Here is a 56400-nt window from a genome sequence, read left to right on the forward strand (position 1 = left end):
AGTATCTGGGGGATGCCACGATGGCCAGCACGATTTTGGACAGGTTGATGCACCGCTGCGTGATGTTGGAGTTTGAGGGCAAGAGCTACAGGCTCAAGGAGGCGGCTGCTCGCTTGGCCGTCCAGCCTGAAACGTCATAATCTGGCAGCGCTGCCTGGGGGAATTTGGGGTGGCCACGGGTGGGGGAATTTGGACTGGCCATCAGGGGGATGTCTGCAGCGTTGGAAAATCGACCATAAGCTTTTAGTGGTTTAACTTGGAGCAAACCGGACTGCGACAGATAAACGAAGCCGGTCAAAAATGAAATGATGCCCGACGCAGCCACGCTGAAGGACGTCCGGTTAACAAGGGGCTAGGCCTCAACTCGCCACGGAGGATTTAGGCGATTGCTGCCCGCCCAATACAGGCAGATGACGTTGCCCGCTGGGTCTTTGACTCTTGCCTCACGCCACAACCACGGTTCATCACGGGGCTCCTGAAAGAATTCGATTCCATGCGCCTGGAGGTGCTTGACCGTTTGATCGAGTGATTCGTCCTCGAAGTAGACCACCACATCCGACGATTCGGATACGCCCCCGACCTGATGCACCGAAAACGAGGCGCTGCCATTTGGACACTTGAAGCGGGCGTAGTGCGGTGCGTCAACAATGAGTTCAAACCCCATGCGCTTGTAGAAGTCAACCGACTCCGCAACATTGACAGCCGGCGGGGTAACTTGGTTCAGGTTCATGGGGCCTGACGCTCGCGGTAGGCTGCTTCGCAAGACACAAAGCGAGTGGGTGGAACCAAAAAGTGCATGGCCCTTTTTGGCGTTAACTTGACCAGCCAGCCAGGCCACACACCGTGTTCCGAACACTTGAATACTGCAGTTGATTTCATGCTTGCCGCTCCTGATGCGCTTCACTTTGTGTGGTGACAACACGACCAGCCAATGGATGTTGGATTCCATTGTCGCCATACGTGCCGGTGACTTGAGCGATGACCACTTGAAAGCCATTGAGCCAACGCGATTGCTGTTGCTTTGCCTTCATGTGCTCAGGGTGCTTCATCAATGATTGCAATGCAGCCATCGACTCCCAGTAGTACACATTTGAGATGAGTCCGGTTTGTTGGTTTTCCCAAGACTCTTCACCCAAGTAACCTGGGATGGACTTCGCTATCTGTGCAATGACATCGTCAAGGGCATAGAACTCTGTGTCGTATTGCCTTTTTGCAAACGTAAAGGTGGATGTGTACATGTGTCCAGTCCGCATAACCGAAGGGATGGGCGTCATTGCGCGGCCTCCCTTGCTTGTCTGAACTTCATTCGGAGCCCGCTGATCGCCGTTGACTCAAGTGATAGTTCATGTTCTGACGACACGCCAAGCAAACCATTCGCCGATAGAAAATCTCTGGCGGATTCCAACGATCTGACTCCGAAAGTCAGTGATTGAATAACCTGGCGGCTGCCCTGAGTCAATCTTAGGACCATGTCCTCGGTCAGCTCGATCCCTGTTCCCGATGACTCTGTCAGAAGCCTCCATTTTTCTCTGCCTCAGACAGATTCGGAGTTGACATCTCGATTTCCGACAACCCGACAAGCCCAATCGTTCCGCCTCCACGCTTTGTCATCTCAAGTTGATCCCTGGATCTCCGTTCGGCTGTAGTCAACCGCTCCTTCCATGGATAGATTGTTCCTTCAGGATTCCATGCGCAAAAAAAGATGCAACAGGAATCGGAAGAGAGATCCAGCAATACCGAGTTTGTGAAGTTTGTAGTGAGAGAACCGTCTGCGGTCTTGGTCTGGTAAGGCCGGGGGGATTTGCATTGAAGTCCCGCTTGGGTAAGGTGCTCTACGCTGGCCTCCAAGTCAACAGGTTCCATAGCAAACCCATGAATGAGCGGCGGCTGACTTTCTTTGGGAAGATCTGAATTGCTTGCGGCGGCCCACAACTCAAGTTCAGTGTTTCCCACATGCACCCATGCGAACGTCGCAAAGCTGCTGCTTTGCTTTGGCCATGAAACGGGAAGGCCGAACACATCGGTAAAGAGCGAGAGCAAGGGATCGATGTCCAACAAGCGGATCATCACATGGTCAACGGTGGAATAGACAGCGGTGTGGCTCATGACGCGCTTGTAGTTCGAGTTAAGTTGGCGGCCTCGGCAAGACCCTGGGTGTGTTTGTGGGGCCTAACGGCTCAATTCACCGGCGCTGCGCGGCGTCATCACGCCGCCTCCGGAGGAATAATGGGCTGGGCCGCACTTCGAGCCTCTGCAAGTGCCCTCAGGTTTCGGAGCGTGACGGGCAGACCTGAATTGATTTGTTTCGCAAGCATCGGGCCCAGCACAATGGATAGCAGCCCAGAAAAAGTAACCCGGTGAACTACCTCCGTGGCACCCGGCACCGGGACAAGCTCATGCTCGAAAACCATACGAAACAGAGGAATCCTCGACTCAACGGTGAAGCACCTGGCGGGCACGACTTGCGTGAGGACCATAGGAACCGTGTTGCCCTTCGTAGGAGTGAGACGGCCACGGCTTCCAACTTGGAACGGACCATCAATATTGGCTCGCTTTGTGTCTGGATCCCAAGTCGGCCAGTTCTCGACATCTGCATAGATTTCAAAAATCACCTCCGGCGAGGCGGCTACTGCGATTCGGTGTTCAATTTGCATTGGATGTAAGGAGCTGTGAGAACGTGGTTTGCGCGGTCAGCGCTGACGTTGAACGACAGCTTTCATGGGCCGGCGCGAAGCGGACCATTCGCGGGCTGCGGTTCGTCGGCCCATGAAAGCCGTCCGCTCTAACTTTGAATTGGGCACTGTTTCTTTCCTAATCATGCTTTGCAAAGACCCGAGAGGCGAAACCATCCAATTCGCTTAACGGCCTGCCGTAGAGGTGAAGATGAAACGTCGGTCCTTCTCCGACGACCTCTGTTGAGTGAATGGCGTCTGCCGCAAGAACCATTGACTCACCGGGGCCGACGACTACGCGGTCGATCGGCGCGACACGTCTGCCCGGAACCCTCCGATACAGATCATTGGCCTCATTCCCACGGACCCCGGCGATAACCGTCCATGTTCCGTGTTCGTGGGGCGGACTTGTGAGGCCCTGCCCATCCGACACCAGATACAGCGACGGGGCGCCCGCGAGAACGGCCAACTCGTAGAGGAGTTCCTCGCTCGGAGCCGCCGCGCGCCAAGATGTCGCCCTCCAGTGCGGCGATCGCGCAAGGCGCTGAAGCACAGCGGCGACCTCCTCAAGCGCGCTTTCGCCGCTTCTCTGCGTTAACGCGCGGATCGTAGACATCGCCGCGATTGAATCGCGCAGCGCTTCGGAAGAAGAAGTCATCATGTCTGCCTAACGTTTTAGATGAGCCGACAGCAGCGGCTGGCTGCGTAAGGCCCAGAATGAAATGGTGGCTTGGAGTGACCAGCCGTTGCGATTCGGCTCGAACGCCCGGTTAGAGCACATGACTGCCACGCCTCTGCATTACGACGCTTATGAGTACCCGAACCTGAATGAAGAAAGCCACAATGAACGCTAGAAGTACCAGGGCCCAGTGAAAAAGTTCAAACCCATTTTGGGTGAAGCGAACAGGCAGGTTGGTTGCCTCAACCAACACGCCGACCTCCACCAACGATAGCAGCCCTGAAACCGCCAAGATCCAACGTGGTGTACGTAGTGCCGAAGGATCGCTTGCCACCCTTCGGCCGGAAATCCGAAGGAAGAAACCTAAAGCGAGGGCACCGAGGACTACAGCGAGCAGGGCTTTTCCGAAAACAGCTGCAGCGGTTGCCCCAGACAGAGAAAAAGCGATTCCGCCTAAGTCGGCAAGAAATTCGATTCGCTTTGTTGCGGCGGTGCGAAGATTCATTAACATGTTCGGTGTGCTCTAACGTGATACAGACCGCAAAACCCGGTGGATACATCCGGGTACAGTCGATACATCTTTTTGATGGAATGCCTGCAAGCCTCTTGTGCCGTGGCTCACAGGCTCGCACACCGTAATTTGATGCAGGTACAAATTTGCCATGAAACCCGGTGCCCCTTCTTTGCAGTTCACTCGCTTGCTTGATCTGGTGCGCGAGCGGGTACGGTTTCTAAACTATAGCCTCAAAAAAGAAAATTATTAATTTCAATGTATTTGTTTTTTTATCCATTGAATTGCAATGTAGTCCAGTGACATGCGTCACCCGCACGAGATGGGTGTGGCCGATTTGGAAGCGTTTTTGTCAGGGCATTCGAGCCACATGACGATTTTTATGCGGCGTTGAAACGGTGATGGGCCACGGCCATCGGACATTGCAGAGATCGTGGAGATTCATGCATTGAAGTGTGTCGCCAGATGGTCCGCAGCTGGCTCCGTTGCGGCGATCATCGACTGTGCACAACCAAAGCAGCCATGCACCGCAAAAAAGTGCCGCAATGGCACAAGGCGTACCGCCGTCATACCGCTTGAGCCACGTGAATGGTCAAGTGCATTGGCAAGAAAAAAGATATTTTCTGTAGGGAACAAACCAACGCCCAGAACCGGGCTCGTCCAACAAACAAACGGATCAGGTCGCGGCTTCGTGTGACCTATCCTTACTCGAGCGCATTGCGCAAGCCGCGCGCTGCCGTAAGAGCTTGGACTAGAGCCTCAACTTCAGTATCTGTGCTCCCTCACCCGTTTGGATTCATTGCTTCAAGTCTGAAAAGACTTCACAAGCGCACAGGAATCCCACGCTCCCGCATCCGCTCTTTCGCCTGCTGCACGGTGTATTCACCATAGTGAAAGATACTGGCCGCCAGCACCGCATCCGCGCCGCCGATGCTCACGCCGTCGGCCAGGTGGTCGAGGTTGCCCACTCCGCCTGATGCGATCACGGGCACGGTCACCGCGTCGCTCACGGCGCGGGTCAGTTGCAGGTCAAAACCGCTTTTGGTGCCGTCGCGGTCCATGCTGGTGAGCAGTATTTCGCCCGCACCGTATTCGGCCATTTGGGTGGCCCAAGCCACGGCGTCAAGGCCCACGTTTTTGCGGCCACCGTGGCTGTAAACGTCCCAGCCGGGGCCCATGGGCAGACCGTGGGTGCCAATGCGTTGCTCGTCTTCGGCGCTGCGGCGCTTGGCGTCGATGGCGACCACGATACATTGCGCGCCGTATTTGGCAGACGCTTCGCGGATGACTTGCGGGTTGGCAATGGCGGCCGAGTTGAAGCTGGTTTTGTCGGCCCCGGCGTTGAGCAATCGGCGCACGTCTTCCACCGTGCGCACACCGCCGCCCACCGTGAGCGGAATGAAGACCTGGCTGGCCACGGCTTCGATGATGTGCAGGATCACGTCGCGGCCGTCGCTGGTGGCGGTGATGTCGAGGAAGGTGAGTTCGTCAGCGCCCTGCTCGTTGTAGCGGGCCGCGATTTCGACCGGGTCTCCGGCGTCGCGCAGTTCAACAAAGTTTACGCCCTTGACCACACGACCGCCGGTCACGTCGAGGCAAGGGATGATGCGTTTGGCGAGCATGTTTCAGTGACCCTCTTGCGGTTCGATAGAGACGGTGATGGGTTTGATGTCGGCTTGTGTGGCCGAGATGTACAGATGCTCCAGAACGCCATTGCGCTCGACGACCACAGCGGTTTGGGTTTGCGCAGCCGTTCGCCGAGCTTGATTGGCCGCCCTGGCCATGGCAGCCACCGATCCTCTCAGGCTGCTGCTGCGTGCTTGTTCAATTGACATCATCTGACTCATTTTTTTGCCCAATCCAAAGTTGCTTGCATCATGCACGCAAAGCCAAGCGCTGCCAGCCCGCCCAGCGCTCGCCCGCAGGCAAGGTGATGGGCGTGTAGACCTGCGCGGCTTCGACGCACATCATGTGCCGCCAGCCGTCGTCTGGCATGTCGGCCAGGCGCTTGCACAGGTCTTGCGCGGGGTTCCAGACCACGGTGTTGGCCCAGCTGGGGCTTTGGCTGATGTGCAGGGTCTGGTTCAGCGTCATGGGCTGTGGCCCAGCTTCGTACACGCGGTCAAATTCGGCGGCAAAGCGGATCGTCTCGGCAGCAGGCGCATGGGTGTCGGTGAGTGAATCCCACTCGGGTTGACCACCCAGGCCATGCAGCGTGGCCTGCGTCACATCGGGCACGGCCAAATAGGTGTGCAGTGCACCAGAGAACGCCAGCGCTTGGGTGTCTGTGTTGTGCACGTCCAGCGTCAGTTGCACGGCACCCGGGCTCAGGTCGATGTGCAGCGCCAAGGCAAAGGCTTGGGGCCACCAGGCGCGGGTCTGAAAGTTGTCCTTCAGGCGCAGCGTGAGGCGGGCATGCTCGGCTCCCAGTTCGGGCGCATCGGCCAACCAGGCCACGTTGCGGGCAAAACCGTGTTTGGGCAGGCACTCGGCCATGGGGCCGCGTTGGTTGAACTGCGGAAAGCACACGGGCACACCGCCGCGAATGGCGGCTTGGCCGTCCATCACGCTAAGGGGGCTGAGGTACAGGCGCTCTTGCCCGCCCGACACCCAAGACAGCACATGCGCACCGTGCAGCGCCACCCGCAAGCGGTCGCCTTGCGGCAGTGTCAATTCGCAAGCGGGCAGGCCCGCGAACGCGGTGTCGCGACAAGTGGCCTGAGCGCTCATGGGCAATAGCGAGGGGATGGATCAGCCGTTGAGTTCGTCGGCGCGTTGCTGCGCCAGCGCGAAGTCGAGGTCGCCCGAATACACGGCGCGGCCACAAATCACACCTTCCACGCCTTCATCTTCGACAGCGCACAGCTGCTCGATGTCGGCCATGTTGGACAGACCACCCGAGGCGATCACGGGGATGGTCAGGGCTTGGGCCAGCTTGACGGTAGCGTCGATGTTGATGCCGCTGAGCATGCCGTCGCGGCCGATGTCGGTGTAGATGATGGACTCGACGCCCCAGTCTTCGAACTTCTTGGCCAGGTCCACCACTTCGTGGCCGGTGAGCTTGCTCCAGCCGTCGGTGGCGACTTTGCCGTCTTTGGCGTCGAGGCCGACGATGATGTGGCCGCCAAAGGCGGTGCAGGCGTCTTTCAAAAAGCCGGGGTTCTTGACGGCGGCGGTGCCGATGATGACGTAGCGCAGGCCGCTGTCGATGTATTTTTCAATCGTGTCCAGATCGCGGATACCGCCACCCAGCTGCACCGGGATGTCGTCGCCCACGGCCTTGAGGATGGACTTGATGGCGCTGAAGTTTTGCGGCTTGCCCGCGAACGCGCCGTTCAGATCCACCAGGTGCAGGCGGCGTGCGCCTTTTTCGAGCCAGGTGCGGGCCATGGCGGCGGGGTCTTCGCCAAAGGTCGTGGCTTGGTCCATATCGCCTTGCTTGAGGCGAACGCAGTGGCCGTCTTTGAGGTCAATGGCGGGGATCAGAATCATGGCGAATTAAAAAAAGACTGAGGGGCTGAAAAACGGCAGTGAAAACTTCTCAAGGCTGCCAGTGGAGGAAATTGCGGAACAAGGCCAGGCCTTGGGCCGCGCTTTTTTCGGGGTGAAACTGGGTGGCAAATATGTTGTCACGGGCAATGGCGCAAGCAAAGCGGCCGCCGTAATCGGTCTGGGCCGCGCTGTGCGCCGGGTTGGCCACCTGGGCATAGAAGCTGTGCACAAAATAATACCAGCTGCCGTCCTCAACGCCTTGCCACAGGGCGTGCGCTGGTTGGTCTTGCCAAACCTGGTTCCAGCCCATTTGCGGCACTTTGTAGCGGGTGCCGTCCGGCTGAATGCGTCCGGCCAAATCGAACTTGACGACACGGCCAGGGATCAGGCCCAAGCCAGGCGTATCGCCTTCGTCGCTGTGGTCCAGCAACATTTGCATGCCCACACACACGCCAAACAGGGGTTTGCTGGCGGCGGCTTCGAGCACGGCGTCCATCAGGCCCGACTCGCGCAGCTCGCGCATGCAGTCGGGCATGGCGCCCTGCCCCGGCAAGACCACGCGGTGTGCGTTGCGCACTACTTGCGGGTCGGATGTGACGGTGACTTCGGCATGGTCCACGCTGGAGGCGGCGTGCATCACCGCCTGCGCCACGCTGCGCAGGTTGCCCATACCGTAGTCCACAACGGCGACGCGGTTGACGCTCATGTTCAGAGACTGCCTTTGGTGGAAGGGATCACGCCCGCCGAGCGCGGATCGAGTTCGAGGGCGGCACGCACGGCGCGGGCGAAGGCCTTGAAAATCGTCTCGCACTGGTGGTGCGCGTTCACACCCTTGAGGTTGTCGATGTGCAAGGTGCACAGCGCGTGGTTCACAAAGCCTTGGAAGAACTCGTAGACCAATTGGGTGTCGAGTGTGCCCAGAGAGCCGGAGGTGAAATTCACGTCCATGTGCAAACCGGGGCGACCCGAAAAGTCCACCACCACGCGGCTCAGGGCCTCGTCGAGCGGCACATAGGCGTGGCCATAACGGCGGATGCCTTTTTTGTCACTAATCGCTTGCGCGAACGCCTGGCCCAAGGTGATGCCGATGTCTTCGACCGTGTGGTGGCCGTCGATGTGCAAGTCGCCTTCGCACGCGATGTCCAGATCGATCAAGCCGTGGCGGGCGATCTGGTCGAGCATGTGGTCCAGAAAACCGATGCCGCTGGCCAGCTTGGCTTGGCCTGTGCCGTCGAGGTTGAGGGCGACGCGGATGTTCGTCTCGGCGGTCTTGCGCGTGACATCGGCGATGCGGTCAGCACTGCGGTTCATAAGGAGGCTTTCAGAGCGGCAAGGAGTTGGTCGTTTTCTGCGGCGGTGCCCACCGTCAGGCGCAAGCAGTTGGCCAGCAATGGGTGCATTTTAGAAATGTTCTTGATCAGCACACCGTGGGCCTTCAGACCGTCAAAAGTTTTGGCCGCATCGGGCACGCGGGCCAGGATCATGTTGGCCTCGCTCGGGAACGGGGTTACACCGGGCAAGGTGGCCAGTTCTTTCAGCAAACGGGTGCGCTGCTCGCGCAGGTCTTTGGCTTGGGCTGCAAACACCTCGGTGTGCTCCAAGGCAAACAGAGCGCATTCGGTGTTGAGCACGCTGATGTTGTAGGGCGGGCGCACTTTGTCGATCTCGGCCACCAAAGCCTTGGGGCCGATCATGTAGCCCAAACGCACACCGGCCAGGCCAAACTTGCTGAGCGTGCGCATGAGCAAGACGTGCGAGTGGCGAGTGATGCGGTCTGCGTAGCTGCGGCTGGCAAAAGGCTGGTAGGCCTCGTCCATGACCACCAAGCCGCCTTGTGCGCCTTGTGCGAGGACGATCTTTTCGATCGTGTCGTCGTTCCACAGGTTGCCCGTGGGGTTGTTGGGGTAAGCCAGGTAGACGATGGAGGGCTTGTGCTCGGCAATCGCGGCCAGCATGGCGGCTTCGTCGAGTTCAAAGTCGGCGGTGAGCGGCACGCCGTGGAAGGCCAGGCCTTGCAGCTGGGCGCTCATGGCGTACATCACAAAGCCCGGCAAGGGCGAGAGGATGGAGGCGCCAGGCACATCGCAAGCCATGGCCAGCAAAGAGATCAACTCGTCCGAGCCGTTGCCCAGCATGATGTCGAAGCCTTCGGGCATGCCGGCGTGCTGGGCCAAAGCATGGCGCAGTTCGTTCACGCGGCCGTCGGGGTAGCGGTTGAGCGCCAAGGCACCCAGTCGCTCGCCCAGCGCTTTTTGCAGATCAGCCGGCAGTCTGTGCGGGTTTTCCATCGCGTCGAGCTTGACCATGCCGACCGAGTCCTGGATGGCGTAGGCGTGCATGGACTTCACGTCCTGGCGGATGCGTTGCATCAGTTGGGGGCTCACGGTCATGTCGGCTCTCGCATGGGGGGAACAGGGTTCAAGCGCAATTCGGCGGCGCGGGCGTGCGCTTGCAGGCCTTCGCCATAAGCCAGCTCGGCGGCGATGCGGCCCAGTGGCTGTGCACCCGCTTCGCTCACCTCGATCAAGCTGCTGCGTTTTTGGAAGTCGTACACGCCCAAAGGCGAGGAAAAACGCGCCGTGCCGCTGGTGGGCAACACGTGGTTAGGGCCAGCGCAGTAGTCGCCCAGCGACTCGCTGGTGAACGCCCCCAAAAAGATGGCCCCCGCGTGGCGCAGCAGCGGCTCCCAGCGGTGCGGCTCGCTGCTCGACACCTCCAGGTGCTCGGGCGCGATGCGGTTGCTGATGGCGCAAGCTTCTTCCATGCTACGGGTCAAAATCAATGCACCACGGTCGTTGAGCGACTTGGCGATGATCTCGCGGCGGGGCATTGTGGGCAGCAGGCGGTCAATGACGGCTTGCACTTCGGCGATGTAGGCCGCATCGGGGCAGAGCAAAATGCTTTGCGCCAGTTCGTCGTGCTCGGCCTGGCTGAACAAATCCATCGCCACCCATTCGGCGGGCGTGCTGCCATCGGCCAACACCAAAATTTCTGAGGGGCCCGCGATCATGTCGATGCCCACGGTGCCGAACACACGCTTTTTGGCGCTGGCCACATAGGCGTTGCCGGGGCCGGTGATCTTGTCCACCTTGGGGATGGTGGCCGTGCCGTAGGCCAAAGCCCCCACCGCTTGCGCGCCGCCCACGGTGAAGGCACGCGTGACGCCCGCCACATAGGCGGCGGCCAAGACGAGTTCATTGCGTTCGCCCCGGCTGGAAGCGGCCGCCTCTCCAGATCCGCCCGTCGCCACGCTGCCGCGCACTGGCGTGGGCACGACCATGATGATGTCTTGCACACCGGCCACATGGGCGGGGATGGCGTTCATCAACACCGAAGAGGGGTAAGCCGCTTTGCCACCGGGCACATAAATGCCCACGCGGTCGAGCGGCGTGACTTTTTGGCCGAGCAGCGTGCCGTCTTCGTCGCGGTAGCTCCAGCTCTCGCCCGAGGCCTTTTTCTGGGCTTCGTGGTACTTGCGCACGCGTGCGGCGGCGGCTTGCAGGGCTTCGCGTTGTGCGGCGGGCAGGCTGTCGAGTGCCGCTTTCAGTTCGGCTTGGGTGATCTCCAAAGCTTTCACATCGGGCGCTTGCAGGCCATCAAAACGCTGGGTGTATTCCAGCACGGCGTCATCGCCACGCTTTTGCACATCGGCCAGGATGTCGGCCACGCGCTGCTCGATGGCGGCGTCGGTGTCGGCAGACCAATGCAGGCGGGCCGCAAAGGCCGCTTCAAAACCGGCATCGGCCGTGTTCAGTTGCAATGGTTTGGCGTGCAGTGCCATCGGGTCCATGGGATTCAGTCTTTCTTCACTGCGCCCGCAAAGGCGTCGATGATGGCGCGGATCGGCGCCTGCTTGAGCTTGAGCGCGGCCTGGTTCACGACCAAGCGCGAGCTGATGTCCATGATGCGTTCGACTTCAACCAAGTGATTGGCCTTGAGCGTGTTGCCTGTGGACACCAGATCCACAATCGCATCGGCCAGGCCCGTGAGTGGAGCCAGCTCCATGCTGCCGTAGAGCTTGATCATGTCGACGTGCACACCCTTGGTGGCAAAGAAGTCACGGGCAATGGTGGTGTATTTGGTGGCCACTTTCAGGCGCGAACCCGTTCGCACGGCACTGGCGTAGTCGTAGTCGGCGCGCACCGCCACGCTCATGCGGCATTTGGCGATGTTCAGGTCCAACGGCTGGTACAGGCCCTGGCCGCCGTGTTCGATCAGGGTGTCCAGACCGGTCACGCCCAGATCGGCACCGCCGTATTCCACATAGGTGGGCACGTCGCTGGCCCGCACCAGCACCACACGCACATTGGCCTGGTTGGTGGGCAAGATCAGCTTGCGTGATTTTTCGGGGTCTTCGAGCACCTCGATACCCGCGGCTTTGAGCAGCGGCAGGGTTTCGTCAAAGATGCGTCCTTTGGACAGGGCCAGCGTGATCATTTCACTCTTTCAATGTCGGCACCCAAGCCGCGCAGTTTCAATTCCATGCGGTCATAGCCACGGTCCAGGTGGTAAATGCGGTCGACGATGGTTTCGCCTTCGGCCACCAAGCCGGCAATCACCAAGCTGGCCGAAGCGCGCAAGTCGGTGGCCATCACGGTGGCCCCTGAGAGTTTTTCCACGCCCTCGATCACCGACACTTTGCCGTCGATTTGGATGTGCGCGCCCAGGCGCACCAGTTCGTTGACGTGCATGAAGCGGTTTTCAAAAATGGTTTCGGTCACCTTGCTCGCACCTTGCGCGACGCAGTTGAGCGCCATGAACTGGGCTTGCATGTCGGTCGGAAAACCCGGGTATTCGGTGGTGCGAAAGCTCTGGGCTTTCAAGCGGCCATCGGCCTTGATGCGGATGAAGCCTTCGCCCGCTTCGATGGTGGCACCGGCATCGCGCAGCTTTTCGATGACCACTTCGAGGTGGTCGGCGCGGCCGTGGCGCAGCACCACATCACCGCCCGAGGCGGCTACGGCGCACAAGAAGGTGCCCGCCTCGATGCGGTCAGCCACCACCTGGTGATCGCAACCGTGCAGACGGTCCACACCCTGAATGCGGATGCGGCGTGTGCCGTGGCCTTCGATCTTCGCGCCCATTTTGATGAGCATCTCGGCCAAGTCGGGAATTTCGGGCTCTTGGGCTGCGTTTTCCAGCACCGTCTCGCCTTCGGCCAAAGCCGCGGCCATCATGAAGTTTTCCGTACCCGTCACGGTGACCATGTCGGTCGTGATGTGCGCGCCCTTCAGGCGCGAGCGGCCCTCGGGCAGGCTGGCCAGCATGTAGCCGTGGTCCACCGTGATGACGGCGCCCATGGCCTGCAGGCCTTTGATGTGCTGGTCTACGGGCCGCGAGCCAATGGCGCAACCGCCCGGCAAAGACACTTTGGCATGACCAAAACGGGCCAGCAAGGGCCCCAGCGCCAGCACCGAGGCCCGCATGGTTTTCACCAACTCATAGGGTGCTTCTGGGTTGTTCAAAGCCCCCGCATCCAGCGTGACGCGGCTGTCTTCGTGGTGCTCGGCCGTCACGCCCATGTTGCGGATCAGCTTGAGCATGGTCGAGACGTCTTGCAGGCGCGGCACATTGGCCAGCGTGACGGGCTCGGCGCTCAGCAAAGCGGCGCACAGCTCGGGCAGAGCGGCGTTTTTGGCACCCGACACATCGAGCGTGCCTTGCAGGCGGTGGCCACCGCGAATTTTCAGTTTGTCCATGGGTCAGGTCGGTGCGTTTCGGCCCAAAGGCCTTCGGATCATGGGGCTTGCGCAGCCCATTCGGCGGGCGTGAAGGTTTTCATGGACAGGGCGTGAACTTCGTCGGTGTGCATTTTTTGGCCCAGCGTGGCGTAAACCCGCTGGTGCCGCGCAATGGGGCGCATGCCGGCAAAGGCTTCGGACACCACCACGGCGCTCCAATGGCGGCCATCGCCCTCCACCGTGAGGTGGGTGCACGAAAGGCCTGCGGCGATGATGGCTTGGAGTTGCTCTGCGTTCATGGGGTTTTCAGCTTCGGATTTTGTAGCCGATGCGCAAAAGGTGAAGGGTCAAGGCACTGATGAGGGCCAAGGCGGTGCCCACCACCGCCAAACTGACCCAAGGCGACACATCGCTTTGGCCAAAAAAGCCGTAACGAAATCCGTCGATCATGTAGAAAAACGGGTTCAGGTGACTGAGCTTTTGCCAAAACGGCGGCAATGAATGGATGGAATAAAACACGCCCGACAAAAACGTCATGGGCATGATGATGAAATTCTGGAAGGCGGCCATTTGGTCGAACTTTTCAGCCCACAGCCCGGCAATCACACCCAGCGAGCCCATCATGGCCGCGCCCATCACGGCAAAAGTCAAAATCCACAGAGGGTTGACGAAGGTGATGTTGATCATCCAGCCTGTGATGACAAACACCCCCAAGCCCACGGCAAGTCCGCGCACCACCGAAGAGCCCACATAGGCCACAAACCAGCTGCGGTGCGACAAGGGCGTGAGCAACAAAAACACCAAACTGCCCATGATCTTGCTTTGCACCAGGCTCGACGAGCTGTTGGCAAAAGCGTTTTGCAGCACGCCCATCATCATCAGGCCCGGCAGCAAAAACGAGGTGTAGGGCACGTTGTCGTACACCTTGACATGGTCTTCGAGCACATGGCCGAAGATGAGCATGTACAGCACCGAGGTGAGCACGGGTGCGCCCACCGTCTGGAAAGCGACTTTCCAGAAACGCAGCACCTCTTTGTAGAGCAGGGTTTGCCAGCCGGTCATGCCAGGGCTCCCGAGGCGGTTTGTTTGCGGTTCATGACTTCAAGAAACACGTCTTCCAGGTCGGCTTGGCGAATCTCCACGTCTTCCACCACCAGACCCGCCGTGCGCAGGGTGGCCAAGTGGTTTTCGATCTCGACCGCGTTGTGCACGGGCAACTGCACGATGCGGCCTGTGACACGCGCAATGGCCGCCACGGCGGGTGGCAAGTCGCCGTCGAGTTTGAAGCGCAGCACTTGGCTGGTGGCCGAGCGCAGCAAGTCGGATGTGCGCTCGAGTGCCAGCAACTGGCCGCGCTTAAGCATGGCGATGCGGCCACACAGGGCTTCGGCTTCTTCGAGGTAATGGGTGGTGAGCAAGACGGTGTGACCTTGCTTGTTGAGTTTGGCGATGAAGGCCCACAAAGTCTGGCGCAGCTCGACATCGACCCCGGCCGTCGGCTCATCAAGCACGATCACGCGGGGCTTGTGCACCAAGGCTTGCGCCACCAGCACGCGGCGCTTCATGCCGCCCGAGAGTTGACGCATGTTGGAACCTGCCTTGTCGGCCAAACCCAGGCTCTCCAGCAACTCGTCGATCCAGGCCTCGTTTTTCTTGACACCGAAATAGCCCGACTGGATGCGCAGCGCCTCGCGCACCGTGAAAAACGGGTCAAACACCAACTCTTGCGGCACCACGCCCAAGAGGCGGCGGGCAGCGGCGTAATCGGTTTGCACGTCATGACCATGCACCAACACGCGCCCGGTGGTGGGGCGGCTGAGGCCCGCCAAAGTGCTGATCAGGGTGGTTTTGCCTGCGCCGTTAGGGCCCAGCAGGCCGAAGAATTCGCCCTCCTCCACATCAAAGCTGACTTGGTCGAGGGCTTTGAACGCGGCTGCGCCCGCCTGTTTGGCCGGGTAAATCTTGGAGACGGTTTGGAAAGAGAGCGCTGGCATGTGAGGGGTTTATTTTAAGTGCTGAGCGGCTGCCCCATGGCGCTACAGGGTGAACGGGGGTGAAAAACCCCTCACCAGTCGTTCAAACGGGCTCCAGCAAGTCGATCACGCCATAAAGACGGGCCAACTCCCTTAAACGAGAGGTCATGCCCGAAATTTGCAATGTTCCACCTTGGGCCAGTACCTCACGACGCAAACCCAAAAGCGCAGCCAAAGCGGACGAATCAAAAGCCGTGAGTGCAGAGGCATCGACACTGACCACAGATGACCCCATGGGCTTGCATTGTGCCACCCACAATGCCAAACAAGCTGGTGCATGCTCGTGAAGCAAGGTTTCAGGCATGGTCAAGACGCTCATGGTTTTGCGCTCAGGAGGCTTTGGCGTTGGTTTTGTTGCGCGCCACCAAACTGGCGATCAAGGCATCGATGCCGCCCGCGTTGATCTCTTTGGTGAACTGGGTTCTGTAGTTTTCAATCAACCAGACACCCAGAACGTTCAAGTCAAAAATCATCCAACCTGCACCTTGTCCAGGTGTTTTTTCAAGGCGGTAATCGAGCTGAATCGGATCACCTTTGCCTCGCACCTCGGTGTTGACCACCAAATTTTTATCCTCTTGACCTGCTCGCAGAGGTTTGACGACCACAACCTGGTCGCTGACCTGACTGAGTGCACCAGCGTAGGTGCGGACCAACAAGGTCTTGAACTCGGTCTGCAAACGGCCCTGTTGCTCTGGCGTGGCTTTTCGCCAAGCGGGGCCTGTGGCCAAAGACGTCATCCGCCGAAAATTCACATGTGGCATGAGTTTGTCATCCACCAATTGCATGATTTTGGCAATATCACCGTTGCGCAGCGCCTTGTCTGCCTTGATCGTTTCCAAGGTGTCGTTGGTGATGCGCTTGACAAAGGCTTCGGGGGCCTCTTCAGAGGCCCAGGCAGCACCAAGACCCAAGCTCAAACAGGCAGCACCCAGTACGGTTAAGCCTTGGCGACGGTTCATGGACAAAGAAGTGAAATATTTTTGCATTGAATAACTATAGGGCCAGTCAGCCAGGGCCGTGTGAGCAACTGTAACGGGGTTTATTTGGACGGTGGGTCAGATTCACCGTAATCGAAATCAGAAGGAGGATTGCCATCATGGATGTCATTGTTGCGCTTTTGCAAATAAGCATCGCGCACAAAGGTGTAGGGGTCCAAGGAGGCTGCCTTGATGACATCCACCGTCTGCAGCAAACTTGCACGCACATCCAATACACGGGCCGCAGTCAATGCGTTGCGCGTGGTCTCAGCGGTGAACGCCTGGGAAGGATTGGCTTGCATGTCCAGTGGGGTTGCCAGGCCGTCACGCAAAGTGGAAGGACCCAACAAAGGCAACATCAGGTAAGGACCCGGCTTGACACCCCAATAACCCAAGGTTTGGCCAAAGTCTTCTTTTCTTTTTTCAAGGCCCATTTCGCTGGCCACATCCAGCAAACCACCCAGACCCAAGAAGGTGTTGACATTGATGCGCATGAACGTTTCGGCGGTGGCTTGACCCTTCAACTGCATGGCGCTGTTGGCCATGGACCAGACATCGCTCAAGTTGCCCAAGACATTGTGCACCCCTGTACGAACGAACGAGGGAATCACTGTGACATACGCTTGAGCCAGTGGTTTGATGGCCACGTTGTCCACCACATCGTTGAACTTGTAAACGCTGCGGTTCATCGGCTCCCATGGATCTCGGGCATCCGCGTTTTGGACCGTTGCACAGCCTTGAAGTCCGAACAGCACCAACACAAGCAAGGGCATGGCCCATCGTTTCATTGACATCATCATGGCTTTTGACTTTCGGCCTTGGGTTTTTCAGCCTGGTTGAACAAAAACTGACTGATCAAGTTTTCCAGAATCACGGCTGACTGGGTTGATCCGATCTTGTCGCCTGCAACCAGGTTCTTTTCGTCAGCGCCCGGCGTCACGTCCAAATATTGTTCGCCGAGCAAGCCACTGGTCAGAATTTTCAAGGAACTGTCTTGAGGAAAAGCCAGCCCCGTCTGCAGGGCCAAGGTCACCTTGGCCTGAAAAGATTCACCGTCGAATTCAATTTTCTTGACACGGCCAACCACCACCCCAGCGCTTTTGACTGCCGCACCCGGTTTGAGTCCACCAATGTTGTCAAACTTGGCACTGACTTCGTAATCCTTGCTGAAACTCCAGGTCAGCAAATTGGCCGCTTTGAGGGCCAAAAAAAGCACAGCCACTGCGCCGAGCATCACAAACAACCCGACCCACACATCATTTTTTGAACGTTGCATGCCGTCCTCCTCAAATGCTGAACATCATCGCGGTGAGGATGAAATCCAACCCCAACACCGACAAAGAAGAAACCACCACACTGCGCGTGGTGGCACTGGCCACACCCTCTGGGGTCGGCTTGGCCACATAGCCTTGCAGCAAAGCGATGAAGGTCACCGCCACACCAAACACCACGCTTTTGATGATGCCATTGCCCACGTCCTTGAACACATCGACGCCGCCTTGCATCTGGCTCCAGAACGACCCTGCATCGACACCGATGAGCAGCACGCCCACCACGTAGCCCCCCAAAATGCCCACGGCGCTGAACACTGCGGCAAGCAAGGGCAACGCAATGACACCGCCCCAAAAGCGGGGGGCCAAGATGCGCTGGACCGGGTCCACCGCCATCATCTCCAAAGCGGTGAGTTGCTCACCCGCACGCATCAAGCCAATCTCGGCCGTGAGTGAGGCCCCAGCCCGTCCCGCATAAAGCAAAGCCGCCACCACCGGACCCAACTCGCGCACCAAGCTCAAGGCCACCAACAAACCCAAGGCCTCGGCTGAACCATAGCGTTGCAAGGTGTAGTAACCCTGCAAACCCAACACAAAGCCCACAAACAAGCCGGACACTGTGATGATGGCCAGCGAATAGTTGCCCAAAAAATGAACCTGGTCGCGCACCAAACCAAAACGCTTGAGGACAACTCCGGAGAGGCTCAGCAATTTGAAAAACAAACGAGCGGCAAAACCCCAATCGGCCAACATCTGGCGGGTGCTCGCGCCCAAGGCGGCCAACAAAGACGTGATCATGAAGACCTCCGGTCATAGTCGCGAGCAGCCGATGGTGCAGGGTAATGAAAGGGCACGGGGCCATCACTCAAAGCGTGCACAAACTGGTAAATCAGGGGGTCGTTGCTGGCACGCAACTCAGCGGGTGTCCCTTGTGCAGCCACCCCACCGTTGGCCAAAATGACCACATGGTCGGCGATTTCAAAGGTCTCGGTCACATCGTGCGACACGACCACGCTGGTGATGCCCAGGCTGTCGTTGAGACGGCGAATCAGCCGCGCAGCCGTGCCCAGTGAAATGGGATCGAGGCCCGCAAAGGGCTCGTCGTACATGATCAAGTCCGGGTCCAGCGCGATGGCGCGGGCCAAGGCCACTCGGCGGCTCATGCCGCCTGAAATTTCGGAGGGTTTCAAGTCTCGTGCACCGCGCAAACCGACCGCATCGAGTTTCATCAGCACAATGTCACGGATCAGGTCTTCAGACAAATGCGTGTGTTCGCGCAAAGGAAATGCCACGTTGTCAAACACGCTCATGTCGGTGAACAGCGCACCGAACTGAAACAACATGCCCATTCGACGCCGTGCTGCATACAACTCGGCTTGACGCATGGGGGTGATGTCCTTGCCGTCAAACAGCAGTTGACCTGCAGTGGCACGGATCTGGCCACCGATCAATCGCAACACCGTGGTCTTTCCACCTCCCGAAACCCCCATCAAGGCCGTGACTTGTCCTCGTGGCACATTGAAGCTCAGGTTCTTCAAAATGACACGGTCGCCATACCCGAACGTCAGGTCGCGCAGTTCAACAAGGGGCTGTGATGTGGTGGTGTTCATGAAAAACAAAAGCCGGTCAGGGTCCGGCTCTTGTGATGTTAGCGGCCCAAGGTCAACGGGATGTCAACCTTGGTTCTCTAGGGATTTTACCTAGAACCCGGTAGCCTTAGCGAGGCAAATCGCTTTTCCCCATCAGGAATTCGTCGACCGCGCGTGCGGCCTGACGGCCTTCGCGGATGGCCCACACCACCAGCGACTGACCCCGGCGCATGTCGCCTGCTGCAAACACCTTGTTCACGTTGGTGGCGTAGCCGCCTGTGAAGTCGGTGCTGGCCTTGGCGTTGCCACGGGCGTCCTTGTCGATGCCAAAGGCGTCGAGCACAGTGGCGACCGGGTTGGTGAAGCCCATGGCCAGCAAGACCATGTCGGCTTTGTATTCCTTCTCGGTGCCGGGCACTTCAACCATCTTGCCGTCTTTGAATTCGACATGCACCGTGGTCAATCCGGTGACTTTGCCTTTTTCGCCAGTGAACGCTTTGGTGGAGATGGCGAATTCACGCTTGAGCAAGCCTTTTTCGGCGCTCTCGTCATGGCTGGAGCTGGTGCGCAGCTTCATGGGCCAGTAGGGCCAGACCATCGCTTTGTTTTCTTTTTCGGGTGGCTCGGGCATCACCTCGAACTGGGTGACGCTCACGGCACCGTGGCGTGTGCTGGTGCCCACACAGTCGCTGCCGGTGTCGCCGCCGCCGATCACGATGACGTTTTTGCCGTCAGCACGCAGTTGGCCTTTGAGCTTGTCGCCTGCGTTGACCTTGTTTTGCTGGGGCAGGAATTCCATCGCAAAGTGGATGCCGTCCAGTTCGCGGCCGGGCACGGGCAGGTCACGCGACTGCTCGGAGCCGCCTGTGAGCAGCACTGCGTCAAAGTCCTTCTTGAGCTGTTCAGCCGAGATGGTTTCTTTGGCCCAGTTGGTGACCTTGGAGTCCTTTGGCCATTCCCCCACCAGCACGCTGGTGCGGATCTTCACGCCTTCGGCTTCAAGCTGCTGGACGCGGCGGTCGATGTGCGTCTTTTCCATCTTGAAGTCAGGGATGCCGTAGCGCAGCAAACCACCCACGCGGTCGTTCTTCTCGAACAAGGTCACGTCGTGGCCAGCGCGTGCCAGCTGCTGGGCAGCGGCCAAGCCAGCGGGGCCTGCGCCAATGATGGCCACGGTTTTGCCGGTCTTGACCTTGGCAGGGCGGGGCGTGACCCAGCCTTCGGCCCAGGCGCGGTCGATGATGGCGTGCTCGATGGACTTGATGCCCACGGCGTCGTCGTTGAAGTTGACCACGCAAGCTGCTTCGCAAGGTGCGGGGCAGATGCGGCCAGTGAACTCGGGGAAGTTGTTGGTGCTGTGCAGCACCTCGATCGCGTTCTTCCAATCGCCCTGGTACACCAAGTCGTTGAAGTCCGGAATGATGTTGTTGACCGGGCAGCCGTTGTTGCAAAACGGCGTGCCGCAATCCATGCAGCGTGCGGCCTGGGTTTTGGACTGCTCGGGTGTCAAGCCGATCACGAACTCGCCGTAGTTCTTCAAGCGCTCGGTGACGGGCTTGTAACCCTCTTCGATGCGCTCAAATTCCATGAAACCTGTGATTTTTCCCATGATGTTTCCTTAACTTTTTGACGTGGGGCTCAGGCGACAACAGGCTTGGCGGCTTTGGCCGCGTTTGCCGCTTTGCGTGCGTTGATCTCGCCCAAGGCGCGCTTGTATTCGTTCGGGAACACTTTCACGAACTTGGCGCGAGCGGTGGCCCAGTTGTCCAGCAACTCGCGGGCACGCTGGCTGCCGGTCCACTTGTGGTGCTCTTCCAGCAGTTTCTTGAGTTGCGCTTCGTCGGCCTGGTCGCGGTGCCAGACCTTGCGGTCCACTTGTGCTTCCTGCTCGGCCACCGTCAGCACTTTTTCCATGCTGACCATGGCCGTGTTGCAGCGCGAGGCGAACTCGCCGTCTTCGTCGTAGACATAAGCGATACCGCCGCTCATGCCTGCGCCGAAGTTGCGGCCGGTCTTGCCCAGCACAGCCACGGTGCCGCCAGTCATGTATTCGCAACCATGGTCGCCTGTGCCTTCGACCACGGCGGTGGCGCCGGACAGACGCACTGCAAAGCGCTCGCCAGCCACGCCAGCAAAGAAGGCCTCACCCGTGGTCGCGCCGTACATGACGGTGTTGCCCACGATGATGTTTTGCGAGGCCACGCCACGGAACTCCAGGCTCGGGCGCACCACGATGCGGCCACCCGACAAACCTTTGCCGGTGTAGTCGTTGGCTTCGCCGATCAGGTACAGCGTGATGCCTTTGGCCAAGAAAGCGCCAAAGGACTGACCGCCTGTGCCTTCGAGCTGAATGCGCAAAGTATCGTCAGGCAAACCTTCGGGGTGCACTTTGGTCACCGCACCGGACAACATGGCACCGACCGAGCGGTTCACGTTGCGGGCGACTTCCATGAACTGCACTTTTTCGCCCTTGTCGATGGCGGCGCGGCTCTTGGCGATCAGCACGTTGTCCAGGGCTTTTTCGAGGCCGTGGTCTTGTGTGTCCACATGGCGCACGGCCACGGTAGAGGCGACCTGAGGCACAGCCAGCAGGCGACCAAAGTCCAAACCTTTGGCTTTCCAGTGTTCCACACCGCTCTTCATGTCGAGCAGGTCGGCGCGGCCCACCAGATCGTCGAATTTGGCGATGCCCAGCTGGGCCATGATCTGGCGCACTTCTTCGGCGATGAAGAAGAAATAGTTCACGACATGCTCGGGCTTGCCGGTGAACTTCTTGCGCAGTGTGGGGTCTTGTGTGGCCACGCCCACCGGGCAAGTATTCAGGTGGCACTTGCGCATCATGATGCAGCCCTCGACCACCAGCGGTGCGGTGGCAAAGCCGAACTCGTCTGCGCCGAGCAATGCGCCAATCGCGACGTCGCGGCCGGTCTTCATCTGGCCATCGGCCTGCACACGGATGCGACCACGCAGGCCGTTGAGCACCAGGGTCTGCTGGGTTTCGGCCAGACCGATTTCCCAAGGTGAGCCAGCATGCTTGACCGACGACCAAGGCGATGCGCCCGTGCCGCCGTCGTGACCGGCGATCACCACATGGTCGGCCTTGCACTTGGCCACACCGGCGGCGATGGTGCCGACGCCGATTTCGGACACGAGCTTGACGCTGATGTCGCTGTGTGGGGCCACGTTCTTCAGGTCGTGGATCAGCTGAGCTAAATCCTCGATGGAGTAGATGTCGTGGTGTGGAGGTGGCGAAATCAAACCGACACCGGGCACCGAGTGGCGCAGCTTGCCGATGTAGTCGGACACTTTGCCGCCAGGCAACTGACCGCCTTCACCGGGCTTTGCGCCCTGAGCCATCTTGATCTGGATCTGGTCGGCGCTGGACAGGTATTCGGCCGTCACACCAAAGCGGCCCGAAGCGACTTGTTTGATGCGCGAACGCAGGCTGTCACCGGCAGCCAAAGGCATGTCGACTTCGACGTTCTCTTCGCCGATCACGCTCTTCAAAGAATCACCCAACTTGATCGGGATGCCCTTGAGTTCGTTGCGGTAACGGTTGGCGTCTTCACCGCCCTCGCCCGTGTTGCTCTTGCCGCCAATGCGGTTCATGGCCACGGCCAGAGTGGCGTGCGCTTCGGTGGAGATCGAACCCAGCGACATCGCGCCGGTGGCAAAACGCTTAACGATCTCGGCGGCAGGCTCGACCTGCTCCAGCGGGATGGCTTTGGAAGGGTCAATCTTGAACTCGAACAAACCGCGCAGCGTCATGTGGCGCTTGCTTTGGTCGTTGATGATCTGCGCGTATTCCTTGTAAGTGCTGAAGTTGTTGGCACGGGTGGAGTGCTGCAACTTGGCAATCGCATCGGGCGTCCACATGTGCTCTTCGCCACGGGCGCGCCATGCGTATTCGCCGCCAGCGTCCAGCATGGTGGCCAGGATCGGGTCGTCGCCAAAGGCGGCGGTGTGCATGCGGAAGGCTTCTTCAGCGATCTCGAACACGCCGATACCGCCCACGCGGCTGGAGGTACCGGTGAAGTACTTGTTGATGGTCTCGGTGTTGATGCCGATGGCTTCGAACAACTGCGCGCCGCAGTACGACATGTAAGTCGACACGCCCATCTTGGACATGATCTTGGACAGGCCCTTGCCGATTGCCTTGACGTAGTTGTAGATGGCCTTCTCAGCTGACAAGTCACCGGGCAGCTCTTTGTGCAGCGCAGCCAGGGTTTCCATCGCCAAGTAGGGGTGCACGGCTTCTGCGCCGTAACCGGCCAGCACCGCAAAGTGGTGCACTTCGCGGGCGGTGCCGGTTTCAACCACCAGGCCAGCGGTGGTGCGCAGCCCTTCGGTCACCAGATGCTGGTGAATGGCCGACAGCGCCAGCAGCGCAGGCACAGCCACTTGGGTGGCGTTCACGCCACGGTCGCTGATGATCAGGATGTTGTGGCCGCCCTTGATGGCGTCCACGGCTTCAGCGCACAGCGATGCCAGTTTGGCTTCCACACCTTCGCGGCCCCACAAGGCGGGGTAAGTGATGTCCAGCGTCGCGCTCTTGAACTTGCCCTTGGTGGCTTGCTCGATGTTGCGCAGCTTGGCCATGTCGGCGAAGTCCAGAATGGGCTGGCTCACCTCCAAGCGCATGGGCGGGTTGACCTGGTTGATGTCCAGCAGGTTCGGCTTGGGGCCGATGAAGGACACCAAGGACATCACTATCGCTTCGCGGATCGGGTCGATCGGGGGGTTGGTCACCTGCGCGAACAACTGTTTGAAGTAGTTGTACAGCGGCTTGTTCTTGTCAGACAGCACGGCCAGCGGGCTGTCGTTGCCCATGGAGCCAATGGCTTCTTCACCGGCCGAGGCCATGGGGGCCAACAAGAACTTGATGTCTTCTTGGGTGGTGCCAAAGGCTTGTTGCAGGTCGAGCAAGGCCACATCCGAGGCGGGGGCCAAGGGAGCAGCAGCCACATCGTCCAGCTTGACGCGCAGGTTTTCGATCCACTGCTTGTAAGGCTTGGCACTGGCCAAACCGGCTTTCAACTCTTCGTCGTTGATCATGCGGCCTTGTTCCAAGTCAATCAGGAACATCTTGCCGGGCTGCAGACGCCACTTGCGCACGATCTTGCTCTCAGGAATCGGCAGCACGCCGGTCTCGGAGCCCATGATGACCATGTCGTCGTCGGTGATGATGTAACGCGAAGGGCGCAGGCCGTTGCGGTCCAGCGTGGCGCCGATCTGGCGGCCGTCAGTGAACACAATGGATGCGGGGCCATCCCATGGCTCCAGCATCGCAGCGTGGTATTCATAGAAGGCCTTGCGGCGCTCGTCCATGGTGGTGTGCTGTTCCCATGGCTCGGGGATCATCATCATCACGGCCTGGCTGATGGGGTAACCTGCCATCGTCAGCAGTTCCAAGCAGTTGTCAAAAGTCGCGGTGTCAGACTGACCGGCGAAGCTGATGGGGTAGAGCTTTTGCAGGTCGGCGGCCAACACGGGCGAAGACATCACGCCTTCACGGGCCTTCATCCAGTTGTAGTTGCCCTTGACGGTGTTGATCTCACCGTTGTGCGCCACATAGCGGTAAGGGTGAGCCAATGGCCACTCGGGGAAAGTGTTGGTGGAGAAACGCTGGTGCACCAGGCCCAAAGCCGAGACGCAGCGCTCGTCTTGCAGGTCCAGGTAATAGGTGCCCACTTGGTCGGCCAGCAGCAAGCCCTTGTAGACCGCGGTGCGGCTGGACATGCTGGGGATGTAGTACTCGTTGCTGTGCGTCAGGCGCAGGTTCTGGATGGCGGCGCTGGCGGTCTTGCGGATCACGTACAGCTTGCGCTCCAAGGCGTCTTGCACGATCACGTCGGCACCGCGGCCGATGAAGATCTGGCGCATGACCGGCTCTTTTTGGCGCACGGTGGGCGACATGGGCATGTCGCGGTTCACGGGCACATCGCGCCAGCCCAGCACCACTTGGCCTTCGGCCTTGACGGCGCGTTCGAGTTCTTGCTCGCAAGCCATGCGAGAAGCATGCTCTTTGGGCAAGAAGACCATGCCGACGCCGTACTCACCAAAGGGCGGCAGGTTCACGCCCTGCTTGGCCATCTCGTCGCGGTACAGCGCGTCGGGCAACTGGATCAGGATACCGGCACCGTCACCCATGAGCGCATCCGCGCCCACAGCACCCCGGTGGTCGAGGTTTTCCAGGATCTTCAGGGCCTGGGTCACGATGGCGTGAGTCTTGTGCCCTTTGATGTGGGCCACAAAGCCGACACCACAAGCATCGTGCTCATTGGCGGGGTCATAGAGACCGGTTGATTGGAAATGTTCTTTTGCACTGGCCGAAGTCATGGGCGCTCCTAAGGGTTTTCACGCAGACCGAAGAGTGTAGTGCACTGCAGCATCCATGCCAAACTTTTTAATTGGGGTCAGATCCCAATTAATTTGGCTTTTGGTTTGGCCTTGATTTAATTGGGGACAGATTCAATCGAGGGTCTTTTTGGCAGGTCGACCCGCCTTGCCCGGCACCAAGCGACGCTGGGTGTTTTGCTGCAAACCACTCACAAAATGGGCCGATCCCAGCGCCCAGCCCGACAAGGCGCTTTGCGTGAGTTGGTCCTTTTCCCGCTGCGCCAGGCCCGTCTGCACCAACTCCGCATAAGCCGCCTCACGGGCAAAAGGGGTGTTGCCCAAGCCCCAAAACAGGGCGTGCGGCGTCACCAACTTGTCGCTCAACTGACCAATACAGTGCCTGTGGCTGGACCATTTGTAGTCGGCAGCTTGCCCCACCATGCCCGCCCGCACCGGGTTCAAGTCGATGTAGACCATGCAGGCCAAAAGATAGCGCTCGCTTTCAATCAGGTTGCTGCGGTATCGCCCTTCCCACAGCGTGCCGGTGCGCTGGTGTCGCAAATTGAAGTAGCGCACATAGGCCCGCCCCACCGCCTGCATCATCTGCGGCAGGCCCTCGTCGGTTTCTGGGGTGAGCAGCAAATGGAAGTGGTTGTCCATGATCACATAGGCATGAATGGCCACCTTGAAAGTTTGCGCATGCTCTTGCCACAGCGCCAGCAAACGCTCGCGGTCCGCATCGTCGCGCACGATGGCCTGACGGTCATTGCCGCGCTGAATAACGTGGTGGGGATAGCCTGCAACGGTCAGGCGGGGTTGGCGGGCCATGGGAACTCCCTGTTTGAGACCCGAAGTTTAATTGGGATCTGACCCCAATTAAAGTGAATATCAAATAACTCATTTTTAATGCAAAAATACTCGCCAGTTTGTCCACTGTTGTGCAAGGTCCTGATGAGCCGTGTTTTCAAAGCATTGACTGTGTGCCTGTCGCTTTGGCTGTCCGCCAACTCACAGGCCATGACACTGGAACGGGTGGGCCATGACCTTTTTGCCACGGGCCCCACCGTTGATCAGGACTTTTTACAGTTCAAGGAGGCCTTGGCCCAAGGCGGCATTGAGCGGCTGATTTTGGTCAACGGGCCTGGGGGTGACCTCTGGACGGGCATGCAAGTGGCGCGCATGGTCCGTGACGCCAAGATCATCACCGTGGCTTCGGGGGCCTGCATGTCGGCATGCTCGTTGATTTTCATGGCCGGGCAAGCACGCGTCTTTGGCACGGGAAGCTTGCCAAGGGGAACCGTGGTCGGCATTCACGGCGCGCACGACCGGGACTCCAAACGCGTCAATCCCAGTTTGATGCCCCAGATGTACGCCTGGTACAAACTGCAAATGGGTGACAAATTTGATGCCCAGGTCATCAACCAAGCCCTGTACGACATCCAGGAGGCCTCTGGATTTTTAAGGGTTCGCGAACTCCAACGCACGCAAGAAAAAGACAGAACGCCGTGGTTCTGCCCCACCGGTCAAACGCCTTTCGATCAATGCCAACAACATACTGGCAAAGACGCCTTGAGTCTGGGCGTGGTGACCCAAACCGAGACCGTGCCGCTGCAATTGCCCGCCAGCATGAAAGTACAGATGGGCTTTTTTGGTAAATCACTGGGCGAGCCCATGGTGGACATGCATGACCGCGCCGGAGCACTGATTGAGGGACTGTGCAAAGGCCAATTGCTGTGCAAGACCATTGGACAACGCACTTTCAACAACTACCTGAGCGCCAATCACAACAAAGCCATGGCGATTGGCTGGGGCAAAACGGGGTATGGCGTGCGCTGGGACGTGGATGACCCCGGGCAGGCCATGTTGCGAGCGCTTTACAACTGCAACCACGCCAAAAACAACCCCAAACTCTGCCGCCTGGTGTCCGTCAACGAGCACGAGGTGCTGCCGCTCTACGACGAGGCAAGCACCCAAGCCGCTGCCATGTTGGGCCAGTTGCCAACACCATCGCCCGAACACCTCCAGGCAGAGCGCGATGAACCGGGTGCACGCACCCCGTCCAAATTGCGTTGGGGACAGGCGCTCACGGGCATGACCCCCAAAGCACTGGATGGCATTCAACGCTGGGATACCGGCACATTGGCCCAAGCCCTTGGGCAAGCCGAACGCCCTGTGTTGATTGATGCAGCCAGCTTTGGCCAGGTGATTCCCGGAGCACTCAGCTTCATCAACAGCGGCCTGGCTTTCGAAGACGACAAGTTGGAGCAGCCCTATGCCGAGCGCTTTGCCCAAATGCTGCGGGCAGCAGCTCCCGACCTGAACAAACCGGTGGTTTTTTACTGCAGCCACTCGGAAAGCTGGTTGTCGGTGAATGCAGCCATGCGTGCGCGCCAACTGGGCTACACCCAGGTCATTTGGTACCGAGGGGGCTTCAAGGCATGGACCCAAGCGGGCTTGCCCACCGTCGGGCGGGTGCCTGTGGCGGTGTTGTATTGAGCACAAACGCTGATCATCAGCGGGATGGTGCCTGACCATTTCCAGGCTTTTTTGTCCCGTCAGAGCGTCTGCGGGCGGAGCGCTCAACCGTCCCGTTTGAGCTTCCTTGTTTTCAACCCATCACCCCAAACACAAACCAACCGACAGTGCAAATTTGTGATTCATTTGTAAAAATTTGATAAATTTAATAATTCGTTATAGAATATTTTTTGACAACGAATTAGTACAATTTTTCGAAAAAGCAACAAACCATTTCACAAGGGGTTTTCATGAAGAAACGAAGCCATCGCACTGCTTACACACTGTCTCAAGCCATCATCACGGCCGCCACGGTCATCCTCGCGGGCTGCGGAGGCGGCGGTGGAGGAGCCACACCAGAGCCCTCTTTGGAGACAACAAACTCAGCGCCGGCCACAACCCCAGCGCCGAACAACACCACAACACCTGACACGGCTGCAGTGACAACGCCGTCACCTGCCCCCGTTTCAACACCATTGACCACCCCATTCACAACGCCCGTCACACCTCCCGCATCCGGATCAACACCCGCCACCACACCCGGGACAACCCCCTCAACAACACCGGCAACGACTCCTGTCACGACACCCGTCACAACACCCGTCACAACACCCGTCACAACACCTGTCACGACACCCATCACAACACCTGTGACACCTCCCGTGACCACACCTGTGACACCACCCGTGACCACACCTGTGACACCCCCTGTGACCTTGCCTGTGACCACACCCGTGGCCAGCATTCTTCTTGGCGGCACTGTGGCCACGGGTGCGCCGTTGACCAACTCCACCGTGACGTTCCTCGATGCCAAACCCTCCAGCGTCACCACGGTCACGGACACCGCAGGCAAATTCAGCATTGACATGTCCAAAGTCAAGAGTCCCGCCATCATGTCGGTCACATTGAGCGATGGACGCAAGATGTACTCGATCTGGGATGGCAGCACGCAAGGGAGCTCGGCCACCACCAACATCACACCCTTGACCGATGCAGTGGTCAGCGAATACGCCAAATCCAAAAACATCAAACCGTCCGACATCAGCGCCACCAGTGTGGACACCACGGCGCTTAAAACTGCCAAAAATACGGTGAAAGAGTGGATTGTCTCGGCCTATCAAACCACAGGCGGCAATGCCACCAGTCTGGACATCTTGAACACCCCCTTTGACGCCTCCGGCAAAGGCCTGGATGCGGTATTGGACTCCCTGAACTTCACCCGAAACAGTGACGGTCTGACGGTGCTGTACCCCAAGCAAGTCATGCTTTCAGACTCGGAATCTCCCAGCCCTTTGCGTCCACTGAGCGCCAGCAACAAACTGACCAGCGTGTCCAGCGGCAATGACGTTTTCCCTTTGTCCCAATTGGGCAGCTGGCGCAATCGAATGAACGATTGCATGAAAGTCACGGTGAGCGCACGCGCGGCCAGCGCCGCCTGTGCCGGCCTCGCCCCCTTGGCCTACAAACATGACAGCGTGAACTTTCAGACCCACCTGTTTTCAGACATCGGTGAAAGCAATTCGGTGGGCGCTGTTTTTGAGTACCCCAAAATCATGTCCATCAGTTCAGGCACATCGGCCACTGTTGAATTGCGCTGGTATCAGCCCTTGACACAAACCACGCACAGCCGACTGGCCATCTTCCGTGACCTGGGTGAATCTGGGCGCTTGCAAGACAACAAAGTGGCTTCGGCCACAGGCAGCACTTGGTGGCTTTATGGCAATCAACGGGATTTGGAGATCCGCATCGAGCCTCGCTTGAGTCGCTACGAAAACATGAACGCGAGCAGCCAGGGCACATCTCCCAGCGCCCTCTTCTCGGGCATCCACATCCTGATCAACAATTACAAACAGGTCAATGGCAACTGGGTGTCGACCAATATTTTGGCAGCCAACGTCACAGGTCCAGGTTTGCCCGCAGCAGGCTTGGTTCTGGCACCCGTTGATCCAAGCTTGTACAGCTCACCCTACCTGGGCATTTTGAACCGCAGCGGCCAAATGCCTGCACAACTGACTTACGCACCCGACAGCGTGAACGAGTTCAGACTGGGCGGCATCCCTTTGAGCGCCAACATCAGCACATCCGCACTGGACACCTGGTGGAGCAGCCAAAGTGCCAGCAACCAGTTTTACAACAACACCCGTTTGTTGGACTTCTCTTCGATCCAAAGCCAATCTTTGTACACGGTGAAAGTGGTGTACGTCTCCGGTCAAGAAGAGATCCACAAACTTCGCCTGCCAGGGGCATTGCCCTCACCAACCGATGCCAAAGGCGTTGCATGGCCAGTGTTGACCAACTCCGCAGAGGTCAAGGACGCCATCTTGAAACCCTCCAGTGCCGTCACTGCCAAGTGGTCTTTTGACAGCGCGTCTTTGGTCCCTGAAGTTTCCTTCATTGCCGGTTATGCCCCCCCTTTGGATGCTTGCACCAACAAAAGAGCACGCATTTGGCAAGTTGAAAAATACATGGGCAAAAACGACAAAACGATTGCGTTCACCCCCTTGGACACCTCTGCTTGCTGGGGCCCCAACTTCCCAGGAAACTCAAGCACCACCACCACCGACATTGGTATCCGTTCTTTGCAAAACGGCACCCGGTACTATTCATTCATCACCTGGCGTCTTTGAACTGAGCGCTTGCTGTCCCAGCCTCTGACCGGGGGCTGTGGGACAAATCCCAATGGCGTTGGAATGCAAGGCTGTGATCAAATCACAGCCTTTCTCTTTGGAACAGCACCATGAACACCACCCGCATCGCAGGTCTGCTGAGTCTTTTGTTCGGGCTTAGCCTGAACGCCACACAGTCACTGGCTCAGTCCTACCCCAACAAACCCATCAAAGCCGTTGTGCCCTTTGCTGCGGGCAGCGCCACCGACCAAATTGGCCGCGCTTTTGCACAAAAAATGTCAGAAGTTCTGGGCCAACCCGTGGTGGTGGACAACAAAGCCGGCGTCAACGGCATGCTCGGTGCCGATGCGGTGGCCAAGTCGGCCCCCGACGGCTACACCATTCTGATCGGCACCAACAGCACCAATGCGGCGCTGAAAAGCCTGATGAAAAAGCTGCCCTATGACCAGGACACCGCCTTTGCGCCCGTGGCCTACATGGGCTCGGTGCCGCTGATCGTGGCCGTGAACAACGACGTGCCCGCCAAAACCCTCAAAGAGTTTGTGGACCTGGCCAAATCCAAGCCTACACAAATCACCTTTGCCAGCGCCAGCACCTCGCAATTGGTGTCCAGCGAGGTGCTCTCCAGCATGGCCGGCATCCAGATGACCAACGTGCCTTACAAAAGTGGCCCTGCGGCCATGACCGACCTGATTGGCGGCCAGGTGAACATGTTCACCGCCGACTTTGCGGTCATGCTGCCCCAAGTCAAGGCGGGCAAGATCCGCGGCTTGGCCGTCACTTCGACCCAGCGCTCCAAAGCCATCCCCGAGTTGCCCACCGTGAACGAAGCCCTGGGCCTGAAGGACTATGAACTGATCGCCTACTTTGCGGTCTTTGCCCCTGCAGGTACACCCGTCGACATCGTCAACAAACTCAACGCCGCTGTGAACGCTGCGGCCACCGACAAGACCATCCTGGAGCGCTTCTCCGCCTTGGGCTTCGAAACCGCCCCAGCCTCACCCGAGGCATTGGCACAACGCTCCAAAGCCGAAACCGCCAAATGGGCCAAGGCCATTCGCGACGCGAAGATTGAGCCGCAATAAGGCGATCACCTGAAACCCAACGGTCGCGCCAATGACCGTCTTTCATCCGAAACGGAGCAGCTCCGATTCGGATGAAAACCAGGCATCTGGGTGCCAGGTGTCGCCCATCAAGCGTCGGTCTTTTCGCCGAGACCTCTGAGCTTTTGCATCAATTCAACCGCGCCAACGGTGCAGTCATCACCACGCCACACCACATGCTGGTCGGTCCGGCAAATCAGCAATTTGTGTGTGTAGGCGGATGGAACCTCCGACTGCTCACTCAAAACCAGCACCTTCAAGGGCACTTGCGCTTGCTGCGCGGCCTCCAGCAAAGGCATCACCTGTGCACTGGCGTCCAGCACCATCAAGGTGTAAGCGGGTCCCAGTTCATCGTACAAAGAGCGTCCATCATTCAACCAGAAGTGGGGCGCACGGCACCCCGGCACCGTGGACGCGGTGAAGTCGCCCATGGTGTAGGCCGGAGCAGACTCTTCGTCAAAGGCAATGATGGGTGACTTTTCGTAAAAATAACCAAAATTCAAACCCGCACAACAAAACTGCTGCACATTGAGCGCGTAAGCCTCTTGACCCATGTGAAGCCGCGCGGCCTGTCCTGCTTCGTTGTCCGCTTCAATCTCTGCAGGCACGGCACTTCTCGCCTTGATCATTTTTTGAGCGTGGTTCATAACGAAGTGCGACACCTGCTCGGTGATCGGTTGACGCTCGGCTTCGTAGGCATCCAGAATCGATTCGTCTGCCCACCCTTTGACACGGGCCGACAGCAACCAAGCCAGGTTGGTGGCGTCCGCAATGCCAGCATTCATGCCGTAACCGGCATAAGGCACCCAAAGGTGCGCGGCGTCTCCGGCCAAAAACACCTTGCCGTTGCGAAAACGGTTGGCCACCAAACGGCGTCCGACCCAATCTTCCTTGGTGATGATCTGGTACTCAAAATCGGGCCCCACGCCCAGAATATGCCGAATCGACTTGTCACGATCGACCGAATCGAACTCCAGTTCTTGCGCATTCAGATGGTTGTGGACCAACCAGGTTTCTTGACCATCGATGGCAAAAACCGTTCCGCAACGATCCGGGTTGACCGAGTAATAACACCAAGCCAATTTGCCCGGCAGCAAGGCTGCCAATTGGGGGGCACGAATGTGCGTTGACTGCACACGCTGAATCACCTCGGTGCCTTGCAGTTGAGCCCCCATTTTTTTGCGCACGCCAGAGCTGCCGCCATCACAACCGACCAGGTAAAGAACGCGCAATTGCCGAACTTCTTGGGTGTCCAAATCTTCCAGACTCACCAAGACCCCGTGATCGTCCTGTTCAAAATCAACCATGCGGGTCCTGCTGAGCAAGCTCAAGCCTTCTTGCTTGACGGCATGCGCCAGCAGCAAAGGCTCCAGGTAAATCTGGTTGATGCGGTGGGGTGGCTCCGGCGTGGGCCATCCGGTGTCCGGGCCTTCAAGCTCGGTGTAGCGGTCACGCCGGCAGGGAATCGGGATGCGGGTCAACTCCTCACCGGTCATGCGCGTGCGAAACACCACATCGTTGGGAAAGTCTTCCGGCAATCCCGCTTGGCGCAAAACAGACGACACGCCCAAACGCCTGAATTGCTCCATGGACCGTGCCGACACATGGTTGCACTTCACATTGGGTGGTTCACCAAAGCGCCGCACCTCGACCACGGTCACCCGGACACCCGACCTGGCCAGATCCATCGCCAAAGTCAGGCCCACAGGCCCTGCGCCCACCACCAACACATCGCTTGCAAAATCCTTGTTCATGGCCACCGGTTCTCACTGAAGTTTGATGTTGGCCTTGCGAATGACTTCACCCCACTTGCGCGTTTCGCTTTTCATGTAGGTGTCGAACGCCTCGGTGGATGAAGGCACGGGCTCCATACCAATGTTGCGCATCTGAGTGCGAATGCCCTCGTCGTTCAATGCCGCTGTGAATTCCGCATGCAGTCGGCTCAGGATCGGCTCTGGCGTTCCCGCAGGAGCCACCAGGCCGAACCAGCCCGTGGAGTCATAGCCGGTCAGACCCGACTGGGCCAAGGTCGGCACATCCGGCAAAGATGCCAACCTGTTGGGGCTGGTGACAGCGAATGCCTTGAGCTTGCCTGCCTTGATGTGCTGCAACGCTGCGGGCAAATCGGTCAACGCCAGCGGGACCTGACCCGACAAGGCATCCATGGCAGCAGGGCCTGAACCACGGTAGGGCACCTCCGTCAATTTGATGTCCGCCATCTGAGAGAACAAAGCTGTCGACAGATGCATGGCCGTGCCATTGCCGCCATGCCCGATGGCATATTTGCCCGGTTGACTTTTGGCCGAGGCGATCAGTTGCGCCACCGTGTTGGCTTGCACGGAGGGGTGACCCACGATCACAAACGGAATGGCTGCCAACATGGTGATGGGTGCCAACTCCTTGGCGGGGTCAAATGGCATTTGCGGGTAAAGGCTGACGTTGGCCGTCAAGCCACCTGCCGCCCCCACACCCAACATGTAACCATCGGGCGCAGCCTTGGCCACGGCAGCCAATCCGATGTTGCCGCCTGCGCCAGGACGGTTTTCCACCACCAACTGCTGGCCCAGCTTCTCGTTCAGACGCGGCGACAGGATGCGGATCATGGCATCCGCGCTGCCCCCCGGCGGAAAGGTCACCACCACCCGGATCGGTTTTTGCGGATAGGCGTTTTGGGCCATGACCGCCAGAGGCAGGATGGCCCCCGACAGCGTCAAGGCCAACAAGCGGGTGATTGCTCGAAACTTTTGAAACATGTTGTCTCCTTTTGTAGGGATGTGAACGTCCACACAGGGCCAGTCCAAAAATGATTGGAATCAATGTTGTTTCATTTGTAAATTGAAATATTGCGAACCAGCTATGATTTTTACTTATGAATGGCAAAAATCGATTCCAACCCACCTTGGGGCAACTGAGGGCTTTTTCTGCCGCCTACCGCCTGCGCAAGCTCAGCGCTGCAGCGGACAGCCTGAACATCACGCAATCAGCGGTCAGCGTCTCGATCAAACAATTGGAAGAAGGCTTGGGCGTGCGCCTGTTTGACCGAACCACCCGGTCCCTGCACATCACTCCTGCGGCGCAAGACGCCATCGTGTTGGCCGATCGCATCCTCCGCGATGTGGACGCCCTGCGCAACAACCAGCTGGAATTGGTGGACCTGCACAGAGGACGGATCAGCATGGCCGTCACGCCCACCCTGGCAGAAATTCTTCTGCCCCAAGTCATTCAGACCTTTCGCCTGCAACACCCCGGGGTGAAAGTGGTGATCGAGGACTGCGCACCCGACCAGTTTTTGCCGCGCATCCTGTCCCAGCAAGTGGATTTCGGTATCGGCACACCAGAGAACCACGCAGGCACCGAGATTGAAAAAGAAACCTTGATGCGCGACCAACTCAGCGCCATCGTGCCCAAGACCCACCCGCTGGCACAGCGCAAGGCCATCCATTGGCGCGACCTGGAGGGCCACCCCATCAGCACCATGCGCCACGGCTATGGCGTGCGGCACATGATCGAGATGACGGCCGCCAAAGAAGGGGTGAAGCTGCAAGTGGCCAATGAGGTGGCTTTTTTGTCCACCGCCTTGTGGATGGCCAGCTGCAACATGGGCGTTGCCGTCATGCCCGCAGCCTATGTCAAATTTGCCCGCGATCCCGAGCTGGTCGCCCTGCCCTTGAACTCCCCCAAAGTCACACGCGACATCTCGATCGTGACGCCCGCAGGACGCTCGCTGTCACATGCCGCACGCGTTTTCATCGATGTGCTCAAGGCGGGGACAGCTTGAGCCCGGCAACCAGCGGATACCGCCCACCCATCAGCGCCTCCACCCCAAACTCCTGGAGCAGCGCCAGCAGGCGCTCGCCCGACGTGCGCTTTTTCTGGCCGGTGTACTTGGCCAGAATCAGCTCGTTTTTCATGCTGTGTTCCCAGCCCACCAGTTCGGTCACCGTGACCTGGTAGCCCTGTGACTCCAGATACAGACAGCGCAAAACGTTGGTCAGCTGGCTGCCCACTTCGCGGGTGTGCAAGGGGTGACGCCACAGCTCGGCCAAAGGCGTGCGCTGCAGGTTGAGTGCCTTGTTCTGGTTGAGGGCTCGGGCCAGCTCGGCCTGGCAGCAAGGCACCAGCACCATGTACTTGGCTTTCTTTTGCAGGCCGAAGGCAATGGCGTCGTCGGTGGCGGTGTCGCAGGCGTGAAGTGCGGTGACCACGTCGATCTGCGCGGGCAATTCATCGCTTTGCGTGGATTCGGCCACACTCACGTTCAAAAAGCGCATGCGATCAAAGCCCAGCTTTTGGGCCAACGCTTTGGACGACTCCACCAGTTCGCTACGCGTCTCAATGCCGTAGATCGTGCCTTGACCCAGCGCCTTGAAAAACAGGTCGTAGATGATGAAACCCAGATAGGACTTGCCCGCACCGTGGTCGGCCAGCGTGGGGCCGCTGTCGCTGGCGGGCAACTCTTTGAGCAGTTTTTCGATGAACTGGAACAGGTGGTAAACCTGCTTGAGCTTGCGGCGCGAATCCTGGTTGAGCTTGCCCTCGCGGGTCAGGATGTGCAACTGCTTGAGCAACTCGACCGATTGGCCGGGGCGCACTTCGGGCGGCAAGGCTTGGATGTCGACGGTAGGTGTTTTTTTCTTCATGGTTTTTGTGTGGGAGCCGCGCCCTCGCGGCGATCAGGCTGGGTCAATCGCGACGAGGGCGTCACTCCTGCAAGTTCAGGGGGTTGGACCTACATCCAGCTTTTTCCAGCCCTCAGCCCCCAGCTTGTCCATGGTCTCGATGTTGGTCTCGTAAATCATTTCGGCCTCGGGAAAAGCCTCCACCGCCCGGTCGATGCTCTCCTCGCGCAGCAGGTGCAGCGTGGGGTAAGGCGAGCGGTTGGTGAAGTTGCCGATGTCGTCGGGCTCGGTGTCGGCAAACTGGAACTGCGGATGGAAACTCGCGACCTGGAACAGGCCTTCCATGTCGAGCTCTTGCAGCACGGCATCGGCCTCGTCCAGAAAGTCGTTGAACTCCAAAAAGTCTTGCAGCATCTGCGGCACGATCAAAAGCACGGTCTCGCGCTCTTCGGCCGGCATGGCAGCCAGCGCCTGCAGCTGCTCAATCAGCTCATCGCGCAAGCCTTCGAGGCCTTTGGCCTCGCTCAGCACGTAATGGATCTGGCCTTTAACGTGCGGGGCTTTGGCAAAGGGGCACAGGTTCAGGCCAATAACGGCGCGTTCGAGCCAGCGCACGGTGTCGGTGATTTCGGGGGTGTTGATGTCGGTCATGGGCGAGATTGTGCCTGCTGGCACAGGGTCTTATCAGGAAGACTCATCCTCGGGCAGGCCGCCCCGTTCGATACGTTTGAACAAGCGGTCAAAGTCACTTTCAAACAAACGGTCCTGCACGATGCGGTATTTCTCAAACTCACTTTCGGCATGCGCCTTGGCAATTTCGGCCGACACCTTGCCTGCGTCTTGCAGAACACTGCGGTCCGTGGCATCGATGAAACGGTTCAGACGCGTTTCCCAATCTTGCATGGTCATGGGCATCTTGCGCTGCGCCATGTCTTCGGCCACATCCAGATAGGCGTTGACCAAACGCAACAGCTGCGCCATTTCCGTCTCTGTCAGGTAATTTTTGGCGACCGACACGTCGAATTTCTGGATCTTGCCTGTCGGCCCATCCTTCCAGGTGCTCAGCCCCATATGGGGTTGGTCGGCATCAGCACGGTGAAAAACAACCTCGGCCGCAGTCTGCCCGTGGATGGCCCAATGCAGCTTGTTTTGCACGGTGGCAAAAAACCGCTGGGTGGCCTGCGCCGTCACATCGTAGTCAATGGCCGTGGCATAGATGTCGGTGATCTTTTGGTAGAACTTGCGCTCGGAGAGCCGAATCTCACGCACGCGCTGAAGCTGCTCTTCAAAATACTGCGCCGTCAGGATGGATCCGCCTGCCTTGATGCGCTCGTCATCCATCACATAGGCTTTGATGGTGAACTGCTCAATGATGCCTGTGGCCCACTTGCGAAACTGCACGGCCCGTTCGGAATTGACCTTGTAGCCCACCGCGATGATGGCGCTCAGATGGTAGTGCTGGGTGTTGTAGTTTTTGCCGTCCGCAGCAGTTATTCGAAAATTTCGAATAACTGAGGACTCTTGCAACTCATTGTCTGAAAACACCCTTTTGAGGTGATAGTTGATTGTTTGAGTTTCTACGTCGTACAGCTGCCCCATCATCTTCTGGGTCAGCCAGATGCTCTCATCGGCGTAAATGGCCTCCACACCGCCTTGCCCACTGGCGGCGATGAAGGTCAGGTACTCCGCTGCAGAGGAACGGACGAGAGAGACTTCGGTCTTTTTGCGCCCGGGTTTGCCGCGGCTGGAAAATTGCCCGCTCATGCTTTCCCCTCCAATTCGCGTTCGATTTCTTCGATGGTCGGCAGGCTGGATTCCAGACTCTCGGGCAGCGCTCGGGTGAGCTCGAAACTGGAAACACCTATGGGCTTGTCCATGCCGCGCAGCGCATATTCCGCCAGCACTCGGTTGGGTTGCTGGCAAAGAATCAGCCCGATGGTGGGTCTGTCGCTTTCATGGCGCAGCCGATCATCCACCACGCTGCAATAGAAATTCATCTTTCCCGCATATTCAGGCTTGAAATCACCGCGCTTGAGGTCAATCACCACGTAGCAACGCAGCTTCAAGTGATAAAAAAGCAAGTCGACATAAAAGTCCTGATCGCCAACATCGAGGTGGTATTGCCTCCCAACGAAGGCAAAGCCCTGCCCCAGCTCCAACAGAAACTTTTCCAGATGCGCGATGAGGCCGGTTTCGAGTTCGCGCTCATGGAAGCCCGATGCCAGCGTCAGAAAGTCAAACAGATAGGGGTCTTTCAGGGTTTGCTGCACCAGATCTGAATCGGGCAAGGGAAGGCGCTTGGCAAAGTTGGTGGTAGCTCGTCCTTGGCGCTGATGCGCGGCCACTTCGATTTGCATGACCAGAATGTTGCGGCTCCAGCCATTGGCCAGGCAGGCCTGCATATACCAATGGCGGGCAGCCAGGTCCTTGACCTTGGCCATCAACTCGGTGTGGTGCCCCCAAGGGATGGACTGAACCAAGTCCACCGGGAAAAGTGCCACAGCCTGTGGCACTTTGGGTTCTGGCTCCATTTGTGCCACAACTTGTGGCACAAATTCCAAGTACGGATATTCGCGGTAAAACGCCAACATCCGCTTGATGTTGCGCTCGGAAAAGCCCTTTTCCTCCGGCAATTCGTTGTGCAAATCACGCGCCAAACGCGGAATCACCCCGGCTCCCCAGCCTTCTTGCTGCTGGCGAGCGTGGATCAGCGCGCCAATGTCCCAATACAGGCGAATGAGCTCGGCATTGACAGCCAGCACCGCCCGCGTTTGCCCATGGCGCACGCGTTGCTTGATGTCACCGAGCAGAGCAGCGTAATTGGCAGAGACAAGAGAGGCGGGTTGGTCGGTCATGGTTTCTCCCTTATTGCACCGTCACCTGGCCGTTCATCAGCAGAGGCAGCAGCCAGTCTGATAGTGGACCAACAGCCCACCCCTGCGGAATTTCACGACCCAGCGTGGCGTTGTAGACCATCTTGCCGCCGGACGATTTATGGGGTTTGCCATCGGCGTCGGGAAAGTCGAACTGCACAAACCAGTAGTCATACAGCGCCTTGGCCATCGACTCCAGCTCGGCGTTGATACGGTTGTTGCAGTCAATTTTTGAATCTATGTGACCCAGTAAGTCCGCGACTTTTTTTTGCTCGCCCAAGCCAGGTATACGCACTGGAAAGCTCGGAATTTCACTCACTGAAATTCGATTAACGGTGGCTCCAGTGATCGTATTGGCAATAATGGTCTGCTGAAATGCTGGCGACAAGTAGGCGTAAAGAAGGTACTTCGGAATTACTTTATCTAAACGTGGACGCAACAAACCCATGCGACGGCCCAAAGATGCCTTTATTTCATCAGGCATCAAAGCTGCTTCACCCAATCGTGTTTCGTAAGAGAACAAAACATCACCCTTTCTTGGCGTGATCCGTTTTGTCCATTTTTTGAAATCGTCTTCGCTCAGATGGGAAGATTTCGATAAGTCAAGCCGTCCGTTTTCAAGACTCGAAATGCTCAAGAAAAATGGTCCGTGGCTTGTTTTAAATGGTGTTGCGTGTGGACCGTCAAAAATCTCAGCGACGCGTCCAATGGTAGTCATGTAGTCAGCCATTAAAAATCTCCCCCATCAACCACATCTTGTTTCCCAGATGCATCCGTCCCTAGCCTCCCCGCATGCGTCAACCGGTATTTTTGCAGGCGGCTTTGGGGTTTATCGGGCAGGGTTCTTTCAATCCAATGGGCCTCCAGCAGCGCGTTGACTGCGCGGTTCAGTGCGCCAGTGACGGACTTGAGGCCCAATTGGCTTGAGAGTTCGGACTTGGATAAAGCGGCGTCGCGAAGAAGATGCAGGATTTTTTTCGATAACGACTCTGCCCCTGACTCTGCCCCTGACTCTGCCCCCGACTCTGCCACTTCGGGGATAAGCGCCAAGGCTTCAGACGACATCGGAAAACGCAGTTCAAAAAAGTGCTCGCTGATGTGAACAATGCTGCTGTCGTAGGCGTTCAGAATGCGCCGCATGCCCGAGCCCAGGTGCTCGACCAGTTCCATGTCCCGAAAAATCCGCATCAGTTCGCGGTTGCGCGGCATGGATCGGCCGCTCAGGCATTCCTCCAGACTCAAACCGCTGAGCAGCCCGCCATAAGAGGTGATGCTGATGCGGTCAGCATAAATCTCCACCAGCGGCGGCACCTCAGCGGTGTAGTCGTTGTGGATGATGGCGTTGATCAACGCTTCGCGCAGGGCTCGGGCGTTGAACAAGCGGCGCTGCTCGCGCTCTGCCGCGCCGGTGATGCGCGTCAGGGTGCGGTTTTCGATTTCGAGCTTGTCGAGCACACGGTGCGTCGCCTTGAGCAGTGAGCAGTAGCCGTATTCCTGGTTTTCAATCAGGTCGCATTTGTCAGTGCCTGCATATTTGGCGACCTTGATGGAAATGCTGTTGGTGTCGGCCAACAAATAGGAGGCGTAGTTCAGGCGTTCGCTGTCGGGTACGTAAAGATCGAGGTTGTGCAAAAAGGTGTCGTTGATCTCGAAGCCTTTTTCCTGGTAGTAAATCTTCAACTGTTGGAACGTGAGTTTAAGCGTGGTCGGCGCAGGGATGTTGCGCAGAGAGTGGCGAACCCGACCGGCATAGAGCTGATCAATCATGCCCGTGGTCATAGGCTGCACGCCGCTGCCAACCCGAGTGAAACAACCTGCAGGTGATTGACCGTAGCGTTTGAGGTAGTACGGTTTTTCGGTGCCGCGCGTCACCACCACATGAATCACGGTTTTGCCCTCGTGTTCCTGCGCATACACGTCGTACAGCCCGAGGCAAGAGGGCAAGATGTTGTTGCGGATGCGGTCAGAAATCGCCAGCATCTGGGCGTCCACATCGCTGACGCCCAGCACTTCACCGTCGTCATCCACACCGATGTACAGATCGCCGCCCTTGGCTGAATTGAGAAAAGCCACCACTTCTTTTTCCAGCGCATCGCTGAGCTGGCGTTTGAATTCGGTGGTGCTGTTCTCTTGGCCAAATTTGGTCATGATGTCAACCCGCTCACTGCTTCTTGATTTCTTATTTCCGCCCAGTCAATGACTGGAGCAACGCCTACAGATGGCACAAAAAGACAGCCGCAACTCAGCCCAAGCACTGAAGATGCGCACGACAATGTGCCCCTTGAAATGTCGCTCCAAACCATTGAACCTGCTCCTTATTTCAACATCTCGTGCTTCGCACAAAAGTCTGGCTCACATTGTCAACGCATCACGTTGGCTGGCCTGCGGCGTTACTCGATCAAGCCAGTCGGCTTCAAAATATCAGAGCCATGCATTTTTTGAAGAATGAATTGATCAGCTTAACAAACGCAGCCGCTCTTAACTTGCAGGTTTGTTTTGCAGTTCGACACGCCGCGCCAACTCCTGCCCGGCAGCCCAAGCCAGCACCGCACCCACCCCACAACACCCCACCGTGACCAGCGGCGTGAGCTGCCAGCCGCCTGCCCGCGCGGCCACGGCCGCCACCACGGGCGGCCCGACAAACTGGCCCAGGGCCGAGAGTTGCTGCACCCAGCCCACAGTGGTGGCCACTTGCTGTTCGCCCGGGGCCAGACGCACCGCAAGGCTGAACAGCGTGCCTGGCACCAAACCGCCCATGCCCGAGAACAGCAACACCCCGGCAAAACGCAACCAAGGCAGACTCTCGGTGAAGGGTGCAAAAGCCACCGCGCTGCCCAAAGCCATGGCGCCAAAGCCCAGCCACAGCGTGCTGCGGGGTGCCCAACCGCGCTGCAGCAAACGGCCCGAAGCCATGTTGCCCACGATGTTGACGGCCGCTGCCAAGGCCGTGAGCACGCCCAGCAGCGCACCACCCACACCCGCTGCGGCGTAAATGGACGGCAAGAACCCCACCACCGCCAACCACTGACCCGAATACATGCCAAAGGTGAGTGCCACAAGCCAGGGGCCACGGGCGCTCAAGGTGCGGCGCAAGCGTTGCCATGCACCGGGTCCAGCGGCAACGTGGGCCACCGGGTCGGCGGGCACGCTGCGCCACAGCCACGCGGCCATCAGCAGTGACACGCCAGCAAACAACCACCACCACGCCCCCCAGCCCCAAGCCGGAATGAACAGCGGCCCCAGCAACAAAGCCACTGCCGTGCCCGTGGGCATGTAAGCACCCCACACGCCCAGCATGCCAGGCAGCTGCGCGGGCGGCACCAGTCGGCGGATCAAGGCGGGGGCGGGCAAGGCCACCAGCAAAAAACCCAGGCCTTCGATGGCCCGCAGCACCAGCAAAGCGGTCACCGACGTGGCGAAACCACCCAAGCCACTGGCCAGCGCCAGCAGGCACAGGCCCCTCACCATGCTGCGCTTGAGCCCCATGCCATCGGCCAGCAAGCCCATGAACACCGCCAGACTCAGGCCCGCCAACTGCACGATGGACAAAAGAAAGCCCGACTGAACCAGCGTCAGGCCCAACTCAGCCTGCAGCGCTGGCAAGGCCGGCGGCAGCTTGCCCACCTGCAAGGCCGCCACGCCGCCAGCGAGGACGACGAGCCAGGCGGCGCGGTGTTCAAGCGTTGCGGTCATGGCATCGAATGGGTGATGCGGTGAGGGCGTGGCCGACGTCGGCCGTTTTGACAGACGCTTGTCGGACCTGAAGGTGCCGACCTACAAGATACCCAACACGCGCCCTGTAGGTCGGCGGCTTCAGCCCCGACATGGCGGGCCGTTGTCGGACCTGAAGGTGCCGACCTACAAGATACCCAACACGCGCCCTTGTAGGTCGGTGGCTTCAGCCCCGACATGGCGGGCCGTTGTCGGACCTGAAGGTGCCGACCTACAAGATGCCGAACTGCAAAAAATGACCCCGCCGAGCTCACAACAACTTGCGCCCCGTCAGGCGTTCGTGTTCACGCAGGGCGAAGCGGTCGGTCATGCCCGCAATGTAGTCGGCCACCGAACGGTGCAGGTCAGCGTTGGCAGCGAAATCGGCGGACATTTCGGCGGGCTTGGCGATGTAAGCCGCAAACAACTCGCGCACCGCCTGCTGCGCCTGTCCGGTGGTGTGCATGACCTGCGGATGGCGGTAGAGCTGCGCGAACAAAAACCTTTTGAGCTCACTGCTGCGGGCCTTCATGCCAGGGCTGAACGCCACCAGCGGGCCAGCCAAGCGGGCTTCTTCCAACGAAGCAACACCCGCGTCGGATACGGCTCGGCGGGTGGTGTCGATCACGTCGTACACCTGGTCGCTCAGCATGCGGCGGATGGTTTCGTACAAAACGCGGCGCGGCTTTTCTGACAAGCCCGGGTGCTCGGCCAGCGTCTGCTGGTGGTAGTGCGCAAACAGTTCCACCTGCAGCAGTTGCTCGATGCTGATCAGCCCCGAACGCACGCCGTCGTCGATGTCGTGCGCGTTGTAGGCAATGGCGTCGGCCAGGTTGCACAGCTGCGCCTCCAGACTGGGCTGGGTGCGGTCGATGAAGCGCCGCCCCACGCCGCCCGGATCGGTCAACTCCAGATGCTCGGCATTCGTGCGGGAGCAATGTTTGAGCACGCCCTCACGGGTTTCAAAGCACAGGTTCAGGCCATCGAACGCGGGGTAGCGCTCTTCTAACTTATCCACCACGCGCAGGCTTTGCAGGTTGTGCTCAAAGCCGCCGTGCTCGGCCATGCATTCGTTGAGGGCGTCTTGCCCTGCATGCCCAAAAGGCGTGTGGCCCAAGTCGTGCGCCAGCGCCACCGCCTCGACCAGGTCCTCATTGAGCCCCAGCGCCCGGGCAATCGAGCGGCCCAATTGCGCGACTTCGAGCGAGTGTGTGAGCCGCGTGCGGAACAAGTCGCCTTCGTGGTTCAAAAACACCTGTGTTTTGTAGACCAGCCGCCGAAACGCGGTGGAGTGCACGATGCGGTCACGGTCGCGCTGAAAATCATTGCGCGTGGGCGCGGCAGGCTCGGCGAACCGTCGGCCCCGGGTGTGCGCTGGGTCGCAGGCCAAAGCCGACAAGCTGGCCTGTCCCGGGTTTGCACCCACCAAGACATCCCGTAACGCGGCGTGCATGGGCATCAGGCGCAACAGGCCTCGATCACCTCGCGCACCAGGGCGTCAGGGGCACCACACACGGTAGCTTTGCCTGGGCCGTGGATCACCACAAACTGAATGTCGCCGCCCACCGCTTTTTTATCCAGACGCATGTGTTCGATGTAATGGCCTGCGTTGTCGCTCGGATCGATGATGGGGCCGCGCACGGGCAGACCGGCTCGCGCGATCAAGGCCCGCAGCCGCGCCACAAAGGCGGCATCAACGTGCCCCAAACGCTGCGACAACTCGGCCGCCATGACCATGCCGCAGCCCACGGCTTCGCCGTGTAACCACACGCCAAAACCCAGACCGGCTTCAATGGCGTGGCCAAAGGTGTGGCCAAAATTGAGAATGGCTCGCAGGCCGGCTTCGCGCTCGTCTTGCCCCACCACCCAGGCCTTGATTTCGCAGCTGCGCTTGACGGCATGGGCCAGCGCAGCCGGGTCTTGCGCCATCAAGGCGTCGATGTTGGCCTCAATCCAGTCCAAAAAGGCCATGTCGGCAATCGGGCCGTATTTGATGACCTCGGCCAAGCCCGCGCTCAGCTCACGCGGGGGCAAGGTGCTCAGGGTGTTCAGGTCGCAGACCACGCGCACGGGTTGGTAGAACGCGCCGATCATGTTTTTGCCCAGCGGGTGGTTGATGGCGGTCTTGCCGCCCACCGACGAATCGACCTGCGACAAGAGCGTGGTCGGCACCTGCACAAAGGGCACGCCACGCATGTAGCTGGCGGCCGCAAAGCCGGTCATGTCGCCCACCACGCCACCGCCCAAGGCAAACAGCACCGTCTTGCGGTCACAAGCTTGGCCCAGCAAGGCATCAAAAATCAAATTCAGGGTAGACCAGTCTTTGTGCGCCTCGCCATCGGGCAGCACCACGGTGTGGACTTTTTTGTAATGCGGGGCAATGGCGCTGCGCAATGCGGCTTCGTACAGCGGGGCGATCGTGTCGTTGGTCACGATCATGGCCGTTGTCGCCTTGGGCAGACCTGCCCAGGTTTCGGGTCGGCCGAGCAGGCCTTGGCCTATCTGGATGTCATAACTGCGGTCGTCCAGCGAAATGGCAACCGTTTGGAGGGGGAATGTGGACTCGGACATAACCCCCAAGTGTAGAGCTTTCGTGTGGCGATCCCACCGACAGATCGGCTCAATAAGGGGCGTCAGGTGTCCCGGTGCACGGCGACGGGGCACATGCATGGCTGGGTTGTCCACCCAAGCCATGCGCGATGGTGGTGCCTCAGAGCTTAAAAGCCACCACGTTTTGCGTTTGCTCACCCAGGCCTTCGATGCCCAAACGCATCACATCGCCCCGCTTCAAGTAAACCGGCGCAGGCTTGCCATCGACCTTGACGCCCATGCCCACGCCCGGAGGTGTGCCGGTGGTGATGATGTCGCCCGGCTCCAGCGTCATGAACTGGCTCACGTAGCTCACCAGCTTGGCCACGCCAAAAATCATGGTCTTGGTGTTGCCGGTTTGATAACGCACGCCGTTCACATCGAGCCACATGCCCAAGGCTTGTGGGTTGGGCACTTCGTCACGGGTCACCAACCAAGGGCCGACGGGGCCGAAAGTGTCGCAACCCTTGCCCTTGTCCCAGCTGCCGCCCAGCTCCAGCTGGTATTCGCGCTCGCTCACGTCGTTGACAACGCAATAACCGGCCACATGGTTGAGGGCTTCTTTTTGCGTGACGTAACGTGCGCGGGTGCCGATCACGATGCCCAACTCGACTTCCCAGTCGGACTTCTTGGAGCCTTTGGGCAGCATGACGTCATCGTTGGCACCCTGGATGCAGGAGATCGTTTTGGTGAACACGATGGGTTCTTTGGGAATGGGCATGCCCGATTCGGCCGCGTGGTCGGCGTAGTTCAAGCCAATGGCGATGAACTTGCTGGTGAACGAGATGGGCGTGCCAAAACGCTTTTTACCGCGCACCAAAGGCAGCTTGTCGGTTTTGACTTTGGCCAGCTTGGCCAAAGCCTTGTCGTTCAGCAGATCGGGCGTGATGTCTTTGACCACACTGCTCAGGTCGCGCAAGCGGCCATCGACGTCGATCAGACCGGGTTTTTCTTTGCCGGGTTGGCCATAACGAACAAGTTTCATAAATACCTTTCAGTGCTTGAACAGAATCAATAAGTGGAACGACCACCCGACAGATCAAAGACCGCGCCGGTGGAGAAGGAACATTCTTCGGTGCTCAACCAAGTCACCATGGCGGCGACTTCTTCGGGCTCGCCAAAACGGGCCATCGGGATTTTAGAGAGCATGAACTGGATGTGCTCGGGCGTCATTTGATCAAAGATCGCCGTCTTCACAGCCGCCGGGGTGACACAGTTCACGCGCACGCCCGTGTCGGCCAGCTCTTTGCCCAGCGATTTGGTGAGACCGATGACCGCTGCCTTGCTCGCACTGTAAGCGCTGGCGTTGGGGTTGCCATCCTTGCCTGCGACCGAGGCGATGTTGATGATGCGCCCGTAGTTGCGGGTCTTCATGTGGGCGCTGAGTTCGCGGCAGCAATGAAACAAACCGTGCACGTTCACATCAAACACCTGTTTCCAGGCGTCCACCGGATAGTCCCAGACCTTGACGTTGGGGCCAGTGATCCCCGCGCTGTTGACCAGCACATCGACGCCTGCCAGCGCCGTGGTTTGTGCGGTGGCTTGTACCACCGAGCCGTGGTCGGCCACATCCACCTGCACCGTGTTGACCACCGCACCCAACTGGCCTTGGCGCAGCTGTTCGGCGGCTTGGGCCATGCCTGCGGCATCGCGGTCCCATATGGTGACGCGTGCGCCCGAGGCCAGCATGCGCTGCGCAATGGCAAAACCCAGGCCGGTGGCGCCGCCGGTGATGACCGCGTGGCGGCCTTTCATGTCGAGCAAGTTCATGTGTAGCTTTCAGTCATTCAATGGGGGGTCAGATGGTCATGCCACCGTCGACCATGTAGGCATTGCCCGTGGCGAAGATGGATTCGTCAGAAGCGAGGAAGGTGACGATGGGCGCGATTTCGTGCGCCTGCGCCAAACGACCCATGGGCTGGCGGTTGATGAAATCTTGCCTGGCCTGCACCGGGTCGGCATAGCTGTTGATGCGGTCTTGCAGCGAAGGCGTGTCCACGGTGCCGGGGCAGATGCAGTTGCAGCGCACCCCTTGGCGCACATAGTCGGCGGCCACGCTTTTGGTCAGGCCAATCACGGCAGCCTTGCTGGTGCCGTAAATGAATCGGTTGGGCAAGCCGCGCACGCTGGAGCACACACTGGCCATGTTGATGATGCTGCCGCCGTGGCCGGTTTGTGCAAACTGCGCCACCATTTTGGGAATGACCGCCTGGATCATCCAGAACTGCGAACGCACATTCAAATTGAAGGCGAAGTCCCAGTCCTCTTCAGTGGCCAATTCAATGCTGCCGTTGTGCACAAAGCCTGCGCAGTTGAAGACGATGTCAATGCGGTCAAGGCTGGCCACTTGGGCGGCGATGGCTGCTTTGTCGAGCACGTTGAGCACGGCGGTGTGCACATTGGCCACGCCCTCGTAGCTCTTGAGCAATTCGGGGTTCACATCGGTGGCATAGACCGTGGCACCCTCAGCGGCCATGGCCAATGCGGCCGCTTGGCCAATGCCTTGGCCAGCGGCGGTGACCAGTGCGATTTTTCCTTTGAGTCTCATGGTGCTTGGATCTCCAGTTGCGTGATTTGTTTTGCGTTGATGGCGGCCCAGTCCCAGGCAATGCCAAGGCCTGGGGTGTCCGGTGGCAGGGCAAAGCCGTCCTGCACTTGCATGCGCGAGGTGGTGATGTCGTCGAGCTGCGGGATGTATTCGACCCAAGTGGCGTTGGGCACGGCAGCGCACAGGCTCACATGCAACTCCATCAAGAAGTGCGGGCACACCGCCACGTCAAAAGTTTCGGCCAAGTGCGCGGTTTTGATCCAGGGCGTGATGCCGCCAATGCGGGCCACATCGGGCTGCACGATCGAACACGCGCCCTGCTCCAGGTACTCGCGGAACTGCATCGGGTGGTACATCGACTCGCCCACCGCCACGGGAATGGTGGTGTGCTCGCGCAACTGGCAGTGGCCCGACACGTCTTCGGCGGGCAAAGGCTCCTCCATCCACGCCAAGCCCAAGCCGTCAAAAGCCCGCGCCCGGCGCACGGCCTCGGCGCGGTTGAAGCCCTGGTTGGCATCGGTCATCAAGTCAAAGCCCGGGCCCACCGCGTCACGCACGGCACTCAGGCGCGCCACGTCTTCGCTCACATGAGGTCTGCCGATCTTGATCTTCGCGCCTTTGAAGCCTTGGGCTTGTGCCTCCAGGGTCTGATCCACCAGCGCCTCAGGCGATAAATGCAACCAACCACCTTCGGTGGTGTAGAGCGGCACACGCGCTTGCGCACCGCCCAGCAGCTGCCACAGCGGCAGGCCCTGGCTTTGCGCACGCCAGTCCCACAAAGCCGTGTCCACGCAGGCCAGCGCCAGGCTGGTCATGGCCCCCACGGCTGTGGCATGGGTGTGAAAAAACAGGTCCTTCCAGATCGCTTCGACCAGGACCGGGTTGCGGCCGATCAGGCGCGGCACCAAATGGTCCTTGAGCAAGGCCATCACCGACGAGCCGCCGGTGCCAATGGTGTAGGCGTAACCCGTGGCCGCGATGCCGTCGCTGCAGTGCAGCGTGAGCAAGAGGGTCTCTTGTGTCACAAAGGACTGGATGGCGTCGGTGCGCAAAACCTTGGGCGGCAAGTTCACTTGCCGAAGGCTCACGCGGTCAATGGTGACGGGGGTCATAGGGGGCAGCAGGGATGGTGAAAAACAGGTGCAGCAGGATCAGGTGAAGTAGAAAAAACCACCAACCGCGACACCAGCAACAACAAGGGCTTCAAGGCTTCGCAGCATGCGACACGCCCACTGCGCCGCACGTCTTTTGTGTGACAGCCGCCATGCGGGTTTGTGCGGAGTTGCAATGGCTTTTGAACATGTGATGATTCTGCAACTGGTCTGACCACTTGTCCAATTCACGTTATCCCTGATCACCCCCATGCCCTTGCACACCGTGGCCCCGCAACGCCTGTACCGCCAGATTGCCGAACAAGTTCGGCAATTGATGGCGTCTGGCGAGTTCGCCTTGGGCTCGCGTTTGCCGGCCGAACGCGACTTGGCGTTGCAACTGGGCGTGAGCCGCCCCTCGGTGCGCGAAGCCCTCATTGCGCTGGAGGTCGAGGGCATGATCGAGGTGCGCACGGGCTCCGGCATTTATGTGCAGCGCATTGAACCGCACAGCAAGTCTGCCGCCACTGAAACCGATGCCAACACCCCGGCTGACTGGGGTCCACTGGAGGTGATGAGCGCCCGTTTGTTGGTGGAAGCCGAAGTGGCCGCGCTGGCAGCCACCCACGCGCAAAAAGCCGACCTCAAAGCCATCAAAGCGGGCTTGCAGCAAATGAAGCTGGAAGCCGCTCGCGACCAAGTGCCACGCGAAGGCGACGAAGCCTTTCACGAAGCCATTGCCCAGGCCTGCGGCAACAGCGTGCTGCTTGACACCGTGCAGCGCTACTGGCAAGCCCGCAACGGCCCGCTGTTTGAGCGGCTGGGCGACTACTTTGAACACCCCGAATCCTGGCAAGCGGCCATTGGCGAGCACCAACAGGTGCTGCTGGCCATTGAGGCTCACGACGCCAGCGCCGCCCGCAAAACCATGCAAAAGCACCTGAGACAAGCCTACAAAAGATACAGCGCGAGCTGGCGCCGCGCACCTGCCCGATAGCGCACCCCAAAGAGGGTCCGCTAGAAGGCATGCATTTTCCCGCGTCAGCATTTTTTTCAATACCAACGAGGAGACTTTGATGAGCAAACGATTGACCCTGAAAACCCTGGCCACCGTCGGCGCTTTTGCCGTGGGTGCCATGACCGTGTTGGGCAGCACTGCGGTGCAGGCCCAGCAAAAACTCAAGTGGGCCCACGTCTACGAGACGTCCGAGCCCTTCCACACCGAATCGGTGTGGGCCGCCGAAGAAATCAAAAAACGCAGCAACGGCAAGTTTGACATCCAGGTCTTCCCGGCCTCCACCTTGGGCAAGGAAACCGACATCAACCAGGGCCTGACCCTGGGCACGGTAGACATGATCATCAGCGGCCCCTCATTTGCAGCCCGCACCTACCCCCGTTTTGGCATTGCCTACTACCCCTTCATCTTCCGCGATGGCGACCACCTGATTGCCTACTCCAAGAGCCCCGTGTTCCAGGAAATGGTGAGCGAATTCCGCACCCGCACTGGCATCCAGGTGACGGCCTACACCTACTACGGTGCACGCCACACCACCGCCCAAAAAGCCTTCACCAACTGCGCTGGCATGAAGGGCATCAAGATCCGCGTGCCCGATGTGCCGGCTTACCGTGCCACGCCTGAAGCTTGCGGCGCCAACCCCACACCGATTGCTTTTGCCGAGGTGTACCTGGCCCTGCAAAACGGCACCGTGGAAGCGCAAGAAAACCCATTGACCACCATCGAAGCCAAGAAGTTCTTTGAAGTGCAAAAGGCCATCATGCTCACCGGGCACATCGTCGACGGCCTGACCACCCAGATCGCCCCGCATGTCTGGAACAAGCTGAGCGATGCCGAAAAGAAAATATTCACCGATGTGACCCAGGAAGCCGCTGTCCGCGCATCGTCCAAAGTCAAGGCCCGCGAAGCCGAGTTGGTGGACGAGTTCAAGAAAAAAGGCCTGCAAGTGGTGCAGGTGGACCGCAAGTCTTTCCAGGATGCTGTCCTGAAAAACAAGCCCCTGACCGGCATGGGTTTCACGCAGTCTGACTTCGACAAGATCCAGGCCGCCAAATAAGGCGCTCACGCATCAGGTTTTGTGCCGATGGCACAGGTCTGATGCTTTGGCTATTCCTTGCAGACCGAACTCACCGAGTTCGGTCTGCTCATCTGGCCAAGTTTTAGATCCCAAGGACACACCATGAGCAATCTTCCCGACCTCGACGCCATGCCCAAAGTCATGGGCGACGATGGCCAGTTTCACGCGACCGACGACGACGTCGATCTGTCGGGCACACCCATCGAAGCTTGGGTGGCCTTGGCGTTCTTCTGGGCCTTGGGCCTGACGGTTTTTTACCAATTTTTCACGCGCTACGTGATGAACAACTCGGCCTCGTGGACCGAGGAAATTGCGCGCTATTTGTTGATCGCCACCGTCTTCACAGGGGCCACGATTGGCGTGGCCAAAAACAACCACATCCAGGTGGACTTTTTCTTTCGCTTCATGCCCGACTGGATGGGTCGCGCCATGGGCACGGTGGTCGATGTGATGCGCATCGCTTTTTTTGCTGCCGCCACCTTCCTCACGGGCCAGATGATGGAAAAACTGGGCAGCTACAAGATGACCATCATCGACTTGCCCATGAACCTGGTTTATGGCGTGGTGATGGCCGGTTTTGCCGCCATGTGCCTGCGCGCCGTGTGGGTGGCCAAGGTGCATTGGCAGCGAGGTTACACCGTGCTGCAACGCCCCGAATCCGAAATGACCGACCGCTGAAACGCCCTTAGAAAGTTCTCCATGTTGAAGATCCTTTTTCTCATTCTCATGAGCGGCGGCATCCCAGTGGCCATTGCCATGGCGGGCGCGTCGCTGATTTACCTCTTGTTTGCTGAAAGCTCGCCGCCTTTTGTGGTGATCCACCGCATGGTCTCTGGCATCGACAGCTTTCCGCTGCTGGCCGTGCCCTTCTTCATTTTGGCCGGCAACCTGATGAACAACGCGGGCATCACCAACCGCATTTACAACTACGCGCTGGCCTTGGTGGGCTGGCTCAAAGGGGGCCTCGGCCACGTCAACGTGGTGGGCTCGGTCGTGTTTGCGGGCATGAGCGGCACGGCCATTGCCGACGCGGCAGGCCTGGGCACCATCGAGATCAAAGCCATGAAAGACCATGGCTACAGCACCGAGTTTGCAGTCGGCGTCACAGCCGCTTCGGCCACGCTGGGGCCCATCATTCCACCCAGCCTGCCCTTTGTGATCTACGGCATGATGGCCAACGTGTCGGTGGGTGCGCTGTTCCTCGCGGGCATCTTGCCGGGCATCTTCATGGCGCTGCTCATGATGCTGACGGTGGCCTATTTCGCGCACAAAAACGGCTGGGGTGCCGATGTGAAATTCGAGTGGCCCAAGGTCATCAAGGCCCTGGCCGAAACCGCTGTGGTGGTGGGCTGGCCCTTGTCCATTTGGTGGTTGGTGACCGCCATGGGCACACCCCCTCAGATCACGGTGTTTGTGGCCCTGATCGTTTTGTTCGCTGCTGACAAGTTCTTCAACTTCCAGGCCGTATTGCCCATCATGACCCCGGTCATCCTGATTGGCGGCATGACCACCGGCGTGTTCACCCCCACCGAAGGCGCGATTGCCGCTTGCGTTTGGGCCATCGCGCTGGGCTTCTTTTGGTACCGCACACTCAACTTCAAGATGTTCGTGAAGATCTGCCTGGACACGGTGGAAACCACCGCCACGGTGTTGTTCATCGTGGCCGCAGCCAGTATCTTTGGCTGGATGCTCACCGCCACCGGCGTGACCACCGCCATCTCTGCTTGGGTGCTGGGCTTCACCCAAGAGCCATGGGTGTTCTTGCTGCTGGCCAATGCGCTGATGCTGTTTGTGGGCTGCTTCCTGGAGCCCACCGCCGCCATCACCATCCTCGTGCCCATCCTGGTGCCGATTTGCCAGCAACTGGGCATTGACCTGGTGCACTTCGGTCTGGTCATGGTGCTGAACCTGATGATCGGCTTGTTGCATCCCCCCATGGGCATGGTGCTGTTCGTATTGGCTCGCGTGGCCAAGCTCAGCGTCGAGCGCACCACCATGGCCATCTTGCCTTGGCTGTTCCCTTTGCTGGGCAGCCTGGCCGTTATCACCTATGCGCCCAGCTTGGTGCTGTGGTTGCCCAAGCAGTTTTATTGAGGACTTTTCATGAGCAGTTTCATCCGTTTGCATCCAGCCGATGACGTGGTCATCGCTCGCAGCCAACTCATGAGCGGCAGCGCCGTCGAGGGCGTGCCCGTGCGCGGCCTGATCCCGCCGGGCCACAAGGTGGCCACCCGCGCCATCGCCGTGGGCGAACCGGTGCGCCGCTACAACCAGATCATTGGCTTTGCGCACCAGCCCATTGCGCCGGGCGAGCATGTGCACACCCACAACCTGAACATGGGCGCAGAAAAAGGCAACTTCGAGCGCGACTACGCCATTGGCCAAGACGTGAAACCCGAGCCGGTGCGCCAACAAGCGAGCTTCATGGGCTACAAGCGCAGCGACGGCCGCGTGGCCACACGCAACTACATCGGCGTGTTATCCAGCGTGAACTGCTCGGCCACCGCCGCACGCGCCATTGCAGACCATTTCTCCAAACGCAACAACCCTGCTGCGCTGGCCAACTTTCCGAATGTCGATGGCGTGGTGGCTTTGACACACGGCACCGGCTGCGGCATGGACACCGAAGGGCTGGGCATCCAGCTGCTCGAGCGCACGCTGGCCGGCTACGCCACACACGCCAACTTCTGGGGCGTGGTGGTGGTGGGATTGGGCTGCGAGGCCAACCAGCTCAGCACCTGGCTGGCGCACAGCAGCTTGCGCGTGGGCGACACGCTCAAGGTCTTTAACATCCAGGACTCGGGCGGCACGCGTCTGACGGTCGAAAAAGGCATTGCCTTGATCGAAGAAATGCTGCCCCGCGCCAACGCCATCACCCGCGAGCCTTGCAGCGCCGAACACATCACCGTGGGTCTGCAGTGCGGCGGCTCGGATGGGTATTCGGGCATCAGCGCCAACCCGGCTTTAGGTGCAGCGGTGGACTTGTTGGTGCAACACGGCGGCACCGCCATCCTGAGCGAAACGCCCGAGATTTATGGCGCAGAGCATTTGCTCACGCGCCGTGCTGTGAAGCCCGAAGTAGCGCACAAACTGATCGAGCGCATCCACTGGTGGGAAAACTACACCGCCATCAACGGCGGTGAGATGAACAACAACCCCTCGCCCGGCAACAAGGCCGGTGGCCTGACCACCATCCTGGAGAAGTCTTTGGGTGCAGTGGCCAAGGGCGGCACCAGCAACCTGCAAGCGGTGTACGAATACGCTGAGACGGTCACCGCCAAAGGCTTTGTTTACATGGACACGCCCGGCTACGACCCGGTGAGCGCAACGGGCCAGGTGGCGGGTGGCGCCAACCTGATTTGCTTCACCACCGGGCGTGGCAGCGCCTATGGCTGCGCCCCGTCGCCGAGCCTCAAGTTCTCGACCAACACCGCCCTGTGGAAAAAGCAGGAAGAGGACATGGACCTGAACTGCGGCGAGATCGTAGACGGCGGCGTGAGCATTGCCGAGATGGGCCAGCGCATCTTCGAGATGATCCTCGCCGCCGCCTCGGGCGAGCCCACCAAGAGCGAACGCCATGGCTACGGTCAAAACGAGTTTGTGCCATGGCAAGTGGGCGCGGTGATGTGAGCCCTGTCGTGATCCGCGTTTCGACATCGGGCAGACAGGCGGGCTGCTGTAGGTCGGCACCTTCAGGTCCTACGTTTGTCCGCCTCGCCAAAGGCCTCATGTCGGGGCTAAAGCCACCGACCTACTCAAACCATCGGTGCAAACCGTTCTGATGATTTTTTGACAGACGACAAGACCTCTATGAGCCACACCATTTCCGCCGCAGAACTGCGCGCCAAAGTCGCCCGCATCATTGAACAAGCGGGCAGCGCCCCCGACGAAGCCGCCCAGGTGGCCGACAACCTGGTCATGGCCAACTTGAGTGGCCACGACTCGCACGGCGTGGGCATGGTGCCGCGCTATGTGGACGCCGTGCTCGAAGGCGGCCTGAGCCCCAACACGGGCGTGAAGGTCTTGCTCGACACCGGCCCCTTGCTCAACCTCGACGGCCAACGCGGCTACGGCCAAATCACCGGCGTGCAGGCCATGCAAATGGGCATTGAACGCGCCAAGCAACACGGCGTGTGCACCGTGGCCCTGAGCCGCTCGCACCACCTGGGCCGCATTGGCCACTTTGCCGAAATGGCTGTGACGCAAGGCTTGGTGTCGGTGCATTTTGTGAACGTGCTCTCGCGCCCCGTGGTCGCGCCCTTTGGCGGTGGCGACGGGCGCTTTGGCACCAACCCCTGCTGCATTGGCGTGCCCATGGGCGACCGTGCCCCCTTTGTGCTCGACTTTGCCACAAGCCGTGTGGCGCAAGGCAAGATGCGCGTGGCGCACAACAAGGGCGAACAGGTCCCACCCGGTTATTTGATCGACGAACACGGCCACCCCACCACCGACCCGGGCGTGGTGGTGGTGCCGCAATCCAACGGTTTGTTTGGTGCGCTCATGACCTTTGGTGACCACAAAGGCTTTGGCATGGCCATGGCCTGCGAGCTGCTGGGTGGTGCGCTGACCGGCGGCGGGACATGGCACCGCGAGGCGGATAACCAACGCGCCGTGCTCAACAGCATGCTGACGATGTTGATTGACCCTGTGCGCCTGGGCACACAAGCCATGTTCGAGCAAGAAGCCCTGGCCTTTGCCGACTGGCTGCGCCAAAGCCCCGATGCACCCGGCAGCGATGGCGTCAAGCTCGCAGGCGAGCCCGAACGCACGGCACGCGCCGACCGCGAACAAAACGGCATCTGGATCGACGACACAACCTGGGCAGAGATCGAAGCGTCTGAACAGAAACTCCAACAGCCTTGAGCGCATGGCCGCTGGCCCTGCGCTCAAGGTCTACACACCTCACACCATGACCCTGTCTGCTGCAACACTCCGCGCCCTGCCCGAGTCCGTGCACACCCCCACCTATGACCGCACGGCCCACGCCCCTGGCGTGGTGCACCTGGGTCTGGGCGCTTTTCACCGCGCCCACCAGGCCATGGTGTTTGACCAACTGCTGGCCAGTGGCGACACGCGCTGGGGCATTCACGGTGTGGGCATGACACGTCCTGACTTGGTGAAACAACTGCGTGCGCAAGATGGCTTGTACGCCGTGCGTGTGGCCGATGGGCAAGGCGTCAGGTGGCAAGTGCCCGGCGCACTTTGGCGCATGAATGTGGCCGCCACCGAGCGCGATGCGGTGGTGCAAGCCATCGCCGCACCCACCACCCGCTGGGTCACGCTCACCGTGACAGAAAAAGGCTACACCCCCGCTTTAGGCCAACTGCTGCTCGACGGCTTGCGCCTGCGCCAGCAAGCAGGCTTGCCCGGCGTCACCGTGGCTTCGTG

The 56400-nt window shown here is 59.3% G+C and carries 56 protein-coding genes (1 of these 56 only partly in view); 12 read left to right on the forward strand and 44 right to left on the reverse strand.

From position 1 onward, the window contains the following. On the forward strand, positions 1-140 hold a 140-nt coding region (locus tag B9Z48_RS21945), incomplete at its 5' end, for an ATP-binding protein (protein WP_233261177.1). A 212-nt stretch (positions 141-352) separates the two neighbouring features. Here B9Z48_RS21945 and B9Z48_RS20060 read toward each other — a convergent pair. From B9Z48_RS20060 to B9Z48_RS20195, 28 genes are all read right to left on the reverse strand, one after another. After that, positions 353-730 (reverse strand): VOC family protein, encoded by a 378-nt coding sequence (locus B9Z48_RS20060; protein WP_108380404.1) that lies wholly within the window; start codon positions 728-730, stop codon positions 353-355. 145 nt (positions 731-875) lie between these two features. Further along, on the reverse strand, positions 876-1238 hold the full coding sequence (locus tag B9Z48_RS20065) for an antibiotic biosynthesis monooxygenase (protein ID WP_108380405.1): 363 nt from the start codon (positions 1236-1238) through the stop codon (positions 876-878). A gap of 271 nt (positions 1239-1509) precedes the next feature. Beyond that, positions 1510-2106 carry a VOC family protein gene (locus B9Z48_RS20070; protein WP_108380406.1) on the reverse strand — a complete coding sequence of 199 codons (597 nt, stop codon included), beginning with the start codon at positions 2104-2106 and terminating at the stop codon, positions 1510-1512. Positions 2107-2204: 98 nt separating this feature from the next. After that, positions 2205-2654 carry an SRPBCC family protein gene (locus B9Z48_RS20075; protein WP_089955825.1) on the reverse strand — a complete coding sequence of 150 codons (450 nt, stop codon included), beginning with the start codon at positions 2652-2654 and terminating at the stop codon, positions 2205-2207. A gap of 157 nt (positions 2655-2811) precedes the next feature. Beyond that, positions 2812-3330 carry a hypothetical protein gene (locus tag B9Z48_RS21950; RefSeq protein ID WP_146186338.1) on the reverse strand — a complete coding sequence of 173 codons (519 nt, stop codon included), beginning with the start codon at positions 3328-3330 and terminating at the stop codon, positions 2812-2814. A gap of 112 nt (positions 3331-3442) precedes the next feature. Further along, positions 3443-3856, reverse strand: coding sequence for a hypothetical protein (locus B9Z48_RS20085; RefSeq protein WP_146186339.1), 414 nt, complete (start codon positions 3854-3856; stop codon positions 3443-3445). A gap of 827 nt (positions 3857-4683) precedes the next feature. Beyond that, positions 4684-5484: an imidazole glycerol phosphate synthase subunit HisF gene (gene hisF, locus B9Z48_RS20090; RefSeq protein WP_089955839.1), complete on the reverse strand. Its 801-nt coding sequence runs from the start codon at positions 5482-5484 to the stop codon at positions 4684-4686. A 3-nt stretch (positions 5485-5487) separates the two neighbouring features. Continuing rightward, positions 5488-5697, reverse strand: coding sequence for a hypothetical protein (locus tag B9Z48_RS20095; protein WP_146186340.1), 210 nt, complete (start codon positions 5695-5697; stop codon positions 5488-5490). A 40-nt stretch (positions 5698-5737) separates the two neighbouring features. Continuing rightward, on the reverse strand, positions 5738-6592 hold the full coding sequence (locus B9Z48_RS20100) for a D-hexose-6-phosphate mutarotase (protein WP_108380409.1): 855 nt from the start codon (positions 6590-6592) through the stop codon (positions 5738-5740). 21 nt (positions 6593-6613) lie between these two features. Next, positions 6614-7354, reverse strand: a complete 741-nt coding sequence (gene hisA, locus B9Z48_RS20105) for a 1-(5-phosphoribosyl)-5-[(5-phosphoribosylamino)methylideneamino]imidazole-4-carboxamide isomerase (protein ID WP_053172214.1) — start codon at positions 7352-7354, stop codon at positions 6614-6616. A 49-nt stretch (positions 7355-7403) separates the two neighbouring features. Next, positions 7404-8060 carry an imidazole glycerol phosphate synthase subunit HisH gene (gene hisH, locus B9Z48_RS20110; protein ID WP_108380410.1) on the reverse strand — a complete coding sequence of 219 codons (657 nt, stop codon included), beginning with the start codon at positions 8058-8060 and terminating at the stop codon, positions 7404-7406. 2 nt (positions 8061-8062) lie between these two features. Then, complete coding sequence (gene hisB, locus B9Z48_RS20115; protein ID WP_108380411.1) at positions 8063-8665, reverse strand: imidazoleglycerol-phosphate dehydratase HisB; 603 nt, start codon at positions 8663-8665, stop codon at positions 8063-8065. Next, positions 8662-9744 (reverse strand): histidinol-phosphate transaminase, encoded by a 1083-nt coding sequence (hisC, locus tag B9Z48_RS20120; RefSeq protein ID WP_108380412.1) that lies wholly within the window; start codon positions 9742-9744, stop codon positions 8662-8664. Before hisC ends, hisB begins: the two co-directional genes overlap by 4 nt. Further along, positions 9741-11135, reverse strand: coding sequence for a histidinol dehydrogenase (gene hisD, locus B9Z48_RS20125; protein WP_108380441.1), 1395 nt, complete (start codon positions 11133-11135; stop codon positions 9741-9743). The genes hisC and hisD overlap by 4 nt, the downstream gene beginning before the upstream one ends. A gap of 14 nt (positions 11136-11149) precedes the next feature. Beyond that, a complete protein-coding gene (gene hisG / locus B9Z48_RS20130; RefSeq protein ID WP_108380413.1) occupies positions 11150-11791 on the reverse strand; it encodes an ATP phosphoribosyltransferase in 642 nt (213 codons plus the stop codon). Further along, on the reverse strand, positions 11788-13053 hold the full coding sequence (gene murA, locus B9Z48_RS20135; RefSeq protein ID WP_108380414.1) for a UDP-N-acetylglucosamine 1-carboxyvinyltransferase: 1266 nt from the start codon (positions 13051-13053) through the stop codon (positions 11788-11790). Before murA ends, hisG begins: the two co-directional genes overlap by 4 nt. 38 nt (positions 13054-13091) lie before the next feature. Beyond that, positions 13092-13334 carry a BolA family protein gene (locus B9Z48_RS20140; protein ID WP_108380415.1) on the reverse strand — a complete coding sequence of 81 codons (243 nt, stop codon included), beginning with the start codon at positions 13332-13334 and terminating at the stop codon, positions 13092-13094. Positions 13335-13341: 7 nt separating this feature from the next. Beyond that, entirely contained in the window at positions 13342-14097 is a 756-nt protein-coding gene (locus B9Z48_RS20145) for an ABC transporter permease (RefSeq protein WP_108380416.1), read from the reverse strand. Then, positions 14094-15029 carry an ABC transporter ATP-binding protein gene (locus tag B9Z48_RS20150; RefSeq protein WP_108380417.1) on the reverse strand — a complete coding sequence of 312 codons (936 nt, stop codon included), beginning with the start codon at positions 15027-15029 and terminating at the stop codon, positions 14094-14096. The genes B9Z48_RS20145 and B9Z48_RS20150 overlap by 4 nt, the downstream gene beginning before the upstream one ends. An 82-nt stretch (positions 15030-15111) precedes the next feature. After that, on the reverse strand, positions 15112-15387 hold the full coding sequence (locus tag B9Z48_RS20155) for a lipid asymmetry maintenance protein MlaB (RefSeq protein ID WP_108380418.1): 276 nt from the start codon (positions 15385-15387) through the stop codon (positions 15112-15114). 10 nt (positions 15388-15397) lie between these two features. Beyond that, positions 15398-16027 carry a phospholipid-binding protein MlaC gene (locus tag B9Z48_RS20160; RefSeq protein WP_108380442.1) on the reverse strand — a complete coding sequence of 210 codons (630 nt, stop codon included), beginning with the start codon at positions 16025-16027 and terminating at the stop codon, positions 15398-15400. A gap of 80 nt (positions 16028-16107) precedes the next feature. After that, positions 16108-16818: a VacJ family lipoprotein gene (locus B9Z48_RS20165; RefSeq protein WP_233261204.1), complete on the reverse strand. Its 711-nt coding sequence runs from the start codon at positions 16816-16818 to the stop codon at positions 16108-16110. Between the two features lie 23 nt (positions 16819-16841). Further along, positions 16842-17321 carry an outer membrane lipid asymmetry maintenance protein MlaD gene (gene mlaD / locus B9Z48_RS20170; RefSeq protein WP_089955887.1) on the reverse strand — a complete coding sequence of 160 codons (480 nt, stop codon included), beginning with the start codon at positions 17319-17321 and terminating at the stop codon, positions 16842-16844. A 10-nt stretch (positions 17322-17331) separates the two neighbouring features. Continuing rightward, positions 17332-18114, reverse strand: coding sequence for a lipid asymmetry maintenance ABC transporter permease subunit MlaE (gene mlaE, locus B9Z48_RS20175; RefSeq protein ID WP_089955891.1), 783 nt, complete (start codon positions 18112-18114; stop codon positions 17332-17334). Further along, a complete protein-coding gene (locus tag B9Z48_RS20180) occupies positions 18111-18926 on the reverse strand; it encodes an ABC transporter ATP-binding protein (RefSeq protein WP_108380419.1) in 816 nt (271 codons plus the stop codon). The genes mlaE and B9Z48_RS20180 overlap by 4 nt, the downstream gene beginning before the upstream one ends. A gap of 106 nt (positions 18927-19032) precedes the next feature. Further along, positions 19033-20514, reverse strand: a complete 1482-nt coding sequence (locus B9Z48_RS20185; RefSeq protein ID WP_108380420.1) for a glutamate synthase subunit beta — start codon at positions 20512-20514, stop codon at positions 19033-19035. Positions 20515-20543: 29 nt separating this feature from the next. Beyond that, entirely contained in the window at positions 20544-25244 is a 4701-nt protein-coding gene (locus tag B9Z48_RS20190) for a glutamate synthase-related protein (RefSeq protein WP_108380421.1), read from the reverse strand. 132 nt (positions 25245-25376) lie between these two features. Continuing rightward, positions 25377-26072 (reverse strand): transposase, encoded by a 696-nt coding sequence (locus tag B9Z48_RS20195; RefSeq protein WP_108380422.1) that lies wholly within the window; start codon positions 26070-26072, stop codon positions 25377-25379. A gap of 123 nt (positions 26073-26195) precedes the next feature. Between B9Z48_RS20195 and B9Z48_RS21690 the strand changes: the two genes are divergently transcribed. Further along, positions 26196-27740 carry a rhodanese-like domain-containing protein gene (locus tag B9Z48_RS21690; protein WP_199233557.1) on the forward strand — a complete coding sequence of 515 codons (1545 nt, stop codon included), beginning with the start codon at positions 26196-26198 and terminating at the stop codon, positions 27738-27740. A gap of 307 nt (positions 27741-28047) precedes the next feature. Here B9Z48_RS21690 and B9Z48_RS21695 read toward each other — a convergent pair whose 3' ends face one another. Beyond that, a complete protein-coding gene (locus tag B9Z48_RS21695) occupies positions 28048-28398 on the reverse strand; it encodes a hypothetical protein (protein ID WP_233261205.1) in 351 nt (116 codons plus the stop codon). A 22-nt stretch (positions 28399-28420) separates the two neighbouring features. Between B9Z48_RS21695 and B9Z48_RS21700 the strand changes: the two genes are divergently transcribed. Together B9Z48_RS21700 and B9Z48_RS20210 are read left to right on the forward strand one after the other, a co-directional pair. Then, complete coding sequence (locus B9Z48_RS21700; RefSeq protein WP_233261206.1) at positions 28421-30385, forward strand: hypothetical protein; 1965 nt, start codon at positions 28421-28423, stop codon at positions 30383-30385. A gap of 110 nt (positions 30386-30495) precedes the next feature. After that, positions 30496-31470, forward strand: coding sequence for a tripartite tricarboxylate transporter substrate binding protein (locus B9Z48_RS20210; protein WP_108380423.1), 975 nt, complete (start codon positions 30496-30498; stop codon positions 31468-31470). Between the two features lie 107 nt (positions 31471-31577). Here the strand turns inward: B9Z48_RS20210 and B9Z48_RS20215 are convergent, their stop codons facing one another. Further along, positions 31578-33242, reverse strand: a complete 1665-nt coding sequence (locus tag B9Z48_RS20215; protein ID WP_108380424.1) for an FAD-dependent oxidoreductase — start codon at positions 33240-33242, stop codon at positions 31578-31580. Positions 33243-33254: 12 nt separating this feature from the next. Next, positions 33255-34241 (reverse strand): tripartite tricarboxylate transporter substrate binding protein, encoded by a 987-nt coding sequence (locus B9Z48_RS20220; RefSeq protein WP_108380425.1) that lies wholly within the window; start codon positions 34239-34241, stop codon positions 33255-33257. Positions 34242-34357: 116 nt separating this feature from the next. Between B9Z48_RS20220 and B9Z48_RS20225 the strand changes: the two genes are divergently transcribed. Continuing rightward, positions 34358-35266, forward strand: a complete 909-nt coding sequence (locus tag B9Z48_RS20225; protein ID WP_108380426.1) for a LysR family transcriptional regulator — start codon at positions 34358-34360, stop codon at positions 35264-35266. Here the strand turns inward: B9Z48_RS20225 and B9Z48_RS20230 are convergent. The 13 genes from B9Z48_RS20230 to B9Z48_RS20290 form a co-directional block, all read right to left on the reverse strand. Then, entirely contained in the window at positions 35247-36128 is an 882-nt protein-coding gene (locus B9Z48_RS20230; RefSeq protein WP_108380427.1) for an SAM-dependent methyltransferase, read from the reverse strand. The genes B9Z48_RS20225 and B9Z48_RS20230 overlap by 20 nt on opposite strands. Before the next feature lie 75 nt (positions 36129-36203). After that, positions 36204-36758: a DUF1415 domain-containing protein gene (locus B9Z48_RS20235; RefSeq protein ID WP_108380428.1), complete on the reverse strand. Its 555-nt coding sequence runs from the start codon at positions 36756-36758 to the stop codon at positions 36204-36206. A gap of 33 nt (positions 36759-36791) precedes the next feature. Then, complete coding sequence (locus B9Z48_RS20240; protein ID WP_108380429.1) at positions 36792-37871, reverse strand: virulence RhuM family protein; 1080 nt, start codon at positions 37869-37871, stop codon at positions 36792-36794. Beyond that, positions 37868-38962 carry a YhcG family protein gene (locus B9Z48_RS20245; RefSeq protein WP_089955940.1) on the reverse strand — a complete coding sequence of 365 codons (1095 nt, stop codon included), beginning with the start codon at positions 38960-38962 and terminating at the stop codon, positions 37868-37870. Before B9Z48_RS20245 ends, B9Z48_RS20240 begins: the two co-directional genes overlap by 4 nt. Positions 38963-38972: 10 nt before the next feature. Next, complete coding sequence (locus B9Z48_RS20250) at positions 38973-39710, reverse strand: restriction endonuclease subunit S (protein ID WP_108380430.1); 738 nt, start codon at positions 39708-39710, stop codon at positions 38973-38975. Further along, positions 39710-41128, reverse strand: a complete 1419-nt coding sequence (locus B9Z48_RS20255; RefSeq protein ID WP_089955948.1) for an RNA-binding domain-containing protein — start codon at positions 41126-41128, stop codon at positions 39710-39712. The genes B9Z48_RS20250 and B9Z48_RS20255 overlap by 1 nt, the downstream gene beginning before the upstream one ends. Positions 41129-41458: 330 nt before the next feature. Then, positions 41459-42673: a CynX/NimT family MFS transporter gene (locus B9Z48_RS20260; RefSeq protein ID WP_108380431.1), complete on the reverse strand. Its 1215-nt coding sequence runs from the start codon at positions 42671-42673 to the stop codon at positions 41459-41461. A 289-nt stretch (positions 42674-42962) separates the two neighbouring features. Further along, complete coding sequence (locus B9Z48_RS20265; protein ID WP_108380445.1) at positions 42963-44144, reverse strand: deoxyguanosinetriphosphate triphosphohydrolase; 1182 nt, start codon at positions 44142-44144, stop codon at positions 42963-42965. A gap of 5 nt (positions 44145-44149) precedes the next feature. Next, positions 44150-45262 carry a 3-dehydroquinate synthase gene (aroB, locus tag B9Z48_RS20270; RefSeq protein WP_108380432.1) on the reverse strand — a complete coding sequence of 371 codons (1113 nt, stop codon included), beginning with the start codon at positions 45260-45262 and terminating at the stop codon, positions 44150-44152. A gap of 139 nt (positions 45263-45401) precedes the next feature. Further along, positions 45402-46265: a fumarylacetoacetate hydrolase family protein gene (locus tag B9Z48_RS20275; protein ID WP_108380433.1), complete on the reverse strand. Its 864-nt coding sequence runs from the start codon at positions 46263-46265 to the stop codon at positions 45402-45404. Between the two features lie 26 nt (positions 46266-46291). Beyond that, positions 46292-47050 (reverse strand): SDR family NAD(P)-dependent oxidoreductase, encoded by a 759-nt coding sequence (locus tag B9Z48_RS20280; RefSeq protein ID WP_089955964.1) that lies wholly within the window; start codon positions 47048-47050, stop codon positions 46292-46294. A gap of 28 nt (positions 47051-47078) precedes the next feature. Beyond that, positions 47079-47828, reverse strand: a complete 750-nt coding sequence (locus B9Z48_RS20285) for an SDR family oxidoreductase (RefSeq protein ID WP_108380434.1) — start codon at positions 47826-47828, stop codon at positions 47079-47081. Then, the gene (locus tag B9Z48_RS20290; protein WP_108380435.1) at positions 47825-48940 is read right to left on the reverse strand and encodes a mandelate racemase/muconate lactonizing enzyme family protein; all 1116 of its coding nucleotides are present in this window, start codon (positions 48938-48940) and stop codon (positions 47825-47827) included. Before B9Z48_RS20290 ends, B9Z48_RS20285 begins: the two co-directional genes overlap by 4 nt. Before the next feature lie 250 nt (positions 48941-49190). Between B9Z48_RS20290 and B9Z48_RS20295 the strand changes: the two genes are divergently transcribed. From B9Z48_RS20295 to B9Z48_RS20325, 7 genes are all read left to right on the forward strand, one after another. Then, entirely contained in the window at positions 49191-49916 is a 726-nt protein-coding gene (locus tag B9Z48_RS20295; RefSeq protein WP_108380436.1) for a FadR/GntR family transcriptional regulator, read from the forward strand. A 79-nt stretch (positions 49917-49995) separates the two neighbouring features. Beyond that, the gene (locus B9Z48_RS20300) at positions 49996-50991 is read left to right on the forward strand and encodes a sialic acid TRAP transporter substrate-binding protein SiaP (RefSeq protein WP_089955980.1); all 996 of its coding nucleotides are present in this window, start codon (positions 49996-49998) and stop codon (positions 50989-50991) included. Between the two features lie 123 nt (positions 50992-51114). Continuing rightward, positions 51115-51690 carry a TRAP transporter small permease gene (locus B9Z48_RS20305; protein ID WP_089956360.1) on the forward strand — a complete coding sequence of 192 codons (576 nt, stop codon included), beginning with the start codon at positions 51115-51117 and terminating at the stop codon, positions 51688-51690. Positions 51691-51711: 21 nt separating this feature from the next. Then, positions 51712-53106, forward strand: a complete 1395-nt coding sequence (locus B9Z48_RS20310) for a TRAP transporter large permease (RefSeq protein ID WP_108380437.1) — start codon at positions 51712-51714, stop codon at positions 53104-53106. A gap of 9 nt (positions 53107-53115) precedes the next feature. Beyond that, a complete protein-coding gene (locus tag B9Z48_RS20315; protein WP_108380438.1) occupies positions 53116-54642 on the forward strand; it encodes a UxaA family hydrolase in 1527 nt (508 codons plus the stop codon). Between the two features lie 180 nt (positions 54643-54822). Beyond that, positions 54823-55875, forward strand: a complete 1053-nt coding sequence (locus B9Z48_RS20320; protein ID WP_108380439.1) for a malate/lactate/ureidoglycolate dehydrogenase — start codon at positions 54823-54825, stop codon at positions 55873-55875. A 4-nt stretch (positions 55876-55879) separates the two neighbouring features. Further along, positions 55880-56400 carry the 5' portion of a mannitol dehydrogenase family protein gene (locus B9Z48_RS20325; protein WP_233261207.1) on the forward strand. Its footprint extends 940 nt past the window's final position, so the window shows 521 of its 1461 coding nt (coding positions 1-521); the start codon lies at positions 55880-55882; the stop codon falls past the right edge of the window.

Source organism: Limnohabitans sp. WS1, assembly GCF_003063265.1.
Lineage (GTDB): Bacteria > Pseudomonadota > Gammaproteobacteria > Burkholderiales > Burkholderiaceae_C > Limnohabitans_A.

Bases quoted from the DNA above. Each gene is read 5' to 3' on its own strand.
- B9Z48_RS20060 (WP_108380404.1), bottom strand. From the start codon at position 730: ATGAACCTGAACCAAGTTACCCCGCCGGCTGTCAATGTTGCGGAGTCG.
- B9Z48_RS20065 (WP_108380405.1), bottom strand. From the start codon at position 1,238: ATGTACACATCCACCTTTACGTTTGCAAAAAGGCAATACGACACAGAG.
- B9Z48_RS20070 (WP_108380406.1), bottom strand. From the start codon at position 2,106: ATGAGCCACACCGCTGTCTATTCCACCGTTGACCATGTGATGATCCGC.
- B9Z48_RS20075 (WP_089955825.1), bottom strand. From the start codon at position 2,654: ATGCAAATTGAACACCGAATCGCAGTAGCCGCCTCGCCGGAGGTGATT.
- B9Z48_RS21950 (WP_146186338.1), bottom strand. From the start codon at position 3,330: ATGACTTCTTCTTCCGAAGCGCTGCGCGATTCAATCGCGGCGATGTCT.
- B9Z48_RS20085 (WP_146186339.1), bottom strand. From the start codon at position 3,856: ATGAATCTTCGCACCGCCGCAACAAAGCGAATCGAATTTCTTGCCGAC.
- hisF (WP_089955839.1), bottom strand. From the start codon at position 5,484: ATGCTCGCCAAACGCATCATCCCTTGCCTCGACGTGACCGGCGGTCGT.
- B9Z48_RS20095 (WP_146186340.1), bottom strand. From the start codon at position 5,697: ATGTCAATTGAACAAGCACGCAGCAGCAGCCTGAGAGGATCGGTGGCT.
- B9Z48_RS20100 (WP_108380409.1), bottom strand. From the start codon at position 6,592: ATGAGCGCTCAGGCCACTTGTCGCGACACCGCGTTCGCGGGCCTGCCC.
- hisA (WP_053172214.1), bottom strand. From the start codon at position 7,354: ATGATTCTGATCCCCGCCATTGACCTCAAAGACGGCCACTGCGTTCGC.
- hisH (WP_108380410.1), bottom strand. From the start codon at position 8,060: ATGAGCGTCAACCGCGTCGCCGTTGTGGACTACGGTATGGGCAACCTG.
- hisB (WP_108380411.1), bottom strand. From the start codon at position 8,665: ATGAACCGCAGTGCTGACCGCATCGCCGATGTCACGCGCAAGACCGCC.
- hisC (WP_108380412.1), bottom strand. From the start codon at position 9,744: ATGACCGTGAGCCCCCAACTGATGCAACGCATCCGCCAGGACGTGAAG.
- hisD (WP_108380441.1), bottom strand. From the start codon at position 11,135: ATGGCACTGCACGCCAAACCATTGCAACTGAACACGGCCGATGCCGGT.
- hisG (WP_108380413.1), bottom strand. From the start codon at position 11,791: ATGATCACGCTGGCCCTGTCCAAAGGACGCATCTTTGACGAAACCCTG.
- murA (WP_108380414.1), bottom strand. From the start codon at position 13,053: ATGGACAAACTGAAAATTCGCGGTGGCCACCGCCTGCAAGGCACGCTC.
- B9Z48_RS20140 (WP_108380415.1), bottom strand. From the start codon at position 13,334: ATGAACGCAGAGCAACTCCAAGCCATCATCGCCGCAGGCCTTTCGTGC.
- B9Z48_RS20145 (WP_108380416.1), bottom strand. From the start codon at position 14,097: ATGACCGGCTGGCAAACCCTGCTCTACAAAGAGGTGCTGCGTTTCTGG.
- B9Z48_RS20150 (WP_108380417.1), bottom strand. From the start codon at position 15,029: ATGCCAGCGCTCTCTTTCCAAACCGTCTCCAAGATTTACCCGGCCAAA.
- B9Z48_RS20155 (WP_108380418.1), bottom strand. From the start codon at position 15,387: ATGAGCGTCTTGACCATGCCTGAAACCTTGCTTCACGAGCATGCACCA.
- B9Z48_RS20160 (WP_108380442.1), bottom strand. From the start codon at position 16,027: ATGAACCGTCGCCAAGGCTTAACCGTACTGGGTGCTGCCTGTTTGAGC.
- B9Z48_RS20165 (WP_233261204.1), bottom strand. From the start codon at position 16,818: ATGCCCTTGCTTGTGTTGGTGCTGTTCGGACTTCAAGGCTGTGCAACG.
- mlaD (WP_089955887.1), bottom strand. From the start codon at position 17,321: ATGCAACGTTCAAAAAATGATGTGTGGGTCGGGTTGTTTGTGATGCTC.
- mlaE (WP_089955891.1), bottom strand. From the start codon at position 18,114: ATGATCACGTCTTTGTTGGCCGCCTTGGGCGCGAGCACCCGCCAGATG.
- B9Z48_RS20180 (WP_108380419.1), bottom strand. From the start codon at position 18,926: ATGAACACCACCACATCACAGCCCCTTGTTGAACTGCGCGACCTGACG.
- B9Z48_RS20185 (WP_108380420.1), bottom strand. From the start codon at position 20,514: ATGGGAAAAATCACAGGTTTCATGGAATTTGAGCGCATCGAAGAGGGT.
- B9Z48_RS20190 (WP_108380421.1), bottom strand. From the start codon at position 25,244: ATGACTTCGGCCAGTGCAAAAGAACATTTCCAATCAACCGGTCTCTAT.
- B9Z48_RS20195 (WP_108380422.1), bottom strand. From the start codon at position 26,072: ATGGCCCGCCAACCCCGCCTGACCGTTGCAGGCTATCCCCACCACGTT.
- B9Z48_RS21690 (WP_199233557.1), top strand. From the start codon at position 26,196: ATGAGCCGTGTTTTCAAAGCATTGACTGTGTGCCTGTCGCTTTGGCTG.
- B9Z48_RS21695 (WP_233261205.1), bottom strand. From the start codon at position 28,398: ATGGGTGTCGTGACAGGTGTTGTGACGGGTGTTGTGACGGGTGTTGTG.
- B9Z48_RS20210 (WP_108380423.1), top strand. From the start codon at position 30,496: ATGAACACCACCCGCATCGCAGGTCTGCTGAGTCTTTTGTTCGGGCTT.
- B9Z48_RS20215 (WP_108380424.1), bottom strand. From the start codon at position 33,242: ATGAACAAGGATTTTGCAAGCGATGTGTTGGTGGTGGGCGCAGGGCCT.
- B9Z48_RS20220 (WP_108380425.1), bottom strand. From the start codon at position 34,241: ATGTTTCAAAAGTTTCGAGCAATCACCCGCTTGTTGGCCTTGACGCTG.
- B9Z48_RS20225 (WP_108380426.1), top strand. From the start codon at position 34,358: ATGAATGGCAAAAATCGATTCCAACCCACCTTGGGGCAACTGAGGGCT.
- B9Z48_RS20230 (WP_108380427.1), bottom strand. From the start codon at position 36,128: ATGAAGAAAAAAACACCTACCGTCGACATCCAAGCCTTGCCGCCCGAA.
- B9Z48_RS20235 (WP_108380428.1), bottom strand. From the start codon at position 36,758: ATGACCGACATCAACACCCCCGAAATCACCGACACCGTGCGCTGGCTC.
- B9Z48_RS20240 (WP_108380429.1), bottom strand. From the start codon at position 37,871: ATGAGCGGGCAATTTTCCAGCCGCGGCAAACCCGGGCGCAAAAAGACC.
- B9Z48_RS20245 (WP_089955940.1), bottom strand. From the start codon at position 38,962: ATGACCGACCAACCCGCCTCTCTTGTCTCTGCCAATTACGCTGCTCTG.
- B9Z48_RS20250 (WP_108380430.1), bottom strand. From the start codon at position 39,710: ATGGCTGACTACATGACTACCATTGGACGCGTCGCTGAGATTTTTGAC.
- B9Z48_RS20255 (WP_089955948.1), bottom strand. From the start codon at position 41,128: ATGACCAAATTTGGCCAAGAGAACAGCACCACCGAATTCAAACGCCAG.
- B9Z48_RS20260 (WP_108380431.1), bottom strand. From the start codon at position 42,673: ATGACCGCAACGCTTGAACACCGCGCCGCCTGGCTCGTCGTCCTCGCT.
- B9Z48_RS20265 (WP_108380445.1), bottom strand. From the start codon at position 44,144: ATGCACGCCGCGTTACGGGATGTCTTGGTGGGTGCAAACCCGGGACAG.
- aroB (WP_108380432.1), bottom strand. From the start codon at position 45,262: ATGTCCGAGTCCACATTCCCCCTCCAAACGGTTGCCATTTCGCTGGAC.
- B9Z48_RS20275 (WP_108380433.1), bottom strand. From the start codon at position 46,265: ATGAAACTTGTTCGTTATGGCCAACCCGGCAAAGAAAAACCCGGTCTG.
- B9Z48_RS20280 (WP_089955964.1), bottom strand. From the start codon at position 47,050: ATGAACTTGCTCGACATGAAAGGCCGCCACGCGGTCATCACCGGCGGC.
- B9Z48_RS20285 (WP_108380434.1), bottom strand. From the start codon at position 47,828: ATGAGACTCAAAGGAAAAATCGCACTGGTCACCGCCGCTGGCCAAGGC.
- B9Z48_RS20290 (WP_108380435.1), bottom strand. From the start codon at position 48,940: ATGACCCCCGTCACCATTGACCGCGTGAGCCTTCGGCAAGTGAACTTG.
- B9Z48_RS20295 (WP_108380436.1), top strand. From the start codon at position 49,191: ATGCCCTTGCACACCGTGGCCCCGCAACGCCTGTACCGCCAGATTGCC.
- B9Z48_RS20300 (WP_089955980.1), top strand. From the start codon at position 49,996: ATGAGCAAACGATTGACCCTGAAAACCCTGGCCACCGTCGGCGCTTTT.
- B9Z48_RS20305 (WP_089956360.1), top strand. From the start codon at position 51,115: ATGAGCAATCTTCCCGACCTCGACGCCATGCCCAAAGTCATGGGCGAC.
- B9Z48_RS20310 (WP_108380437.1), top strand. From the start codon at position 51,712: ATGTTGAAGATCCTTTTTCTCATTCTCATGAGCGGCGGCATCCCAGTG.
- B9Z48_RS20315 (WP_108380438.1), top strand. From the start codon at position 53,116: ATGAGCAGTTTCATCCGTTTGCATCCAGCCGATGACGTGGTCATCGCT.
- B9Z48_RS20320 (WP_108380439.1), top strand. From the start codon at position 54,823: ATGAGCCACACCATTTCCGCCGCAGAACTGCGCGCCAAAGTCGCCCGC.